The organism is Streptomyces sp. DSM 40868 (genome assembly GCF_011820545.1).
Lineage (GTDB): Bacteria > Actinomycetota > Actinomycetes > Streptomycetales > Streptomycetaceae > Streptomyces > Streptomyces eurythermus.
In genome coordinates, this window is record NZ_CP050504.1 from 6809921 (window position 1) to 6867591 (window position 57671).

At 73.6% G+C, this 57671-nt stretch carries 43 protein-coding genes and 2 pseudogenes (2 of these 45 running past the window's edge); 21 read left to right on the forward strand and 24 right to left on the reverse strand.

The window, feature by feature from the left end; translation table 11 throughout:
• The 6 genes from HB370_RS30995 to HB370_RS31020 all read right to left on the reverse strand — a co-directional run.
• On the reverse strand, positions 1-1155 hold the 5' end (the start) of the coding sequence (locus HB370_RS30995) for a glycoside hydrolase family 2 TIM barrel-domain containing protein (RefSeq protein ID WP_030777902.1). The gene continues 1710 nt to the left of window position 1, outside the view; the window shows 1155 of its 2865 coding nt (coding positions 1-1155); the start codon lies at positions 1153-1155; its stop codon lies beyond the left edge, outside the window.
• A 12-nt stretch (positions 1156-1167) separates the two neighbouring features.
• On the reverse strand, positions 1168-2034 hold the full coding sequence (locus tag HB370_RS31000; protein WP_030777904.1) for a carbohydrate ABC transporter permease: 867 nt from the start codon (positions 2032-2034) through the stop codon (positions 1168-1170).
• Positions 2031-2984, reverse strand: coding sequence for a sugar ABC transporter permease (locus HB370_RS31005; RefSeq protein WP_030777907.1), 954 nt, complete (start codon positions 2982-2984; stop codon positions 2031-2033). Before HB370_RS31005 ends, HB370_RS31000 begins: the two co-directional genes overlap by 4 nt.
• A gap of 20 nt (positions 2985-3004) precedes the next feature.
• Positions 3005-4267 (reverse strand): sugar ABC transporter substrate-binding protein, encoded by a 1263-nt coding sequence (locus tag HB370_RS31010; RefSeq protein WP_030777908.1) that lies wholly within the window; start codon positions 4265-4267, stop codon positions 3005-3007.
• 189 nt (positions 4268-4456) lie between these two features.
• Positions 4457-5698: an ROK family transcriptional regulator gene (locus tag HB370_RS31015; protein ID WP_030777910.1), complete on the reverse strand. Its 1242-nt coding sequence runs from the start codon at positions 5696-5698 to the stop codon at positions 4457-4459.
• 203 nt (positions 5699-5901) lie between these two features.
• A complete protein-coding gene (locus HB370_RS31020; protein WP_030777912.1) occupies positions 5902-7155 on the reverse strand; it encodes an FAD-binding protein in 1254 nt (417 codons plus the stop codon).
• A gap of 102 nt (positions 7156-7257) precedes the next feature.
• Between HB370_RS31020 and HB370_RS31025 the strand changes: the two genes are divergently transcribed.
• From HB370_RS31025 to HB370_RS31050, 6 genes are all read left to right on the forward strand, one after another.
• Positions 7258-8265: a hydroxyacid dehydrogenase gene (locus HB370_RS31025; RefSeq protein ID WP_030777914.1), complete on the forward strand. Its 1008-nt coding sequence runs from the start codon at positions 7258-7260 to the stop codon at positions 8263-8265.
• A 301-nt stretch (positions 8266-8566) separates the two neighbouring features.
• The gene (locus tag HB370_RS31030) at positions 8567-9919 is read left to right on the forward strand and encodes a radical SAM protein (protein ID WP_030777916.1); all 1353 of its coding nucleotides are present in this window, start codon (positions 8567-8569) and stop codon (positions 9917-9919) included.
• A gap of 237 nt (positions 9920-10156) precedes the next feature.
• On the forward strand, positions 10157-11251 hold the full coding sequence (gene rsgA / locus HB370_RS31035; RefSeq protein ID WP_030777918.1) for a ribosome small subunit-dependent GTPase A: 1095 nt from the start codon (positions 10157-10159) through the stop codon (positions 11249-11251).
• 86 nt (positions 11252-11337) lie between these two features.
• A complete protein-coding gene (locus HB370_RS31040; protein ID WP_030777919.1) occupies positions 11338-12735 on the forward strand; it encodes a DNA-3-methyladenine glycosylase 2 family protein in 1398 nt (465 codons plus the stop codon).
• A gap of 60 nt (positions 12736-12795) precedes the next feature.
• Positions 12796-13332, forward strand: coding sequence for a methylated-DNA--[protein]-cysteine S-methyltransferase (locus HB370_RS31045; protein WP_037700643.1), 537 nt, complete (start codon positions 12796-12798; stop codon positions 13330-13332).
• A gap of 58 nt (positions 13333-13390) precedes the next feature.
• The gene (locus HB370_RS31050) at positions 13391-13840 is read left to right on the forward strand and encodes a DUF523 domain-containing protein (protein ID WP_030777924.1); all 450 of its coding nucleotides are present in this window, start codon (positions 13391-13393) and stop codon (positions 13838-13840) included.
• A 161-nt stretch (positions 13841-14001) separates the two neighbouring features.
• Here the strand turns inward: HB370_RS31050 and HB370_RS31055 are convergent, their stop codons facing one another.
• A complete protein-coding gene (locus HB370_RS31055) occupies positions 14002-14961 on the reverse strand; it encodes an alpha/beta fold hydrolase (protein WP_030777925.1) in 960 nt (319 codons plus the stop codon).
• Between the two features lie 156 nt (positions 14962-15117).
• On the opposite strand from HB370_RS31055, the gene HB370_RS31060 reads away from it, so the two are divergent.
• Positions 15118-15714 carry a TetR/AcrR family transcriptional regulator gene (locus HB370_RS31060; protein ID WP_030777926.1) on the forward strand — a complete coding sequence of 199 codons (597 nt, stop codon included), beginning with the start codon at positions 15118-15120 and terminating at the stop codon, positions 15712-15714.
• Positions 15715-16263: 549 nt separating this feature from the next.
• Positions 16264-17511: an SGNH/GDSL hydrolase family protein gene (locus HB370_RS31065; protein ID WP_106980587.1), complete on the forward strand. Its 1248-nt coding sequence runs from the start codon at positions 16264-16266 to the stop codon at positions 17509-17511.
• Here HB370_RS31065 and HB370_RS31070 read toward each other — a convergent pair.
• On the reverse strand, positions 17448-17861 hold the full coding sequence (locus HB370_RS31070) for a hypothetical protein (protein ID WP_030777932.1): 414 nt from the start codon (positions 17859-17861) through the stop codon (positions 17448-17450). The two genes, HB370_RS31065 and HB370_RS31070, sit on opposite strands and share 64 nt — an antisense overlap.
• A 113-nt stretch (positions 17862-17974) precedes the next feature.
• Positions 17975-18964, reverse strand: a complete 990-nt coding sequence (locus HB370_RS31075; protein ID WP_030777935.1) for a LuxR family transcriptional regulator — start codon at positions 18962-18964, stop codon at positions 17975-17977.
• A gap of 412 nt (positions 18965-19376) precedes the next feature.
• Between HB370_RS31075 and HB370_RS42080 the strand changes: the two genes are divergently transcribed.
• From HB370_RS42080 to HB370_RS31095, 3 genes are all read left to right on the forward strand, one after another.
• Entirely contained in the window at positions 19377-21026 is a 1650-nt protein-coding gene (locus tag HB370_RS42080; protein WP_244405688.1) for a protein phosphatase 2C domain-containing protein, read from the forward strand.
• 68 nt (positions 21027-21094) lie between these two features.
• On the forward strand, positions 21095-22837 hold the full coding sequence (locus tag HB370_RS31090; RefSeq protein WP_030777941.1) for a pyruvate dehydrogenase: 1743 nt from the start codon (positions 21095-21097) through the stop codon (positions 22835-22837).
• A gap of 329 nt (positions 22838-23166) precedes the next feature.
• The gene (locus HB370_RS31095) at positions 23167-23610 is read left to right on the forward strand and encodes an ATP-binding protein (protein ID WP_030777943.1); all 444 of its coding nucleotides are present in this window, start codon (positions 23167-23169) and stop codon (positions 23608-23610) included.
• Between the two features lie 75 nt (positions 23611-23685).
• Here the strand turns inward: HB370_RS31095 and HB370_RS31100 are convergent, their stop codons facing one another.
• Both HB370_RS31100 and HB370_RS31105 read right to left on the reverse strand, forming a co-directional pair.
• Entirely contained in the window at positions 23686-24732 is a 1047-nt protein-coding gene (locus HB370_RS31100) for a DUF2637 domain-containing protein (RefSeq protein WP_030777945.1), read from the reverse strand.
• A gap of 241 nt (positions 24733-24973) precedes the next feature.
• Positions 24974-25816, reverse strand: coding sequence for a (2Fe-2S)-binding protein (locus tag HB370_RS31105; protein ID WP_030777948.1), 843 nt, complete (start codon positions 25814-25816; stop codon positions 24974-24976).
• Positions 25817-25995: 179 nt separating this feature from the next.
• Here HB370_RS31105 and HB370_RS31110 point away from each other — a divergent pair, with 179 nt between their 5' ends.
• Positions 25996-26685: a GntR family transcriptional regulator gene (locus HB370_RS31110; RefSeq protein ID WP_078637384.1), complete on the forward strand. Its 690-nt coding sequence runs from the start codon at positions 25996-25998 to the stop codon at positions 26683-26685.
• Between the two features lie 527 nt (positions 26686-27212).
• Here the strand turns inward: HB370_RS31110 and HB370_RS31115 are convergent.
• Positions 27213-27977: a hypothetical protein gene (locus HB370_RS31115; protein ID WP_037700646.1), complete on the reverse strand. Its 765-nt coding sequence runs from the start codon at positions 27975-27977 to the stop codon at positions 27213-27215.
• Positions 27978-28145: 168 nt separating this feature from the next.
• Positions 28146-29822, reverse strand: coding sequence for a PucR family transcriptional regulator ligand-binding domain-containing protein (locus tag HB370_RS31120; protein WP_030777952.1), 1677 nt, complete (start codon positions 29820-29822; stop codon positions 28146-28148).
• Between the two features lie 354 nt (positions 29823-30176).
• On the opposite strand from HB370_RS31120, the pseudogene HB370_RS31125 reads away from it, so the two are divergent.
• The 3 genes and pseudogenes from HB370_RS31125 to HB370_RS42730 all read left to right on the forward strand — a co-directional run.
• Positions 30177-30548 (forward strand): annotated as a pseudogene (locus HB370_RS31125) (FAD binding domain-containing protein); the annotation flags it as partial.
• 341 nt (positions 30549-30889) lie between these two features.
• Positions 30890-32347, forward strand: a complete 1458-nt coding sequence (locus tag HB370_RS31130; RefSeq protein WP_030777955.1) for an NCS2 family permease — start codon at positions 30890-30892, stop codon at positions 32345-32347.
• 31 nt (positions 32348-32378) lie between these two features.
• Positions 32379-32528, forward strand: a pseudogene (locus HB370_RS42730) (XdhC/CoxI family protein); the annotation flags it as partial.
• Between the two features lie 399 nt (positions 32529-32927).
• On the opposite strand, the gene HB370_RS31135 reads toward HB370_RS42730, so the two are convergent.
• Both HB370_RS31135 and HB370_RS31140 read right to left on the reverse strand, forming a co-directional pair.
• The gene (locus HB370_RS31135) at positions 32928-33368 is read right to left on the reverse strand and encodes an SRPBCC family protein (protein ID WP_030777957.1); all 441 of its coding nucleotides are present in this window, start codon (positions 33366-33368) and stop codon (positions 32928-32930) included.
• 90 nt (positions 33369-33458) lie between these two features.
• On the reverse strand, positions 33459-34232 hold the full coding sequence (locus tag HB370_RS31140) for a polysaccharide deacetylase family protein (RefSeq protein WP_030777959.1): 774 nt from the start codon (positions 34230-34232) through the stop codon (positions 33459-33461).
• A gap of 168 nt (positions 34233-34400) precedes the next feature.
• On the opposite strand from HB370_RS31140, the gene HB370_RS31145 reads away from it, so the two are divergent.
• From HB370_RS31145 to HB370_RS31165, 5 genes are all read left to right on the forward strand, one after another.
• Positions 34401-36092 carry a trypsin-like peptidase domain-containing protein gene (locus tag HB370_RS31145; protein WP_030777961.1) on the forward strand — a complete coding sequence of 564 codons (1692 nt, stop codon included), beginning with the start codon at positions 34401-34403 and terminating at the stop codon, positions 36090-36092.
• On the forward strand, positions 36089-38389 hold the full coding sequence (locus HB370_RS31150) for a serine/threonine-protein kinase (protein WP_030777963.1): 2301 nt from the start codon (positions 36089-36091) through the stop codon (positions 38387-38389). The genes HB370_RS31145 and HB370_RS31150 overlap by 4 nt, the downstream gene beginning before the upstream one ends.
• Positions 38390-38418: 29 nt before the next feature.
• Positions 38419-40368: a vWA domain-containing protein gene (locus HB370_RS42505; RefSeq protein WP_037700652.1), complete on the forward strand. Its 1950-nt coding sequence runs from the start codon at positions 38419-38421 to the stop codon at positions 40366-40368.
• A gap of 92 nt (positions 40369-40460) precedes the next feature.
• Positions 40461-41486: a hypothetical protein gene (locus HB370_RS31160; RefSeq protein ID WP_244405690.1), complete on the forward strand. Its 1026-nt coding sequence runs from the start codon at positions 40461-40463 to the stop codon at positions 41484-41486.
• Positions 41483-42796, forward strand: coding sequence for an extracellular solute-binding protein (locus tag HB370_RS31165; RefSeq protein ID WP_030777970.1), 1314 nt, complete (start codon positions 41483-41485; stop codon positions 42794-42796). The genes HB370_RS31160 and HB370_RS31165 overlap by 4 nt, the downstream gene beginning before the upstream one ends.
• A gap of 118 nt (positions 42797-42914) precedes the next feature.
• Here HB370_RS31165 and HB370_RS31170 read toward each other — a convergent pair whose 3' ends face one another.
• Both HB370_RS31170 and HB370_RS31175 read right to left on the reverse strand, forming a co-directional pair.
• Positions 42915-43706, reverse strand: coding sequence for a serine protease (locus HB370_RS31170; RefSeq protein WP_030777972.1), 792 nt, complete (start codon positions 43704-43706; stop codon positions 42915-42917).
• A 212-nt stretch (positions 43707-43918) separates the two neighbouring features.
• Positions 43919-46738, reverse strand: a complete 2820-nt coding sequence (locus tag HB370_RS31175) for a LuxR family transcriptional regulator (RefSeq protein WP_030777973.1) — start codon at positions 46736-46738, stop codon at positions 43919-43921.
• A 1580-nt stretch (positions 46739-48318) separates the two neighbouring features.
• On the opposite strand from HB370_RS31175, the gene HB370_RS31180 reads away from it, so the two are divergent.
• A complete protein-coding gene (locus HB370_RS31180; RefSeq protein ID WP_030777976.1) occupies positions 48319-49989 on the forward strand; it encodes an AMP-binding protein in 1671 nt (556 codons plus the stop codon).
• 86 nt (positions 49990-50075) lie between these two features.
• Here the strand turns inward: HB370_RS31180 and HB370_RS31185 are convergent, their stop codons facing one another.
• The 7 genes from HB370_RS31185 to HB370_RS31215 all read right to left on the reverse strand — a co-directional run.
• Positions 50076-51038, reverse strand: coding sequence for a quinone oxidoreductase (locus tag HB370_RS31185; RefSeq protein WP_030777978.1), 963 nt, complete (start codon positions 51036-51038; stop codon positions 50076-50078).
• Positions 51039-51075: 37 nt separating this feature from the next.
• Positions 51076-53217, reverse strand: a complete 2142-nt coding sequence (locus HB370_RS31190) for a malate synthase G (RefSeq protein WP_030777980.1) — start codon at positions 53215-53217, stop codon at positions 51076-51078.
• On the reverse strand, positions 53204-53749 hold the full coding sequence (locus HB370_RS31195; RefSeq protein ID WP_051815396.1) for a hypothetical protein: 546 nt from the start codon (positions 53747-53749) through the stop codon (positions 53204-53206). Before HB370_RS31195 ends, HB370_RS31190 begins: the two co-directional genes overlap by 14 nt.
• The gene (locus HB370_RS31200; protein ID WP_208974461.1) at positions 53743-54882 is read right to left on the reverse strand and encodes an alpha-hydroxy acid oxidase; all 1140 of its coding nucleotides are present in this window, start codon (positions 54880-54882) and stop codon (positions 53743-53745) included. Before HB370_RS31200 ends, HB370_RS31195 begins: the two co-directional genes overlap by 7 nt.
• Positions 54879-55955 (reverse strand): 4-hydroxyphenylpyruvate dioxygenase, encoded by a 1077-nt coding sequence (gene hppD / locus HB370_RS31205; RefSeq protein WP_030777982.1) that lies wholly within the window; start codon positions 55953-55955, stop codon positions 54879-54881. Before hppD ends, HB370_RS31200 begins: the two co-directional genes overlap by 4 nt.
• A gap of 464 nt (positions 55956-56419) precedes the next feature.
• The gene (locus HB370_RS31210; RefSeq protein ID WP_051815402.1) at positions 56420-57610 is read right to left on the reverse strand and encodes an MFS transporter; all 1191 of its coding nucleotides are present in this window, start codon (positions 57608-57610) and stop codon (positions 56420-56422) included.
• A protein-coding gene (locus tag HB370_RS31215; RefSeq protein WP_244405692.1) for a Glu/Leu/Phe/Val dehydrogenase family protein crosses the window boundary here: on the reverse strand, positions 57607-57671 show its end. 1003 nt of this gene lie beyond the right edge of the window; the window shows 65 of its 1068 coding nt (coding positions 1004-1068); the start codon falls outside the window, past its right edge; it ends in the stop codon at positions 57607-57609. The genes HB370_RS31210 and HB370_RS31215 overlap by 4 nt, the downstream gene beginning before the upstream one ends.

Consider the following 57671-nt stretch of genomic DNA (forward strand, 5'->3'; position numbering starts at 1 on the left):
CGTCCACCGGTCGTCGTCGACCGGGTTGTCCCGCCAGCCCTGTTCGGTGAAGCCGTGCGTCTCCAGGTCGCACTCGTCGATCACCCACAGCCCGAACTCGTCGCACAGGTCGAGGAAGGCCGGGTGCGGGGGATAGTGGGAGGTGCGGACCGCGTTGATGTTGTGCCGCTTCATCAGCAGCACGTCCTCGCGCATCGTCGCGAGGTCCAGCGCCCGGCCCTTCTCGGGGTGCCACTCGTGCCGGTTGACGCCCTTGAACAGGACCGCCTTCCCGTTGACCTTGAGCAGCCCGTCCGACAACTCCACCGTGCGGAAGCCGATGCGCAGCGGCACCCGCTCGCCCTCGGTGGCCAGCACCCCCTCGTACAGCCGGGGTGTCTCCGCCGACCACGGCTCCACCGGCACCGTCACCGGTTCCCCGGTGGGCACGTCGACGCCCAGCTCCGGCACGGTCACCCGGCCGTCCGTGTCGGAGTCGACCCGCAGCGTGCCCGTGCCGGTGGTGTGGTCGTAGGAGGCGTGCACGAAGAAGTCGAGGACGCAGCCCGCCGGGCGGTGCAGCAGGGTGACGTCCCGGAAGATGCCCGGCAGCCACCACTGGTCCTGGTCCTCCAGGTACGAGCCCGCCGACCACTGGTGCACCCGCACGGCCAGCACGTTGCCGGCCGGCCTCAGCAAGTGTCCGACCGCGAACTCGTGCGGCAGCCGGGAGCCCTTGAACTCGCCGAGGTCCGTGCCGTTCAGCCAGACCCGGGCGCAGGACTCCACGCCGTCGAAGCGGAGCACCGCGCCCCCCTCCGCCGGCCAGCCGTCGGGCAGGTCGAACACGCGCAGGTGGTCGCCGGTCGGGTTCTCGGTCGGCACCCGGGGCGGGTCGACCGGGAAGGGATAGAGATGGTTGGTGTAGGCGGGGGAGCCGTGGCCCTGGAGCACCCAGTGGCCGGGCACCGAGACCTCCGCCCAGCCGTCGGCGTCGTACCCGCGCGCCGCGAAGGAGTCGTCCTCGGCGTCGGCCGTGTCCGACAGCCGGAAGCGCCAGGTGCCGTCGAGGGACAGGGACGGGGCGTCGGAGGACGCGTACCAGGCGCGGGGCGGCAGCGCCCCGGAGCCCGGCGAGACGTCCTCGACGTACTCGGTGGTCGTGGTCACGGACATGGGTCTCCTAGCTCAGCCCTTGATGCCGGTCTGCGCGATCCCCTGCACCAGCCAGCGCTGGAGGAAGAGGAACACGAACAGCAGGGGCAGGATCGAGATGGCGGTCGCCATGAAGATCAGGTGGTAGTTGACGGTCTGGTTGGTCATGTACGACGAGAGCGCGACCTGCACGGTCCAGGCGCTCGGGTCCTGGCCGATGACCAGCGGCCACAGGAAGGCGTTCCAGCCGCTGATGAAGGTGATCGTGGCGATCGCCGCGAAGAAGTTCAGCGAGTTCGGCACCACGACACGCCAGTACGCGCCCCAGTATCCGAGCCCGTCCACGCGCGCCGCCTCCTCCAGTTCCTTGGGGAACCCGAGGAAGTACTGCCGGAACAGGAAGCAGGTGAAACCGCTGAACAGCCCCGGGATGATCAGCCCCCGGTAGCTGTCCACCCAGCCGAGTGACGACACCAGCACGAAACTCGGCACGAAAGTGACCGCGGCCGGGACCATCAGGGTCACCAGGACGGCGTAGAAGACCTTGTCGGCGTGCCGGTAGGGGATGCGGGCGAGGGCGTAGCCGGCCAGCGAGCACACGAGCAGGGTGCCGACCGTGTGCAGGACGCCGACGACCAGCGAGTTCCACATCGACCGGCCGAAGTCCACCGTCGGGTCGTCGAACGGCTCGGTGATGTTGCCCCACTGGATGTGGCTCGGGAAGAACTTCCAGTCCTCGCCGGTGATCTCCGGGTCGGTGGACAGGGCGTTGCGGACCAGCAGATAGAACGGGACGAGGAAGAGCAGCGCGGCGACGCTGGTCGCGAGGTACAGCCCGGTGGAGCCCATCAGGCCGCCGCGCCGGGCGCGGCCGCGGGACTCGGGTGCGGTGGTGGTCACTTGGACTCCTCCCCCCTGCCGAAGCCCATGATCTTTCCCTGGAACAGGGTGACGACGCAGATCAGCACGGTCAGCACCACGGCGCCCGCGCTGCCCTTGCCGTAGTTCTGGTCCTGGCCGAGCGCGGTGTAGTACAGCTCGACCAGCGGCGGACGGCCCCAGGTGGTCTTGGACAGCAGGTTGAAGAACTCGTCGAAGGCCTGGTAGGCGGCCACGAGCAGCAGCAGGATGACGGCCGTCGAAGTGGCCCGCAGCTGCGGCAGCGTGATGTGCCGGAAGGTCTGCCAGCCGGGCTTGGCCCCGTCGATGGCGGCCGCCTCGTACAGCTCCCGCGGGATGTTCTGGAGCGCGGCCAGGAACAGGATCATGTAGAAGCCGGACTGGAGCCACAGCCGCGCGGTGATGATGACCAGCCAGTACCAGGGCGGGTCCGGGCTGGCGAGCCAGGCGGTGTTGTCCACGCCGAACAGGCCGAGGACGGTGTTGGCCAGACCGAAGCGCACCCCGTTGAAGAGGGACATCCTCCAGATCAGCGAGGCGGCGACATAGCTGCACGCGGTCGGCAGGAAGAACACCGAACGGTAGAACGCCCGCATGAACCGCAGCCGGTTCACCAGCAGCGCCAGGCCCAGCGAGAGCGCCCAGGTGGTGGGCACGATGAAGGCGGCGAACACGGTGAAGGTGCCGAGCGAGCCCATGAACCCGCTGTCGGACAGGATCTCCCGGTAGTTGCCCAGCCCCACGAACTCGCTGGGCGTCACCGTGAAGCGGGCCTCGAAGAAGCTGAGGTAGAGGCTCCAGCCGATCGGGACGTAGACGAAGACGGCCAGCCCGAGCAGGAACGGGCCGGTGAAGAGCCAGAAGTTGAGGGTGCGGCTGCCGCGCAGCCGCCGCCGGGGCGGGGCCCCGGCGGCGCGGGCCGTCCCCGCGCGCGTGGTGGTGGTCGACATCTCGGGATCCGTCCGGCGGCCTATCCGAACAGCTTCTTCAGCTCGGCGTTCACCGTCTTGTCGCACCGGTCGAGCGCGGCCTCGGGATCACCGCCCTTGCGGACGCAGTCGGCGAAGAGGTCCTCCGTCGCGGTGATCATCGCCTGGGTCCAGCCGATGTTGTCGAAGTGCCCGTACTCGTTGAAGAGCCGCACGCCCTCCGCCGGCAGTCCCGACTCCAGTTTGCCGGTCGCCTGCGCGATGGAGGTGCGGGGCGGGATGTGGAAGCCGTACGAGGTCGCCCAGTCCTCCTGGTACTGCTTCTGGTCGAGCCACAGCCACTTGACGTACTCCTTGGCCGCGTCGACGTTCTTCCCCTTGGCGTTGACGAACATCGACCAGCCGCCGTTGTAGACGGACGGCCGGCCCGCGTCACCGACCTTCGGGAACGGCATGATGCCGAGGTCGTCACCGAGGGTCTGCTGGAACTGCGGCATGGCCCACATCCCGCAGAACTGTATGGCGCACAGGCCCTGGCTCAGCGCCGACGGGTCCCAGAAGTCGGCCGGGGCGTCCAGCAGCAGATGGCCGCTGGTGAACAGCTTCCGCATCGTCCTCAGGCCCGCGACCACGGCGTCCGTGTGATAGGCGATCTCGTTCTTCTCGTTCAGGGTGTCCGCGCCGGCCGACCAGATCAGCGGGTTGATCACCGCGTGCAGGTCGTTGCCGAGGAACAGGCCCTTGACCTTGCTCGTGGTGAGCCTGGCGGCGGCCTCCACCAGTTCGTCCAGCGTCCGCGGCGGCTCGACGCCCGCCTTCTGGAGCATCGACTTGCGGTAGAAGAAGAACTGCGGGTCGTCGATCATCCGCACGCCGTAGACCTTGCCGTCCACCGTGTGCGACTGGATGTCGGCCCGGTTGAAGTCGTCCTTGACCGGTGCGATGAGATCGGTCAGGTCCGCGACCTGGCCGCTTCTGACGAGCTGGATCTGCGGGTGGAACTCGAACAGGTCCGGCGCCTGGTCGGTGAGCAGGGACGCGAAGAGTTTGCTCTCGAAGTTGGAGCCGGTGATCCACTGCGTGGTCACGTCCGCCTTGGAGTACGCCTTCGCGTAGCGCTTGATCGCCTGCTCGGTGCCCGGTTCGCCGTAGGCGTGGAAGTACTGCACCAGCCGCTTGCCCGAACCCGAGCCGCCGCCACGCCCGTTGTTGCTTCCGCACGCGCCGAGCGTCCCGGCGGCGGCCAGGCCCGCGGCGGCCCGGAGTATCGATCGACGGTCCCAGGTGCTGCTGTGTGCCGACATGCTGACGTCCTTGTCTGGTCGAGTGCGGCTACGGCTCGCACGCCCGGTGCCCGAGGGCCGAAGGGGGTGTGGTGCGGGACGCTAACCTTCGCCTAAGGCTTCGGCAAGGGGTTGGACGAAGTGCGTACGAGTTGTTGCCCGCCGTTCGGGATCGCGAACGGGCTTACAGCGAACGGGAGATGGGCCGTGTCAGGTCGGCGGTGCCGTACGGCTGCCCGCCCGCGGGCGTCGCACCGTCCGCTGCCCGACCGATCGCAGCGCCCCCTCCAGGGCGAACGTGGCCGCGCCGAGGGACACCGGGTCGGTGGGGACCGGGGAGAGCACGATCTCGGTGGCGGCCAGCGGCCGGCGCAGCGCGTGCCGGGCGACCGCCCGGCGGACCTCGTCGAGCAGCGGCTCGCCCAGCCGGGCGGCCACCCAGCTGCTGAGCACGACCACTTCGGGATTGAGCAGATTGATCAGGTCGGCGATGCCCGCGCCGAGGTAACGGGCGGTGTCCTGGACCACCTTGAGCGCCACCGGGTCCTGCCCGGCGACCGCGCGGGCCAGCGCGTCGATGGTGGCCGTCTGGTCCTGGGGGTGCAACAGCGGGGAGCCCGGGTCGAGTTCGCTCAGGTTCCGCATGATGCCGGGTGCCCCGACGTACGTCTCCACACAGCCGTGGTTGCCGCAGTGGCAGGGCCGGCCGTCCAGGACGAGCGTGGTGTGCCCCCATTCGCCGGCGCTGTTGCTCACCCCCCGGTGCAGCCCGCCGCCGAGCGCGAGCCCGGCGCCGACCCCGGTACCGAGGTTGACCACCACGGCGTCCCCGCGGCCCCGCGCCGCCCCGAACCACAGCTCGGCCACCGCGCAGGCACGCAACGGGTTGTCCAAGTAGAGCGGGTAGGCGATGTGTTCGGCGAGCAGATCGAGCAACGGCACGTCGTGCCAGTCCCAGTTGGGCGCGTACTCGGCGACCCCCGAGTCCCGGTCCACCTGGCCCGGCACGCTCACCCCGACGCCGAGCACCCGGGCCGCCTCGACGCCCGCCTGGGCGACCACCGAGCCGACCGCGGCGGCGACATGCCCCACCACCTGCTCGGGCCGGCTCTCCCCGGGCCGCATGTCCTCGTCGGCCCGGGCCAGTACGTTCAGCGCCAGGTCGAACAGCTCGACGTGGACGTACGTCTCCGCGATGTCCACGCCGATCAGCGCGCCGCCCGACGCGTTGACGGCGACCAGCCCCCGGGGGCGGCCGCCGGCCGAGTCCTCGAAGCCCACCTCCGTGATCATGCGGAGGTCCAGCAGTTCGCCGACGAGTGTGGCCACCGTGGCCAGGCTCAGCCCGGTGGCGGCGGCCAACTCCTGCCGGGAGGTGGGGGACTCGGCGATGATCTGGCGCAGCACCTCGTAACGGTTCGCGGTGCGGATGTCGCGCGATGTGCGCTTCACGCGGCTGTCCCTCCCTTTCCGTCCGGCCCGGCCCAGGCGGCATGACACCGGCGCGGCGTCAGGCTATGGGCTGGGTGTCGCGTTCGACAAGGGGTTAGGAAAGGGGGTGGAGGAAGTGCGGCGGTCCGCCGGGGCAGGTCACCGGGTCACTGCGGTGCCCCGCCGCCGGCCGGTCGCCGTGCCTGTCCGGCCGGCCGTTCCCGTCACTCCCCGAGGAGGTCCCGTACGAAGCCGTTGGTGAACGTGCCCGCCGGGTCCAGCGCGCGGGCCAGCGCGCGGAAGTCGGCGAGCCGGGCGTACCGGTCGCGGAGGTCCGCCGCCGGGATGCCGAAGACCTTCCCCCAGTGCGGACGCGGATCGAACGGGGCCAGCGCCTCCTCCAGCCGGCGCACCACCGGAAGTACCGCCGGCTCGTCGCGCACCCAGGTGAAGTGCAGCGCGACCGAGTCCCGGGCGTGGGCGGGGCTGAGCCACTGCGCGTCGGCGGCGATCGTGCGCACCTCGCAGATCTGGAGCACCCCGGCGACCGTCTCCCGGATGGCGTCCACCGCGTGCAGCGCGTCCAGCGCGGCCGCGCGCGGCAGCAGGTACTCCGACTGGATCTCCTCGCCGTTGCTGGGCGTGAACTCGGCCCGGAAGTGCGGCAGTCGCTCGTGCCAGGGCCCCGGCACCCCCAACTGGCGCGTGCAGTTGGCGGCGGGCATCCCCGGCACCGGGTGCAGTGCCTCGGTCGCTGGCTCGGCCCACGGGAAGTCCACCGCCGGCTGATCGGTCCGGCGCTTGACCCACACCTGCCTGAAGCCCGGCCGCCGCCAGTCGGTGAACAGGCTCACGCTGTACGCCGACCCCGCCACCGCCTCGAAGTCCAGGCCGTCCAACGGCAGTTCGGTGAACACGTGCTGCTCGACCTCGTAGGCCGGTTCCAGGTCCAGGGTGAGGGCGGTGACCACGCCGAGGGCGCCGAGCGAGGTCACGGCGCCGTCGAAGCGGGCGTCCCCGCGGCCTGTCGTGACCGTCGATCCGTCGGCGGTGAGCAGCTCCACCTCCCGCACGGCCACCGCGAGCGGAGCGTTGTGCACCCCCGAGCCATGGGTGCCGGTCGCCACCGAGCCCGCCACCGAGATGTGCGGCAGCGAGGCCATGTTGGGCAGCGCCAGCCCCCGGGCGTGCACCGCCTGGGCGAGTTCGGCGTACCGGACGCCCCCGGACACCCGGACCGTACGGGCCGCGGTGTCCACGTCGATCACCGGAGGCAGACCGGCGATCGACACCAGCACCCCCTCCTCGCCGGGGTCGGCGATCCGGTTGAAGGAGTGCCCGCTGCCCAGGACCCGCACCTTCGGGCTGCCCGCCACCACCGCCCGCAGCTCCTGCGTCGATCGCGGGCGGTGGAACTCCTTGACCGTATAGGTGACGCTCCGCGCCCAGTTGGTGACCGTCTCCGTCACGTCCGTCATCCTGTCTCCCGCACGTCGTGATCCATTGACCCTCTCATCGGCCGGGACCTACCGTAGAGAACGGTTGCTGTCCGTGCGTCACCGAGCCGGGAGGCCCTTTCCTTGACCGAGCGGCCCCGCGCCCTGTTCGCCATGACAGCCCGGAACGTGCCGGAGGTGTTCCCGCCGAAGCTGCTGGAGCGGCTGCGGGCGTGCGTGGACGTCGATCCCGCCCTGGTGGCCGAGGACTTCACCGAACCCCGGGTACGGGAAGCGCTCGCCCGGACCGAGATCCTCATCACCGGCTGGGGCTGCCCCCGCCTGGACCGGGCCGTCCTGGACGCGGCCCCGCGCCTGCGGGCCGTGCTGCACGCGGCCGGCTCGGTCAAGGGGTTCACCACCCCCGAGGTGTGGCGGCGGGGCATCGCCGTCTCCTCGGCCGCCGAGGCCAACGCCGTACCCGTCGCCGAATACACCCTGGCCATGATCCTGCTCGCCGGCAAGGACGTCTTCGCCCTCCGCGACGAGACACGCGCCCGGCGCGCCTTCCCCTACGACGGCATCCTCCCCGGCATCGGCAACCACGGCCGCCGCGTCGGCGTCGTCGGCGCCTCCCGGGTCGGCCGCCGCCTGATCGAGCTGCTCCGCCCGCACGACCTCGACGTCACGCTCGCCGACCCGTACGTGGACGCCGCCGAGGCCGCCCGGCTCGGCGTACGGCTGTTGCCGCTGGACGACCTGCTGCGCACCTGCGACATCGTCAGCCTGCACGCGCCGCAGACCGCCGAGACCCACCGGCTGATCGACACCCGCCGGCTCGGCCTCATGCGCGACGGAGCCGTGCTGATCAACACCGCGCGCGGCGCCTTGGTCGACCACGAGGCACTGATCGCGCACCTGCGCTCCGGACGCCTGAGCGCCGTCCTGGACGTGACCGACCCCGAGCCACTGCCCGCCGGCTCCGCGCTGTACGACCTGCCGAACGCCTTCGTCACCCCGCACCTGGCGGGCTCGCTGGGCAACGAGGTGGCCCGCCTCGGCCGGGCGATGGTGGAGGAGGCCGAGCGGCTGTCGTCCGGCGAGGCACTGCGGCACACGGTCGACGAGGCGGTACTGGAACGCACGGCCTGAACGCCGACGCGGCTACGCATTCCCTCGCCTGATCGGCGAAGCACGAGACGATCCGAGGAGAAGCCGGAGGGGCTGCGCCGGCGCCCCCGCCGACGGCGACGGCCCCGACGCCGCGCTCGGCCTGGGGCCGGCGCCCTGCCGCCGGCCGGGGTCCGGGGCGCCCCCGTACCCGACCCGGCGCTGCCGCCCGGCACCGCCGTACCCGACCACATTGCGCGCCGGGCGGGGACCCGGCACGGCTGAGCCCCGGGCGGGGGCATACGGTGTGATCCGTACGCCTGAACCGGGAGGAGAAAGACGAATGGGCAGTCGTACCGCGCTGGTCGAGGATCTGATGGAGCGGTTCCCGCACGTCCCGCGGGAGGCCGTCTTCAAAGAGGACCTGCTGCGGGGCGGTGTCGCCTTCGACAAGTCCGCCCTGAGCGACAACGAGGACGGGGACGTCAAGCCGAAGTCCTACTTCATCTTCTCCTTCGACCACGGCACCCTGCCCGAGCTGGGCGAGGCCGCGCTGCGCCGGCCCCCGGAGGAGATCATCCTCACCGGCGGTCCGTACGACCTGCGGCGCACCGTGGTCTCCGTACGGGTGAACCCCGCCTCGCCGTACCGGGTCGCCGCCGACGAGGAGGGGCTGCTCGGGCTCTACCTCGACGGCACGCGCATCGCCGACGTCGGCGTCCCGCCGATGCCCGAGTACTACCGGCACACCCTGTCCAACGGGAAGTCCGTGATGGAGGTCGCACCGACCATCCAGTGGGGCTACCTGATCTACCTCACCGTCTTCCGGGTCTGCCAGTACTTCGGCGCCAAGGAGGAGTGCCAGTATTGCGACATCAACCACAACTGGCGCCAGCACAAGGCGGCCGGGCGGCCGTACACCGGGGTCAAGGACGTCGAGGAGGTCCTCGAAGCCCTGGAGATCATCGACCGGTACGACACCCAGAAGGCGTCCACCGCCTACACCCTCACCGGCGGCGCGATCACCTCCAAGGTGGCGGGCCGGGACGAGGCCGACTTCTACGGCCACTACGCCAAGGCCATCGAGGAGCGCTTCCCGGGCCGCTGGATCGGCAAGGTCGTCGCCCAGGCGCTGCCCAAGGCGGACGTACAGCGGTTCAAGGACTACGGCGTGCAGATCTACCACCCCAACTTCGAGGTGTGGGACCGCCGGCTGTTCGAGCTGTACTGCCCCGGCAAGGAGCGCTACGTCGGCCGGGACGAGTGGCACCGCCGCATCCTGGACTCCGCCGAGATCTTCGGCGCGCGCAACGTCATCCCGAACTTCGTGGCGGGCGTGGAGATGGCCGAGCCCTTCGGCTTCACCACCGTCGACGAGGCCATCGCCTCCACCACCGAGGGCCTGCGCTTCTTCATGTCCCACGGCATCACGCCCCGCTTCACCACCTGGTGCCCGGAGCCCACCACCCCGCTCGGCAAGGCCAACCCGCAGGGCGCGCCGCTGGAGTACCACATCCGCCTGCTGGAGGCCTACCGGCAGACCATGGACGACTTCGGCCTGTCCTCCCCGCCCGGCTACGGCCCGCCCGGACCCGGCCGCGCCGTGTTCTCCGTCAGCTCCTTCATGGACAGCCTGCCCGCGGACGAACCGGACGGCCGGCGAGAGCTCGACGGGGCGGCGTCCACGGCGAGTTGAGGAGCCGGGAAAAAACCCTTTGACGCACGGCCCCGCCCGCGGGCTAGAGTTGGGCCACACGCCGAGGTGGCGTGCGAACGACGAGTGAGAACGAGGAGGTGTCGACCGATGGCTGTCACTGTGCTGGGCGCTGCCCTCATCCAGGAACTCCTCAAGTCCACCTCCGTGGCCGCCGGCTGAACCCACCGCGCCTCGTGCGCGTGTGTCCGGGGCCGCCCTTGTGAAGGGTCTCTCCCGTTGTCTTCCACCTCTGCTGTGTTCTCCGCGCTCGCTCCCTACGGCTGGGACGAGGACTGGGCCGCCGCGTTCGCCCCGTACGAGGCCGACGGGCTGGTGCCCGGCCGGGTCGTGCGGGTCGACCGGGGCCAGTGCGACGTCGTCACCGCGGCCGGCACCGTCCGGGCCGACACCGAGTACGTCGTGCCCCGCGACCCGATGAAGGTCGTGTGCACCGGGGACTGGGTCGCCGTCGACCCCGACGGCGACCCGCGCTACGCCCGCGCCTACCTGCCCCGCCGCACCGCCTTCGTCCGCTCCACCTCCTCCAAGCGGTCCGAGGGACAGATCCTCGCCGCCAACGTCGACCACGCCGTCGTCGCCGTGTCCCTCGCCGTGGAACTCGACCTCGGCCGCGTCGAACGGTTCCTCGCCCTCGCCTGGGAGTCCGGCGCCCAGCCCGTCGTCGTCCTCACCAAGGCCGACCTCGTGCCCGACCCGGTCACCCTCGCCCACCTGGTGCGGGACGTGGAGACCAGCGCGCCCGGCGTGCCCGTGCTCAGCGTCAGCGCCCTGCACGGCGACGGGCTCGACGTGCTCGTGGCACTCGTCGGCTCCGGTACGAGCGTGCTGCTCGGCCAGTCCGGCGCCGGCAAGTCCACCCTCGCCAACGTGCTCGTCGGCGCGGACGTCATGGACGTACAGGCCGCCCGGGACGTCGACGGCAAGGGCCGGCACACCACCACCACCCGCAACCTGCTCCCCCTGCCCACCGGCGGGGTCCTCATCGACACCCCCGGGCTGCGCGGGGTCGGCCTCTACGACGCGGAGGGCGGCGTCGGACAGGTCTTCGCCGAGATCGAGGAGCTCGCCGAAGGGTGCCGGTTCCACGACTGCGCCCACGAGAGCGAGCCGGGGTGCGCGGTGCGCGCCGCCGTGGCCGACGGCAGTCTTCCCGAGCGCCGGCTGGACAGCTACCGCAAGCTGATGCGGGAGAACCAGTGGATCGCCGCCAAGACCGACGCCCGGGTCCGCGCGGAACTCCGCCGGGACTGGAAGCGGAAGGGCGCCGAGGGCCGGGCGGCGATGGAGGCCAAGCGCGGCCGCTGGAGCTAGGGGGCCCCGGGGGCTGGCCGGCCCCGGGAGCTAGGTGTCCGATTCCCGCTGGCCCCGGCCTTCCCGTCCGGCCCACACTGGGACACGTGAAGGACGAAGACAGCAGGTACGAGGCGGTACGCAGCCGGGACGCACGGTTCGACGGGGTGTTCTTCTTCGCCGTCGAGACCACCGGCATCTACTGCCGTCCCAGCTGCCCGGCCGTGCCGCCGAAACGGCACAACGTACGGTTCTTCGCGACGGCCGCCGCCGCGCAGCGCTCCGGTTTCCGGGCCTGCCGGCGGTGCCGGCCGGACGCCGTGCCCGGCTCGGCCGAGTGGAACGTCCGCGCGGACGTCACCGGCCGGGCCATGCGCCTGATCGCCGACGGCGTCGTGGACCGGGAGGGCGTCGCCGGGCTCGCCGCGCGGCTCGGCTACAGCGCCCGGCAGGTGCAGCGCCAGCTCACCGCCGAACTCGGGGCCGGGCCCGTGGCGCTCGCCCGGACCCAGCGCGCGCACACCGCGCGCGTGCTGCTCCAGACCACCGGACTGCCGGTGACCGAGATCGCGTTCGCGTCCGGGTTCAACAGTTTGCGTCAATTCAACGACACCATCCGCGAGGTCTACGCCGCGACCCCGACCGAGCTGCGGGCCGCCGCCGGCGGGGACCGGGCCGCCCGCCGGGCCACACCCGGCACGGGCATCCCGCTCCGGCTCGCCCACCGCGGCCCCTACCAGGCGGCGGCCGTCTTCGACCAGCTCGCCCGGGAGGCCGTCCCCGGCGTCGAGGAGGTGACCGGCGCACCCGGCGCCCGCACCTACCGGCGCACCCTGCGGCTGCCCTACGGCACCGGGATCGCCGCCGTCCGGGAACGCGTCCACTGCGCCCGGTCCCGCGGCGGAACCCACCCGGGCGGCTGGCTCGACGCCCGGGTACGCCTCACCGACCCCAGGGACCTCACCACCGCGGTGCAGCGGCTGCGCAGGCTGTTCGACCTGGACGCCGACCCGTACGCCGTCGATGAACGGCTCGGCGCCGACCCCCGGCTCGCCCCGCTCGTCGCCGCCCGCCCCGGGCTGCGCTCGCCCGGCGCCGTGGACCCGCTGGAGCCCGCCGTACGCGCCCTGTCCGGCCCCGAAGGCGCCGGGGAACTGGTACGCCGGTACGGCAAACCGCTCGACGCGCCGCACGGCGGCCTCACCCACCTCTTCCCCGAGCCCGCCGTCCTCGCCGAGGCCGAGCCCGGCGGCCCGCTGGGCGCGCTCGCCGCCGCCCTCGCCGACGGCACCGTACGGCTGGACCCGGGCGCCGACCGGCACACCGCCGAGGAGGCCCTGCTCGCCCTGCCCGGCATGGACCCGGACACCGTCGCCACCCTCCGTGTCCGCGCCCTCGGCGACCCCGACGTCGCCCCGCCCGGCGCCGGCCTCCCCGACACCTGGCGGCCCTGGCGGTCGTACGCCGTCCGGCACCTGCGGGTGGCGGGGGAGCGGATCCCCTGAGGGCCGGGCCCACCGGGAAGCACCGACCCCATCACCCACGAAGCGAGGAACACCGGTCCGATGACCACCGTGTACTACACCCACCTGGACGCCCCCGTCGGGCCGCTGCTGCTCACCGCGGACGCGGACGGCGCGCTCACCTCGCTGTCGGTGCCCGGGCAGAAGGGCGGGCGGAGCGTGCGCGACGACTGGCGGGCCGACCCCGGCCCGTTCCGGGCCGCCGCCGAGCAGCTCGCCGCGTACTTCGCCGGCGAGCGGACCGAGTTCCGGCTGCCGCTGCGGGCGTCCGGCACCGAGTTCCGGCGGGCGGTGTGGGCCGCGCTGGACGAGGTGCCCTACGGCACCACCGTCACCTACGGGGAGATCGCCGCCCGGATCGGCGCGGCCCGCGTCGCCGTGCGCGCCGTCGGCGGGGCGATCGGCGCCAACCCGCTGCTCATCCTGCGCCCCTGCCACCGGGTGATCGGCGCGAACGGCACGCTGACCGGATACGCGGGCGGCCTCGAGCGCAAACTCCGCCTGCTCACCCTGGAGGGCGCCCTCCAGCCCGGGACGCCCGCACACCCGGAAGGGGTGCCCTCGGGGCCCGCGGACTAGAGGCATCACCGCCGGCGTACCCCCAGTCCCTCGCGCGGGGCACGGCTAGCCTTCCGGTATGGAAACAGTCCTGGTGAGCGCGTGTCTGCGCGGGGTGCCGTGTCGATTCGACGGCCGGCACAAGGCGTCTCCGGAGGTCGAGACCTTGGTCGCCGGCCGGGAGCCGGTCTCCTTCTGCCCGGAGACCGCGGGCGGTCTCATGACCCCGAGGCGCCCCGCCGAGCTGGTCGGCGGCGACGGGCACGCCGTGCTCGACGGCGTGGCACGCGTGGTCGACGACATGGGCCGCGACGTGACGGCGGAGTTCGTCGCCGGAGCCCGCCTCGCGCTCGCGGCGGCCCGGCGCGGCGGCTGCCGGGAGGCCCTGCTGATGCCGCGCAGCCCCTCGTGCGGCCGCGGCACGGTCTACGACGGCTCGTTCACCGGCCGGCTGACGGCAGGCGACGGAGTCACCGCGGCCCTGCTCGAACGGAACGGCATCACGGTCCGGCCCGCGCCCGGAGCGTGAAGGAGCGGGTGGGCGACGGCTGGTCACGGCTTGTCCCAGTGGCTCGGCCCGTCCGGTAGCCCCGGGAGGGGGCCGGGATCCGTGGCGATGACTCACCCGCCCCGGACGGCCACGGCCAGGCGGCCCGATCAGGCGGAGCCGGGCGACAGCCCCACTCGGACCTACTTGGATTCGACCCGTCCGAACGGGTTCGGGCCGGCCGTCAGCGCTTCGCGGGCCGTCTGCCAGGCGGAGTCCCCGGGGTAGAGCTCGCTGCGCAGGTAGGCCCAGGCGAGCGTGGCGACGGCGGCGGCCCGCTCGGGGTTCTCGTCCGTGGTTTCGGCGACGTCGTATCCGGAGATCCCCCCGAGCCCGTGTTCCGCGTCGAACACGGTGAGCAGGGACTTGGGGCCCGGGGAGAGGACGTAGGGGTCGGTGTGCCAGTCCGGGCCGCTGACGGTCAGGAAGGCGGAGGCGTCCTTGTCTCCGGCGACCACGAGCGCGGGCGTCTTCATCGTGGAGAAGTCGGTGGTCAGGAAGAAGGAGTAGTTCTCGGCGGCGAACTCGGTGAGGGCGTCGCCGCCCCGGCCGGGCGCGGCGAGCAGGACGCCCGCCTTGATCCGGGAATCGGCCAGGTCCACCGTCGTTCCGTCGTGGGGATCGGTGAGCCGGGCGCCGAGCAGCAGGCTCGCGGTGTGTCCGCCCATGGAGTGCCCGGCGACGGCGACCCGGCTGCGGTCCAGGCGGCCGGCGAGCTGTGGGACGGCATCCTCGATCAGGTGGAGCTGGTCGAGGACGCGCGTCATGTCCTCGGCCCGGGTGCGCCAGTGGGCGACGGCTCCGGGGGCGTCGGGCTCCAGGTTCAGCGTCCTGGAGTCCAGGTGGGTGGGCTGGACGACGACGAAGCCACGTGCGGCCCAGAAGTTCGCGAGCGGGGCGTAGCCGTTCAGCGAGGAGAGGTTGTTGGAGAAACCGAGTCCGTGCGAGAGGAGGATGACCGGCAGCTCGCTCCCGGTCACCGGCGCGGAGACGCGGACCTGGAGGTCCACGGCGCGGCCGGGGGCGGGCAGCACCACCGGGCTGACCGAAAGGACAGGGGTGGGCGAGTGGAGGGTGTCGGTTGTGTAAGCAGGTGCACTCATGAGGAGCATGCCCTTCGATGGCCCCCGCCGCCGTCCGGGTCCGGTGGCGGGGATGGCGGAGCGCCCGCAGTCAGCTAACCTGAAAGCGGATCGTTGTTCCGATTAAAATATGGAACGCTGATCCGTTTCGTCAATGGCCGCCGGAAGGAGAACGTGGTGCCCGCAGCAGGCCCGGCCAGAGGAGGGTCCGCCCACAGCAAGCGGGCGGACGCGCTGCGCAACCAGCAGGCGCTGCTCGACGCCGCCGCGGAGGTGTTCGTGACCTCGGGGATCGACGCGCCGATCCGCCAGATCGCCGCCCGGGCGGGTGTCGGGCTGGGGACGCTCTACCGCCACTTCCCCACTCGGGCGGACCTGGTCACCGCCGTCTATCACCACCAGATCGAGGCATGCGCCGAAGCCGGCCCGAAGCTGCTGGCCGACGCGGCCTCCCCGTTCGAGGCGCTGCGCCAGTGGGTCGGCCTGTTCACCGACTTCCTGGTCACCAAGCACGGACTCGCCGACGCCCTCCAGTCCGACAGCGACCGTTTCGCCACGCTGCACACCCACTTCCTGGACCGGCTGTTGCCCGTCTGCGCCCAGCTGCTCGACGCCGCCGTCGCCGCGGGCGACATCAGGCCCGGCATACAGCCCTACGAACTCATGCGCGGCATCGGCAACCTCTGCGTCGGACGCGACAGCGACCCCACCCGCTACGACCCTCGAAGGCTGATCGAACTGCTCCTTCACGGGTTGCGGCCGACGAGCGACTGACCGTCCTGCCACGGGAACCCGGCCTGTACGCGGGCACCGGCATCACTCCGCCGGCCCCGGCCCGACCGGACCGGGCTCCTGTTCCCCCGCGCCGGACACGGTCCGGCGTCCGGTCAGTCCAGTGCGCGCGCCACCAGTCGCGCCACGCCCGCGACGCCCCGCCCGACCCACCCCAACAGCCCCGTGCCCACCGCGAGGTCGGCGACGTCCGCGGTCGTGTCCGCCCGGTCCCACCCGGAGTCGCACCGGGAACACGACCGAGGCCAACGCCGCTTCCGCTCCCCGCACCTCTTGCACACCGCCATCGCCTCGTTCTCCCCTCCCAGGACACCGGCAGCAGGGCGCCGCAGGCGTCGAACACCCATCCGGTCGTGGCGCCAAAGGTAACCGGCCCGGACGGTGAGCGCGCTGAACGAATCATGAACGCGCCGGGCTCCCTATTACGCCGAACGGGTGGATGTCTGGGCGGCGGACGGCGTGTCGGCCACGGTTGTGGCACCTTCGCTGCGAAGGGCGTCCTCGATCGGCGTCCTTGAAGGGCGGGCACACATGGCCAAGGTCGTACGGGTTCTCGCGGTCCTCCTTCCGCTGCTGCCGGCGGCCCTCATGACACCGGCCGCCGCCCAGTCGGCCCCGCTGCCGTGGACCGGCAGTTGGGAGACGGCACCCTCCGGCACCGCCGCCCCGCTGCCCGGCGCCGCCTTCCGCAACGTCGTCCACCTCAGCGTCGGCGGCACGGCCGTCCGGGTCCGGCTCAGCAACCGGCTCGGCACCCGGCCGCTCCGCCTCGGCGCCGTCACCGTCGCGCTGCGCCACGCGGCCGGCCCCGCCGCCCTGCCCGGCACCCTGCGCACCGCCACCTTCCACGGCGCCCCCGAGGTGACCGTCCCGCCGGGCGCGGACACCGTCAGCGACACGGTGCCGCTGCCCGTGCCGCCCGCGGCCGACCTGCTCGTCACCGTGTACACCCCGGAGGACTCCGGCCCCGCCACCTACCACCGCACCGCCCTCCAGACCAGCTACCTGGCCCCGGCGGGCGCCGGCCGGGCCGCCGACGAGGACGGCACCGCGTACACGCTGACCACCAGCCGCTGGTACTACGTCACCGGGGTCGACGTCCGCGGGCCCGCCGCCGGCAGCGTCGTCGCGTTCGGGGACTCGCTCACCGACGGCAACGGCTCCACCCCCGACACCAACCGCCGCTGGCCCGACCGGCTCGCCCAGCGGCTGCGCGGACACCGGCTCGGCGTCCTGAACGCCGGTATCGCCGGCAACCGCCTGCTGCGCGACGGCACCGGGCCGAGCGCCCTCGCCCGCCTGGACGCCGACGCCCTGGACCGGGCCGGAGTGCGGGCCCTGGTCGTCTTCGAGGGCATCAACGACATCAAGGGCACTCCGCAGGCGCACGACCCCGCCGCCTACGCCGACGCCTACCGCGTCCTGGTGGCCCGCGCCCACGCCCGCGGCATCCCGGTCGTCGGCGTCACCCTCACCCCGTACGGCGGCTACCCCGCCTGGACCCCGGCCGGCGAGGAGGTACGGCTGCGGGTGAACGCCTTCATCCGCACCGGCGGTGCCTTCGACGCCGTGGCCGACGCGGACGCCGCCGTCCGCGACCCGGCCGACCCCACGCGCATCCGGCCCGCCTACGACCCCGGCGACCATCTGCACTTCAACGACGCCGGCATGGCCGCCGTGGCCGACACCGTCCGCCACGCCTTGACCCGGCCTCGTCACCCCGTGGCCGTCACCCCGCACCTCTCCGAGGCCTTCACCACGCCGAACACCACCGGGTAGTCGGTGATCTGCCGGTTCGGTCCCGGCCGGGAGGTGCAGATCCGCCACGCCGCGAGGTCGTCCACCCGACGGCCCTGCCCGCTCGCGTCCTCGAAGGTCATCTCCAGTGTGGAGCCCATCTGTTCGTACGCCCGACCGGCGTTGCCGCCGATGACGTCGGGCATGGTGGCGGTGACCGGCCGGGCACTCGCCGGGTGGTGCGTCCCGGCGGGCGTCGGGCCGGTCGAGGCGCTCGCCGGAGCGGTCGCGGTGCCCGTCGGGCCGTCCGGCACCGAGGACGCGCCGCAGGCGGTGACCGAGGCCAGGAGCACGGCGACGAGGGCGGGTCTCAAGTACGCGGTGACGGTCATGTTCTCCCCAGCGTGACGACGGTCGGCACAGTATTCACGACGCACGGCGGGATGCACGACCCGCGGTGGGGCGGCAGCAGGCACCGCCGGTCACGGCCGGGGCCGGGCCCGGGTCAGTGGCGTTGCTCCCGGGTCACCCAGCCCCGTTCCCGGGCGTGCCAGCCCAGTTGCATCCGGGTGCTCACCCCCGCCAGTTCCATCAGCCGCCGCACCCGGCGCTGTACGGTCCGCAGTCCCACGTCGAGTTGTTTGGCCACGCTCGCGTCGGTCAGCCCGGCCAGCAGCAGCGAGAGCACCTCCAGATCGGTGGCGTCGGGCCCGCCCGGCGGCTCCTCGGTCACCCCTTCGGCGCCCAGCCGCAGCGGCAGCGCCTCCCGCCACACCGACTCGAACAGCCCGGCGAGCAGCTCCAGCAGCCCGCTGGCGTGCACCACCAGCGCGGCCGGCTCGGCGGACTTCGAGGTAAGCGGCACCAGCGCGAGCGAACGGTCGGCCACCACCAGCTTCGTCGGCACCCGGTCCACCACCCGGACCCGCTCGTCCCGGCCGAGCGCCGCCCGCAGCTCGGTCAGTCCGTGCGGCCGGTCCAGCACCGCGCGCTCCACCACCACCCGGTAGCGCACCCCGCGCCCGGCCGCCTGCTCCTCCGCCTCGTTCTCCATCCCGGACACCACCATCGGATCGCCGGTCACCAGCGCGCACACCTCCTCCGTCGCCCCGAGCTGGAGCTGGAGGAAGCGCTGGGTGACCGCCGAGGCGCCGGTCACCACCTCCACCAGGTCGTGCACCGCCGGTTCCGCCGCCGTCGCCCGGTACTCCTCCGCGAGCAGCGCCGCCGTCAGTTCCGCCTGCTCCAGCTCGTGCCGCCGCTGGGTGAGCAGGGCGGCCAGTGCCACTCCGGGCGGCGCCGCGACCCAGCGGCCCGGCCGGGCCGGGGACTGGGCCGCCAGGCCGTGCCGTTCCAGCCGGCGCAGCGCCCGCTCGGTGTCCTGCTCGGCCAGCGTCAGACGCCGCGCCAGATCGGCCACGTCGGCCGCGCCCACGGACACCAGCGCCCGGTAGGCCGCCTCGTGCGTCTCGTCCAGGCCTATCGCTGCCAGCATCGCCCCGCGTTCCTCCCTCTGCGTCCGCCCGGCACGAGCGAAAGCGGCGTGGCGGAAAACGGCCACGGCGCAAACCCGCCGCCGGACATCATCGCCGCGGTGACGGCGCGTCTGCCAAGGTGACAGCAGGGCACGGCCGTTCACCTGGTTCACGGGCGCGATACCGGGGAACCCGGCCGCTGAGCTGGCCCGGCCCCGGACGTGTGCGAGCGCGTGGTAGGGGATCCGGGGCCGGGCCATCTCGGACGCCGCCGGGCGGCCCTCCCGTGGGGGGTGGGGCCGCCCGGCGGCCAACAGCCTGATGCCACAAGGCCGTTCGCTCCCTCACCAAATGCGCCGGATGAAGCGGGCGGTGCGCCGGAATTTCCCGGTGCCCGGTTTTTCCGCGGCCCGTGTGGTGACAATCAGGGGCATGAGCCAGCAGGGTGCGCGTCCCGCTCGTCAAGAAGACGACTGGTGGGGGGAGTTGTACGACGGCACCACACAGGACACCGGTCCCGCGCAGGCGCCCGACTCCCTGGACGACCGGTTCGCCTCGGCACGGAACGCGGTGACGGAACGGCCAAGGCCGCCGGAGCCGTCGCCGTCCCGGGAGCCGTCCCCGCCTCCGGACCCGTCCACGTCCCCCGAACCGGAGCGGACCGGACCACCGCTCCCGGACCACCTCGTCGCCCCCGCGTCCCTCCCGGACTACGTCGGCTCCGGCCCGCCCACCTACGAACCCGAGCCCACCGCGCTCCCACCCGCCGACCCGGACGCGCTGGACGGCCTGGCCCCGGACACCGTGCTGGACGGCGCCCGGTACGGGGCGTGCACGCTGCGGGCCGTGTCGCAGCGCGGGGACTCGGCGCGATACCGGGGCGAGCCCCGCAGGGACGCGCTGCTCACCGCGCGGTTCGGGGCCGGCGACCAGGCGCTGGTCCTGGTCGCGATGGCGACCGGCGCCCGGGCTGTGCCCGGCGCGCACCTGGCGGCGGCCGAGGCGTGCCGGGGGATCGCGCGGGCGGTGGGCCGCAGCCATCAGCGGCTCGCCCAGGACATCCGGGCGACCCGGCGCGGCGACCTGAGATCCGGTCTGCACCGGCTCACCGACCGCGCCCTGGGCGGACTCCGGGCGAGCGCCGCCACCGACGCGCCCGTGGCCGTCCTCAGGTGTCTGCTGCTGCCCGCCGACCCGGACTGCCGTATCCGGGTCTTCTTCGGGGTCGGCGACGGCGGACTGTTCCGGCTGCGGGACGGCGCCTGGCAGGACATCGAGCCGCGCCTGACGGCCGACGACACCGCCCCCGACGCCCCGCCCGGCGACGGCCGGGCGTCCCTGGGTCCCGGCGCTGTGCCCGGTGACGGCCGGGCGTCCCTGGATCCCGGCGCTGTGCCCGGTGACGGCTGGACGTCCCTGGACTTCGGCGCTGTGCCCGGTGACGGCCGGGCGTCCCTGGGTCCCGGCGCTGTGCCCGGTGACGGCCGGGCGTCCCTGGATCCCGGCGCTGTGCCCGGTGACGGCTGGACGTCCCTGGACTTCGGCGCTGTGCCCGGTGACGGCCGGGCGTCCCTGGGTCCCGGCGCTGTGCCCGGTGACGGCCGGGCGTCCCTGGACTTCGGCGCTGTGCCCGGTGACGGCCGGGCGTCCCTGGGTCCCGGCGCTGTGCCCGGTGACGGCCGGGCTTCCCTGGACCTCGGCGCTCTACCCGGTGACGGCCGGACGGCCCCGAACCCCGGCACTCTGCCCCGTGACGGCCGGACGGCGAACCCCGGCACTCTGCCCGGCGACGGCCGGACGGCCCCGCGCCCCGGCGCCCCCCGTCCGGGCTCGCCCGACCCCCGTCCGCCCCGCGAACCGTTCCTGTTCCGTGCCTCGGTAGCCCGCCCGGGTGATGTGCTGGTGCTGTGCACGGCGGGTCTGGCCGACCCGCTGCGCGAGGCGGAGGCCCTGCGCGCCCGCCTGGCCCGCCGCTGGTCCGGCGGCACCCCGCCCGGCCTCGCCGCCTTCCTCGCCGACGCCCGGGTACGGGTGAAGGGGTACGCCGACGACCGTACGGCGGCGGCCGTGTGGGAGGCGTAACCCCGGCCCCTGTGGATTGATGGAAACGGCAGGGCCGTATTCCGGGAGCGAAGGGGCACAAGCGAGCCATGGCCAAACAGAACGTCGCCGAGCAGTTCGTCGACATCCTCGTCCGCGCGGGCGTGCGCCGCCTCTACGGTGTCGTCGGCGACAGCCTCAACCCGGTCGTGGACGCCGTCCGCCGCAACGCCGCCATCGACTGGATCCACGTACGCCACGAGGAGACCGCCGCCTTCGCCGCCGGCGCCGAGGCCCAGATCACCGGCAACCTCGCCGCCTGCGCCGGCTCCTGCGGCCCCGGCAACCTGCACCTGATCAACGGCCTGTACGACGCCCACCGCTCCATGGCCCCGGTGCTCGCGCTCGCCTCCCACATCCCCTCCAGCGAGATCGGCCTCGGCTACTTCCAGGAGACCCACCCGGACCGGCTGTTCCAGGAGTGCAGCCACTACAGCGAGCTGATCTCCAGCCCGAAGCAGATGCCCCGGCTGCTCCAGACCGCCATCCAGCACGCGGTCGGGCAGCAGGGGGTGAGTGTGGTGTCGCTGCCCGGGGACATCGCCGCCGAGCCCGCCCCGGAGAAGGCGGCGCAGAGCGCGCTCGTCACCTCCCGGCCCACCGTGCGGCCCGGGGACGCCGAGATCGACCGGCTGGCGGAGATGATCGACGCGGCCGGCAAGGTCACCCTGTTCTGCGGCAGCGGCACGGCCGGCGCGCACGCCGAGGTGATGGAGTTCGCCGGCAAGATCAAGTCACCGGTGGGCCACGCGCTCAGGGGCAAGGAGTACATCCAGTACGACAATCCGTTCGACGTCGGGATGAGCGGACTGCTCGGCTATGGCGCGGCCTACGAGGCCACCCACGAGTGCGACCTGCTGATCCTGCTCGGCACCGACTTCCCGTACAACGCCTTCCTGCCCGACGACGTGCGCATCGCCCAGGTCGACGTGCGGCCCGAGGTGCTCGGCCGCCGCTCCCGGCTCGACCTCGCCGTCTGGGGCGACGTACGCGAGACGCTGCGGTGCCTGATCCCGCGGGTGAAGGAGAAGACGGACCGGCGCTTCCTCGACCGGATGCTGAAGAAGCACGCCGACGCGCTGGAGGGCGTGGTCAAGGCATACACCCGCAAGGTCGACAAGCACATCCCGATCCACCCCGAGTACGTGGCCGCCGTACTGGACGAAGTCGCCGACGACGACGCGGTGTTCACCGTCGACACCGGAATGTGCAACGTCTGGGCCGCCCGCTACATCACGCCCAACGGCCGCCGCCGGATCATCGGTTCGTTCTCGCACGGGTCCATGGCGAACGCGCTGCCGATGGCGATCGGTGCCCAGTTCACCGACCGGCGCCGGCAGGTGGTGGCGATGTCCGGCGACGGCGGCTTCTCCATGCTGATGGGCGACTTCCTCACGCTCGTGCAGTACGACCTGCCGGTGAAGGTGGTGCTGTTCAACAACTCCTCGCTCGGCATGGTCGAGTTGGAGATGCTGGTCGCGGGCCTGCCCTCGTACGGCACCGCCAACACCAACCCGGACTTCGCCGCAGTGGCCCGGGCCTGTGGCGCCCACGGCGTGCGGGTGGAGAAGCCCAAGCAGCTCGCCGGGGCGCTCAAGGAGGCCTTCAAGCACAAGGGGCCGGCCCTGGTGGACATCGTCACCGACCCCAACGCCCTGTCCATCCCCCCGAAGATCAGCGCCGAGATGGTCACCGGGTTCGCGCTGTCCGCCTCCAAGATCGTGCTGGACGGCGGGGTCGGCCGGATGCTCCAGATGGCCCGCTCCAACCTGCGGAACGTGCCACGCCCGTGAACGCCCCGACGGGGGAGCGCATTTCGGCCAGTTTCACCGGGTGTGACGGCGTTCCGACCACGGGTGCCGGACGGGGCCCGGCCGCCGTCACGGGGTCTCGGTGGCGTCCTGCGGCGTCCGTGGCGCCCGGTGCGTGGCGCCGGAGCGGTGCCCCGGGCGGCCGGGGCACTGTGCGGATATGGCCGAACCGCCGGTCATCGGGCATACGCCAGGACTGCCCCGGTGTCCGCTGGGCAAGCATCCCCCGTGAACGTGTTCGACCAGGAGGGGCAGGGACCGGCGGCGTGCGGGCGGGGGTCATGAAGAGGCAGGCACGAGGGGGCGGTCCGATGACCGTCGAGGCCTACTCGGCGACAGCGGGGGACCAGACGGACACCATCACCGACGACGCGCGACGGCTTCGGCGCAGGCTGGGCCGGGCGGATCTCCGAGCGGTACCGGAGGCCCGCCGGGCACTGCGCGAACTGCTGCGGCACTGGGGCAGACCGGGCCGCTCGGAGATAGCCGAACTGCTCACCAGCGAACTGGTCACCAACGCGATCGTCCACACCGACCACGACGCCGTCCTGACGGCCGTGCTGGAACCGGACGGACTGCGCGTGGAGGTACGGGACTTCGTGGCCCGCAGGCCCGAGCGGCACACCCCGGACACGGACGACGACACCCACGGCCGGGGCCTGGTGCTGGTCGAGTCCCTGGCCGACGCCTGGGGCGTACGGCCGCACGGGGTGGGCAAGTCGGTGTGGTTCGAACTGGGCGCCGAGGCGGCGTGATCCGGTGACGCGGCGGGAGACGGCGGGGCGGGGCCGGAGCGGGCACACCCCGGCCCCCGTGCCCCCGGCCGGTGGTCAGCCGAGTTGCTGTTCCAGGTCCTTGAGCTTGCGCTCCAGGGAGTCCAGGCGCGGCAGGGCCATGGTGTCGTCCTCGGCCGTGAGGTCGACGGTCAGCGGTTCAGTGGCGCCGCGGACCGGCTGGAGAGAGGGACGGGCGCGTACGGGCAGCGGCTCCGGGGTGGATATGGCGGGCTCCGCGGTCGCCGCCGGGGCGGACCCGCGCTCCACCGGCTGCACCTCGGCCTGCCGGCCGGCGCCCCGGCCGGCGAAGCCGGGCCGGCCCCGGCTGATCGCCTTCAGTCGGGCCCGCTCCACGCGCTGCTGGTCGCGCCTGCGCCGCCGGGCCTCGTCCTTCTGCCGCTTGTCCTCGCGGACCTCCTCGACCGCCTCGTCCAGGCTGCGCACGCCCTCGAGGAGCATCAGCGACCAGGCCCGGTAGGTCTCGCGGGGCGCCCGCACCCAGCGCACGATCCGGATCTGCGGCAGCGGGCGCGGCACCAGGCCCTGCTCGCGCAGCGCGGCCCGGCGGGTCTGCTTCAGCGCCCGGTCGAACAGCACGGCGGCCGACAGGGACATGCCGGAGAAGAACTGCGGGGCGCCGGCGTGACCCGCGCCGCGGGGCGCGTGCACCCAGTTGAACCAGGCCGCCGCCGCGGCGAACAGCCACACGAGCAGCCGGGAGCCGAGGGCGGCGTCACCGTGGCTGGCCTCGCGCACGGCGAGGACGGAGCAGAACATCGCCGCGCCGTCCAGCCCGAACGGCACCAGGTACTGCCAGCCGCCGCTCAGCCCGAGGTTCTGTTCGCCGAAGCCGACCAGGCCGTGGAAGGACAGGGCCGCCGCCACCGCCGCACAGCAGAACAGCAGCACGTAGGAGGCCGTGCCGTACAGGGCCTCCTTGCGCCGGCGGCGCTCCTCGCTGCGCTCCCAGGAGTCGTCCGCGCCCGCGTCCTCCCCGGAGGAGCGCTTGCCGCGCGCGAGCACCGCCACTGCCACCAGCATGCCCAGGAGCAGGACGGCGCCCGGAAGCAGCCAGTTCAGCGATATGTCGGTCAGTCTCATCAGGGTCCCTTGCATGGGGATAGGGCGTGACGCCCGCCATAGTGGCCCATTCCCGACGACCCTCAGGGGGTTTCGGGGCAAGAGGCCGCCAAGGGGGTGCGCGAGGGATGCCCAGGGCGGCGTTCTGCTCGAACTGCCGCTTGAGGGGCGGGAGTTGAGTTCGAACAGACTACCCGTACGGGTGGTCGTGGGAGAAGTTTCCGTGACGGGTGGGGCGGGTGTGCCCAGCCGGAACGATTCCTCAACCCGCCGTGGCCGCGGTGAGCCTGGCGATCCTCTCGCCGTCACGGGTGCGCGGACACGTCACACAGGTGTCCTGCGGGCGAACGGTGTAGAACATGCAGCAACTCGCCCGGTCCCGGGTGGGCAGCCGGGTGCCGTCCGGGGCGGTCAGTGCCCGGAACCCGGCCGAGCCGGCGTACGGCGGGGTCGTCCCCGGCAGCAGCAGCTCCAGTTCCCGTACGGCCCGGTCCGCCTCCTCTGTACCGGCCAGCCCGGCGACGTACCACAGCCCCTCCACGGCCTCGTCCGTCGCCATGCCCCACAGCGCGCGCCCGCGCCGCCGCATCCGGGGCCCGAAGGCCGCGAGCACCGGCTCCAGATGCTCGGCCACGGCCGCGCGCACCTCGGCCCGCAGCGCCTCCTCGTCCGGTACGACGACCGTGCCGGGCAGCGCGGCGGCGGGGTCGCCCGGCAGGCAGGCGACGGACACCGGGCGGCGTATAGCCATCCGGCCGGCCGCGCGGTCGTAGCGGACGTGGGTCACGGGCAGCCGGGGCACCCGGCGGTGCCAGAACCACGGGGCGGTGATCAGCAGACAGGCGGCCCAGGCGTAGCGGTGCAGGCCGAAGCTCGCGACGACGTCCGGGCGGGCCGGGTGGCCGTAGTCCCGCTCCACCTGCGCCGCGTCCCAGGCCAGAAAGGCGTCCAGCGCCGCGCCGCCCGCCGCGAGCTCCGCGGCGCCGACCCAGCCGGGGCCGCCGGGCACCGGGTCGTCCGGGCCCAGCTCGGTCACGGTCAGCCCCGGCAGGGCCGCGCCGAGGCGGTCGTAGGCGGCGGTGAGCGGCGAGGCCGCAGCGGGCATGGCGGAACCACCGATCCTTGGACGCGTCCGCGGGCGCGGACCGAGCTGTGCAGGTAAGCCTTACCTTACTCAGATATGGCGGAGTTTGAACTGCCGCCCGGTGCGCCTAAGGTGCTTGACGGACAACCGACAACCCGTCGTCAATGACCCCAAGTACCGACAAGCCGCCAGGAGGACCCGTGAAGCAGGGCGTGCAGGGCTCCCCGGGCCGGCCCCTCGCGGCCGCGGGCGGGCCCGCCCCCGCCGTGCGGCCGGTCCCGGTCCAGCGCTCCTCGGTGCGCGGGCAGATCCTGGACGCGCTGCGCACCGCGCTGGTCACCGGCGACCTGAGGCCGGGCGAGGTGTACTCGGCGCCGGTGCTCGGGGAGCGCTTCGGCGTCTCGGCCACGCCGGTACGGGAGGCCATGCAGCAGCTCGCGCTGGAGGGCGCCGTCGAGGTCGTGCCCAACCGCGGCTTCCGGGTGGTCGAGCGCGGGGCGCGGGAGCTGGCCGAGCTGGCGGAGGTGCGCGCGCTCATCGAGGTGCCGGTGATAGTACGGCTCGCCCGCACGGTGCCGGCCGAGCGGTGGGCCGGGCTGCGGCCGCTCGCGCAGGAGACGGTGCGGGCGGCGGCCACGGGCTGCCCGGCGGCCTACGCCGAGTCCGACCGCGCCTTCCACGGGGCGCTGCTCGCCCTGGCGGGCAACGAGCAGCTGGTCCGGATCGCCGAGGACCTGCACCGGCGGGCGCAGTGGCCACCGGTCCGGCGGGGCAGGGCCGCCCTGGTCGCCGACGCGGCCGAACACGTGGCCCTCCTGGACGCGTTGACGGCCGGGGACGTGGAGGGGGTACGGGGCCTGGTGCGCCGGCATTTCGCCGACGCGAGCTGAGTCCGCGCGGGACGACGCCGCCGGGCCGCGGGTCACGACGGCGGGTGCGGGCCACGGCGGCGGACCTCGGGCTGTGACGGCGGGGGTGCGAGCTATGACGGGCGGATCTCGGGCTGTGACGGCGGTGCGGGCTACGACGCCGGGCCGCGGCCTACGACGCCGGGCCGCGGGCTACGGTGGCGGACCTTGGGCTGCGGCGGTGGGCCGCGGGCTATGACGGCGGGCCGCGGGCTACGGTGGCGGGATGCGGGATGCGGGATGCGGGATGCGGGATGCGGGATGCGGCGGCGGTCCTCGGGCTACGACGGCGGGCTGCGGGCCGACTGCCGCGTGCGGGCTGCGGCCGCTGACTGCGGGCCCTCTGCCGGGTGCGGCTTCGTCGTGGCCGGTCGCGCAGGTCCCCGTGCCCCTGGGGTACCGCCGCCGAAGCGCCCCGAAAGGGGCGCGGGGAACGGCGCGGGCAAGCCCCACGCACCCGCACCCGGCAACGCACCCCGACCACCCCGCCCCCGCCTCGTCGGCCACCCCTACGCCGTGGCCACCCCCGGCGCCGGCGGCGCCAGTTGGCGTGCCAGCCACGTCGGGACGCCCCCCAGGAGCCGGAACAGCCGCCGCGCCTCCTCCCGCAGCCGGGACGCCTCCGGTTCCTCCTCGGTGTCCGCCAGGGACACCAGCGCCGGCGCCGTGCCCACCAGATAACCCAACTCCTCCCGGATCCGCAGGGACTCGGCGAAGCCGTGCCGCGCGTCGGCCAACTCCCCGTCCCGCAGGGCGAGTCCGGCCAGATGCCGCCAGGTGAACGACAGCAGCAGCGCGTCGGCGTGCGCCCCCGCCGCCGCGTGCGCCCGGCGGTACGCGGCGCGGGCCGCCTGCGGTGAGCGGGCCAGGTTCTCGGCGACCAGTCCCCGGCGGAAGTCCAGCAGCGCCCGCCCCCGCGACCCCGGAGGGAGCAGCGCCGCCGCCCGGCCCAGCGCGGCCCGCGCCTCGTCCGCGCGGTCCCGGACGCCGTGCAGCGTGGCCGTGTAGGCGAGCTGGCCCCGCTCGCAGGCGGCGGCCCCCCGTTCCTCGTCGGTGTGCGCCAGCGCCTCCGCCGTGCGCAGCGCGTCCTCCGCCTCCGCCCAGCCCCGCTCGGTGTACAGACACCGTTCGACCAGCAGCGCGGCCCGTTGCAGGGCCGGGGCGGCGCGGTCGGCCGGCAGCAGGGCCGCCGCGTCGGCCCAACAGGCCCGGCTGCGCAGCCGCCATACCGCGGTCTGGACAGGATCGTCATCGGTCGTTCCATCACCAGACATGGCGGTATGCGCCACGTTGCCCTCCCCATGCACGCCATCGAGCTGTTGAGTGGTGGCGGCATTCCAGCACCAATCGCCGGGCCCGGCCAAGAGGATGGGTGAAAAAATTCACAAAGTAGGGGGGTGCGGGCGGGGCCGGGCCGGCCGCCGCGCGCCCCCCCGCCGGCCTCAGCTCATGCGCAGGGCGAGGAAGAAGTCCAGCTTGTCCTCGAGCCGGGACAGGTCCCGTCCCGTCAACTGCTCGATCCGCCCGACCCGGTAGCGCAGCGTGTTGACATGCAGGTGGAGCCGGGTGGCACAGCGGGTCCAGGAGCCGTCGCAGTCCAGGAACGCCTCCAGGGTCGGGATCAGCTCGGCCCGGTGCCGCCGGTCGTAGTCCTTCAGCGGGTCCAGCAGCCGCGCGGTGAAGGCGCGGCGGACGTCGTCCGGGACGAAGGGGAGCAGCAGCACATGGCTGGCCAGTTCCTGGTGGCCGGCCGCGCAGACCCGACCGGTGCGGGCGGCGGCGACCCGGCGGGCGTGCCGGGCCTCCTCCAGGGCACCGCGCAGGCCCTCCGCCGAGTGCACGGCCGCGCTGACGCCGAGGGTGAGCCGGCCGTCGTCGTCCAGGCCCGCGGACAGCGGCTCGCGCACCGCCTGGAGCAGGGAGTCGGCGAGCAGCCCGGCCTCCGAGCCGTCGTGCTCGGCGGTGACCGAGGGCAGCGGGACCAGGGCGACCGCCTCGTCCCCGGTGTGCGCGACGGCGATCCGGTCGGAGGGCTCCGGGCCGGTCGCCAGCGGGTCGACCAGCACCTCCTCCAGCAGGGACTGGACGACCTGGCCGCCGTCGACCTGCCGGCCGCCCTCCCACTCCACGCGGGCCACCACGACCTGCCAGTGCGGGGCCGCGCCGAGCCCGGGCAGCAGCACCGGCGCCGCCACCCGGAGCCGGGCGGCTATCTCGGCGGGCGCGGCACCGGTCTGCACCAGCTCCAGCACCTCCTGGGCGAGCCGGCGCCGGACCGTGCGGGCCGCGTCCCTGCGGTCGCGTTCGACGGCGATCAGCTGGGTGACGCCCTGGAGCAGGTCCAGCCGCTCCCCGGGCCAGTCGCCCGCGTCCGCCTCCACGGCCAGCAGCCAGTCCGACAGCACCGTCTCCCGCACGTCGCGGGCGGCCTGCGGGGAGCGGCCGGAGGAGCGGATGGGGAACAGGGAGTAGGTCGTGCCGGACAGCTGGACCCGGTGCGGGCCGCGGCGGCCGGTGCGGCTGGCCGCCAGGTGCTCGGCGGCCAGCCGGGTGCAGGTCTCGGCGGGCAGCGCCGGGCCCGCCACCTTGGAGCCGGCGATCAGCCGGCCGGTGGGGGAGAGCACCCAGGCGCGCAGGTCCAGGTCGGAGCCGAGCAGGTCCAGCACCACGTCCGGGCCGCCGCCCGCCGGGCCCGAGGTCATCATCCGCCGGTGCCGGTCCACCACCGCGGCCAGGTCCCCGGCCCGCTCGCCGGAGACCTGCCGGACCACGTGCTCGGTGATCGTGGCGAACGCCACCGACTCGTGCACCGCGAACAGCGGCAGCCGGTGCCGGGCGCAGGCCAGCACCAGGTCCTCCGGCACATCGCCCAGCTCCGCCTCGCCGGCCGCGAGGGCCGCCACCCCGGCCTGGGCCAGGATGCGCACGAAGGGGTCGGAGTCCGCGGCGTCCCTGCGCCAGGCCAGGCCCGTCAGCACCAGCTCGCCGCCGGAGAGGTAGCGGCTCGGGTCGCGCAGGTCGGTGGTCATGACCCCGCGTACCGCGCGGTCCAGCTCGTCCTCGCCGCCGAGCAGCCGCAGGCCCAGCGCATCGGTGTCCAGCAGTGCGCGCAGCCGCATCTCGTCGCCGCCGTTCTTTGTCTCGAAACCTACGATGAATCTTGGGAGGGGGGCCCGGGGCCGTCCCGGGGCACCCGGATCCGGACGCCCGGGGAGGCGTGGTGCGGTTCTCCGCGCTGTTTCCCGCGTTTCCCCAGGAAATCGGAGAGGTTACCGATGGCCTCCGTTCATACGAATCTACAAGATGCCTGCCCTGGCCAGCCAACTCCTTCATGGTTTCGGTGACTGACCGGGCCGGAGTACCGGGCGGTCTACTGAGTCCACTCCGCGTGAACAGCACATGAACGAGCCGCGCCCGCCGCACACGGATTGGCTCGATCCGCACGACTCACGAGACGAAGAAGAGAGCCGGTCATGGACTTCCTTCGCCCCGCCAGCCGGGAGGAGGCGCTCGCCGCGAAGGCCGAGCACCCCACCGCTGTGCCGATCGCGGGCGGCACCGATGTCATGGTCGAGATCGACTTCGGCCACCGGCGGCCCGAGTACCCGCTCGACCCGAACCGCGTCGGCGAACTCCACGAGTGGGAGACCGGCGAGCGGAGCGTGCGACGGGGCGCCCGTGTCCCGTACGGCGCGATCATGCGGGGTCTCCGTGCCGAGCTGCCGGGCCTGGCGCTCGCCTCGCACACGTCGGCGGCCCGCGGGCCGCGGCTGATCACCGTCGACGCGTCCCGTCCGGGCGTCAAGCGCAACGCGCGCGGCCCGGACCGTCCGATCCCCGCCGTCCTCGGCACGCCGGCCATACCGGTCGACGCGCTCGAACTCGCCGACGAGGACGCCCGGTACGGGCCGCGCGGTGCCGGCGAGGCCCCGACCCCGTCGTCCGCCCCGGCCGTCCTCGCGGCGATCCGGGACACGACGGGTCTCCAGTTCGTCCGCACGCCGGTGCGTCCCGAGCACCTCACGGGAACCGCGTAGCCCTCAAGGGCTGCAACCGGTGCTTTTCCGGAGGGACTCGTCCCCCCGGCCCCCCTGTTCGTCTCGGGCCGTCCCCCGGGTCGACTCATCCCAAATCCCGTGCCGCACAGGCGTGCACGGGTGTCCCTATGAACCTTGGGAGTTGGCCCATGACCCACCAGTCAGTGGAGCCCAGGACCGCCGCCGAGGACGCGGGCGAAGGCAGCCGCGTCCCCGCAGGCCGGTCCTGGCTCGACCGGTACTTCCACATATCCAGAAGAGGATCCACGGTCGCGCGGGAAGTGCGCGGCGGCATCACCACCTTCATGGCGATGGCGTACATCCTCCTGCTCAACCCCCTCATCCTGTCCGGCAAGGACGCGGCGGGGGACACGCTCGGCCAGAAGGCGCTGATCACCGCGACCGCGTTCGCGGCGGCCCTCACCACACTGCTCATGGGCTTCGTCGGCAAGGTACCGCTGGCCCTCGCCGCCGGCCTGTCCGTCTCCGGCGTCCTGTCCACCCAGGTCGCCCCCGAGATGACCTGGCCACAGGCCATGGGCATGTGTGTGATGTACGGCGTGATCATCATGCTGCTCGTCGTCACCGGCCTGCGCGAAATGATCATGAACGCGATTCCGCTCGCGCTCAAGCACGGCATCACGATGGGCATCGGCCTGTTCATCGCGTTCATCGGTTTCTACAAGGCCGGCTTCGTCCACCAGGGCAAGGGCGGCCCCGTCACCCTCGGCCCCGCCGGTGAACTCACCGGCTGGCCGGTCCTGTTGTTCGCCGGCACCCTGCTGCTGATCTTCATGCTCCAGGCCCGGAACTTCCCCGGCGCCATCCTCATCGGCATCGTCAGCGGCACCGTCGTCGCCCTGATCCTGAACACCGCCGGTGTCATCGACCCCGAGCAGTGGGCCAACGGCACGCCCGAGCTGCACGGCAGCGCGGTCTCCATGCCCGACTTCTCGCTCTTCGGCGACGTCGAGTTCGGCGGCTGGGGCGAGGTCGGCGCGATGACCGTCGGGATGATCGTCTTCACCCTGGTGCTGGCCGGCTTCTTCGACGCGATGGCCACCATCATCGGCGTCGGCACCGAGGCCGACCTGGCCGACGACAAGGGGCGGATGCCGGGCCTGTCCAAGGCGCTGTTCATCGACGGCGCCGGCGGTGCCATCGGCGGTGTGGCGGGCGGCTCCGGCCAGACGGTGTTCGTGGAGTCGGCCACCGGTGTCGGCGAGGGCGCCCGCACCGGGCTCGCCTCGGTCGTCACCGGCCTGTTCTTCGCGGCCTGCCTGTTCTTCACCCCGGTCACCGCGATCGTGCCGCAGGAGGTCGCCTCCGCCGCCCTGGTCGTCATCGGCGCCATGATGATGATGAACGCCCGCCACGTGGACTGGGCCGACCGCGCCACCGCCATCCCGGTCTTCCTGACCGTCGTGCTGATGCCGTTCACGTACACCATCACCACCGGTGTCGCCGCGGGCGTCATCTCCTACGTCGCCATCAAGGTGGCGCAGGGCAAGGCGCGCGAGATCGGGGCCTTCATGTGGGGCCTCACGGTGGTGTTCCTCGTCTACTTCGCCCTCAGCCCCATCGAGGGCTGGCTGGGAGTCCGCTGACCCCCATGCCCCCGGGGTGCGTGGGGGTGGCGTGTACGAGCCGTGCCGACAGGCGCCGACGGACGGGCAGCCCGTCCGGAAACGCTTCCGGCACGGCGACGAGGATGCCATGGCCGTCGGTCCGGCCGGCGGCGTCGACGGCGTCCTCGTCACACCGGTCCGGGCGGACGGTCCCGCCCGGACCGGTGTGCGCGACCGCGCGGGCCGTCGCCGCCGAGGGGAGGCGGCGACGACCGCGCGGATCGCCAAGGCCGCGAGGCCGGACGCTCCCGGCCCGCCGCCCGAGGTCCTTCCGGAGGGGCGGGTCGTGTGGTGCCGGGTGTGTACGGCAGGCGGCCCGTTCAGGGGCGTTTCGGCAGCTGGTCCGGTGCGCGGTGGCGTCAACGGCGGTCTCGTCACTCCCGTTCCGGGCGCAGGGGGCCGCTCGGCCGGTGTGCGTGTCCGTGCGGATCGCAGGGGAAACACTGCGGCCGGGCCTTACCGGTCCGCTTCGGCAGCTCCCGGGGTGTGCGTGCGCCGGTCGGGGTCCTTCCGGGGAGGTGGGCCGTGCGGTGTCGGGTGTGTACGGCAGGCAGCCCGCTCAGGGGCGTTCCAGCAGCCGGTCCGCCGCGCGGCCGAACAGCAGGCGGGACGCGCGTTCCAGGGCTCCGTCGAAGACCCGTGGCAGGAGGGCGACCCGCAGTTCCTCCCGCCACACCACCCGGCTGCGGCCCCCCGGGCCGGGCCGGACCTCGATCTCCGCCCAGCCCAGGACCACCCGCCCCCGCTTCTCCAACCGGCACAGCCCGCCCGTGTTCCCCGTCGGCGGGCGCCAGAGCGTCACCTCCATCACGTCGTCCACGGCGAACGGGCCGAGCCCGGACCGGGCGACGAACCGTGTGCCCGCGCGAGTCGGCGGAGGCGTGAGCACCCTGATGCGGGTCAGCGGGACGGCACCGGCGTGACGCGGCCACTCGGTGAGCCGGCGCCAGGCCTCGTCCGGCGGGAGGGGCACCGTACGCGTGAGGGAGATAGGGGGCACGGCACGATCGTAGGCGCGGCCGGTCCGCCGGGCACGGCACGATCGTGGGCACCGCCGGTCCGCCGTGCCGGGGCGTATCCGCCGCAGGGGCTACGGGCGGTACACCTTGCCGGGCTCCGCCTTGCCGGGGGCCAGCAGCTGGGGGACCGTCACGAAGACGTAGCCGCGCTGCTTGAGCGCGTCGATGATGCCGGGCACGGCCGGCACGGTCCCGGGGTAGATGTCGTGCAGCAGGATGATGCCGTCCCGGGACGACTGGTCCAGGACGCGCTGGGTGATGAGCGCCGAGTCGTTGGTCGTGTAGTCCTTGGCGGTCACGCTCCACAGCACCTCCGCCAGGCCCAGCTCCTTGCAGATCTCGTGCACGTTGGAGTCGGTGCGGCCCTGCGGCGGGCGCATCAGGGTCGGCTTGTGCCCGGTGAGCTTCTCTATCGCCTCGTTGGGCCGGTTCAGCTCCTCACGTATCTCCTTGTCCGATATCTTGGTGAGGATCTTGTGGTCCCAGGTGTGGCTGGCGACCTCGTGGCCCTCCGCCGCCATCCGCTTGACCAGCTCCGGGTACTTCTCGATGTGCCGCTTGCCGAGCAGGAAGAAGGTGGCCGGGACCTTCTTCTCCTTCAGGATGTCGAGCAGCCGCGCCGAGTTCTCGCTGGGCCCGGCGTCGAAGGTGAGCGCGATGCACTTGGCCTTGCGGCAGTCGACGCTGCCGAACTTGGCCGGCGCGCCGTGCGCCGCCTCGGCGCGGACGGTGCTCGGGGCGGTCGTGTCGACCTGGGCGCAGCCGGCCAGGGTCAGCGTCAGGCCGGCCGCGGCCGCCGCGCAGGCGAGGGCCCGGCGGCGCAACCTCCGGCCCGTTCCCTGCATCTTCCTGGGCGCGTGCTGCGGCGTGACGGTCGTGTCGGTCAAGAGTGGCATGCCGGGACTATACACTGCGTGTATAGCGCAACTGTTCGACCCCCTTGGGTGAAACCGGGCAAAGTCCCCGTGCACACCAGTAGTACCGGGCGGGTACTCCGAGTAACCTCAAGGACCATGACGCGCACGGGGGAGCGAGTCGGCACGGCACGGTTACGGACACCCGCCTGGATCGCGCGCATCGAGACGCCGGACGGGCGGGTCCTCGGTGCGGGGGTGCTCCTGGCGCCCGAACGGGTCCTCACCGCCGGCCATGTCGTCCGGCCCGGCCACCACTACACCGTCCGCCTGGTCGGCGTGCCCGGCCTCGGCCCCGTCACCGCCACCGTCCGCCCCGACGAGCACGTGCCCCAGCGCGAGGACACCTTCGGCGACCGCAGCGGCGACCTCGCCCTGCTGCGCCTGGCGCCGCCCCTGCCCGCCGAACACACCACCCGGCTCCACCGCCTCGCCGCTCCGCACGGACCCGTCAGCATGTACGGCTTCCCGGACGGCGACGACGGCGGGCGCTGGCACGGCGCCACCCTGGTCGCCGCCCGCGGCCGGGACAGCCAGGTGCAACTGCGCCCGCTCACCCCCGGCGAACTGGCCGCACCCGGCTTCAGCGGCGGCGGAGTCGTGGACCACGCCACCGACCGGGTCATCGGCATCGTCCTCAGCGTCGACGAGGGACCGGGCTCCGCGTTCAGCTACATGAGCCCCACCGAGACCATCCTCAGCCACCTGCCCCAGGTCGACGCCTGGTCCGACGGCCCCGAGGCGGTCGACCCCCGGCTGCGCACCGGCACCGGCCCCGCCGCCGGCCGGCTCGACGTGCCCTTCGCCACCGAACTCGCCTCCTGGTTCCGCGGCGAGGGCTGGCCGGTGCTCGTCACCGTCGTCCCCGCCGGCGGCGACCGCGCCTTCACCCTCCAGCGCGCCGTCACCCTCGCCGACCGCGAACTGCGCACCCACCGCAACACCAGCGCCGTCAGTCACGACCCGCCCGAGACCGTGCCGCCCGCCGGCGCCCACGACCTCGCCCTGGACGTCGAGGAACTGACCACCGCCCAGGTCATGGACCGGATCGCCGAACGCCTCGGCATCCGCGACGACCCCCGCCCGGAACGCCTCGGCACCCTGCGCCTGCCGCTCGCCGCCGTGCTGGCCGGCGTCGACGAGGCGGCCGAACCCGACACCCTGCTCGCCCTGCTGGACCGGCTCGCCCGGCAGGGCGCCCGGCTGCTGCTGGCCTTCCGCACCCCCGGCGAGCGCGCCGACCGCGCCGCCGAACTGCTCGTCCATCGTCCGCTGCGCGACCGCTGGGCCCGGCTGGGCGCCGAACTCGACCGCATCACCGAGGACTTGGGCCCGGCCCTCGAAACCCGCCGGGACCGCGTCCTGCCCGGCCCCGGCACCCGCCCGCTGCTGGACCGGGCCGAGGCCGGCGTACGGCGCACCCGGATGCTGCGCGCCTGGGTCGCCCACACCCCCGACCCGGAGCGCGACCCCACCGCGGCCGCCCTGCTGTTCACCTTCGAGGACGCCGTCGCCCGCCGCCGGCGGCGCCTGGAGAACGCCATCGGCCTGCTCGACGCCCGGCTGCGCCGCCGCGCCGAACTCCTCGGCCGCGTCGGCGCCGAATGGCCGCTGTGCCGGCAGCGGGCCGCCGCACACGGCGACCGGGTCATGACGGCGTACCGGCTCTACGAGGAGGCGCTGTCACTGCTGCGGCAGACCCCCTGCGACATCGAGCGGGCCGAGACCGCCGTCGAACGGTTCATCGGCTTCTGCTCCACCACCGCACCGGAGGAGGAGGGCGCGTCGTGACCTCGTGCGTCCGGCCCGGCTGCACGGGCCGCATCATGGCCACCGGCTACTGCGACACCTGCGGCCACCGGCACGCCGAACCCCGCACCGCACCCCACCCCGGCCCCCGTACGGGACCGCCCCCCGGCCCCCGTACGGGACCGCCCGTACGACCCCCGGACGCGGCCGCCGCCGAGGAGCCGCCCGGACCGGCGGCCGTGCACGCCGTCGCCGGGCTCGGCGAACTCGACCAGCACGGACTGGTGGTCCTGCCCGAGGTCCCCGCCCCCGACGACGTCCTCCTCACCGACCCCCGCCCGCCCACCGGGGGACGCCGCTGCGGCGCCGGCGGCTGCACCATGACCATCGGCGTCGGCTACGGCGGCCAGCCCGGCCGCGCCACCGGCCGCTGCCCCCGCTGCGGCACGCCCTACTCGCTGCTGCCCCAGCTCGCCCCCGGCGACGTCGTCGCCGACCACTACAAGGTGCTCGGCTGCCTCGCCCACGGCGGCCTCGGCTGGATCTACCTCGCCGAGGACACCCGCGCCGACGGCCACCGTGTCGTCCTCAAGGGCCAGATCAACGTCCACGACGTCCTCGCCCGCCACACCGCCGTCGAGGAACGCCGCTCCCTCACCGCCCTGCACCACCCCGACATCGTCCGCATCGTCACCTACGCCGAACACCAGAGCGCCGGCCACCCCGCCACCGGCTACCTCGTCATGGACTACATCGGCGGCCGCTCCCTGCAACAGCTCATGGACGCCGACGACATCGAACGGATCTTCCACGGCCGTCCCCGCCTCGACCACGTCCTCACCTACGGCTGCAAGATCCTCGGTGCCCTCCAGTACATGCACGAACGCGGCCTGCTCTACTGCGACATGAAGCCCGCCAACGTCATCCACTTCGGCCGGGCCGTCAAGGTCGTCGACCTCGGCGCCGTCCGCGCCATCGGCGACCGCGCCTCCGCCTACGTCTACACGCCCGGCTTCGCCCCGCCCAAGGAGGAGATCGACCGCCGCGGCTGGCAGGTCGACAGCGACCTCTACACCGTCGGCATGACCCTCCAGGCCCTGGCCCGCGGCACCGAACCCGCCCCCGGCCTCGCCTCCGACTCCTTCCGCCGCGTCATCGCCCGCGCCACCCACGCCGAACCCCGCGCCCGGTTCCGCTCCGCCGCCGAGATGTCCCGCCAGCTCTGGGAGGTGCTGCGCGAGTTCCGCGCGCTCCGGTTCGGCGAACAACTCCCCGAGAGCTCCACCCTGTTCCGTCCCTCGGGCGCCGGCCTCGACGCCGGACTCGGCGCGATCCCCGCCCTCGGCCACTGGACCCGCCGCACCGGCGACCGGCCCCCCGCCCTGGACGTCTCCCCGCCCCACCCCGCCGAGGTGGCCGGCGCCCTGCCCGAACCCGTCCCCGACCCCGAGGACGGCGCCGCCCTGCTGCTCGACTCCTTCCCGCCCGACGCCCCCGACCGGGTCGCCCGGCAGTGGCCCCGCGAATCCCGCCTCGGCACCCCCGAGACCGCGCTGTGGCTGTGCCGCGCCTACCTGCGCAAGGGTGAGCAGCGAGCGGCGGAGAGCTGGCTCGCCGAGGCCGAGACCCTGCTCGGCGAACGCGCCGCCGCCCACGACTGGCGCATCGCCTGGCACCACGGCGTACTGCACCTCAGCAAGGGCGAGGTCGACCTGGCCGGCGCCCGCTTCGACGCCGTCCACCAGGCGCTGCCCGGCGAGTACGTGCCCAAGCTCGCCCTCGGCTACTGCGCCGAACACACCGCCGGCACCCGCCCGGCCCGCGCCATGCGGTACTACGAGGCCGTCTGGAAAAGGGACTTCGCGCACACCGCCGCCGCGTTCGGCCTGGCCCGGGGCCACCTCGCGGCCGGTGACCGGGACGCCGCCGTACACGTCCTCGACGAGGTCCCCGCCACCTCCCGGCACCACGACGCCGCCCGCGTCGCGGCCGTCCGCATCCGCGCCGGCATCCTGGGCGCCACCCCGCCCACCCCGGCCGGCCTGCGCGACGCCGCCCGGCGCCTGCCCGAACTGCGCCTGGACGGCGGCGCCGCCGACGGCGAGTCCCGGGCCCGGCTGATCGCCGAGGTCCGCGAGAACGCCCTGCACAGCCGCCCCGACCAGGGCTGGGGACCGGACTTCCCCGCGGGCGACCTCCTGGGCGACGGTGACGAGGACGGGCTGCGCACCCGGCTGGAGCAGTCCTTCCGGCAGCTCGCCGCGCAGGCCCGCACCGCCGGGGAACACGGCCGGCTGCTCGACCTGGCCCACGCCGTCCGGCCGATGACCACCTTCTGACCCACCCACCAGCTCCGGGAGAGACAGCGATGACCGTGGCCGAGGAGACCGAGGTGACGCTGGAGGTCGGCCAGCGGACGGAACTGCCCGCCCTGCCCGACCCGGCCGGGCCCCACCGCGAACGCGAGATGCACGCCATCCTGGAGATCGGGGTCCGCGGCCCGTCCGGCGCGCCGCACGCCACCCCCGCCCCCGGCACCGGATCCGCCCTCGCCGAGGTGCTGATCGTCGACACCTCCCGCTCGATGCTCCACCCGCCGGCCAAACTCCACGCCGCCAAGGACGCCACCGCCGCCGCCGTCCGGATGCTGCCCTTCGGCACCGCCTTCGCCGTCCTCGCCGGACGGTTCGACGCCACCGTGGTCCACCCCGGCCCCGGCCGCCAGGTGCTCGCCGTCGCCCGGCCCGGCGAACGCGAGGCCGCCGAACGCGCGGTCCGCCTCCTGGACGCGGACGGCGGCACCGCCATCGGCGCCTGGCTCGACCTCGCCCGGCGGCTGCTCAAGGACCAGCCCGCGCCCGTCAAACACGTCCTGCTGCTCACCGACGGCCGCAACGAGCACGACCACCGCTCCCGCCGGCCGCTGGAGACCGTCCTCGACGCCTGCGCCGGCCAGTTCGTCTGCGACGCCTGGGGCATCGGCGACGACTGGGACGCCGAACTGCTGCTGGCCATCACCCGGCGGCTGCACGGCCGCGCCCGCGCCGTCCGCCGGGAGTCCGAACTCACCGCCGCCTACGAGGAACTGATCGCCGGGCTGCTCGGCACGGCGGTGCCCGAACTGCGCATCCGGCTCACCCCGACCACCCCCGGCACGGTGATCCGCCAGGTGAAGCAGGTCGTGCCGAACGAACAGGAGCTGCAACCCGTCCCGGCCGGCCCCGGCGGACGCGCCGCGGAGTACGTCACCCGGGCCTGGGGCGACGAGGTACGGCACTTCCAGGTCGTCCTGACCGCCGACCCCGCCGGCCGGGAGAGCGGCGAGGAACTCCAGCTGGCCGCCGTGGAGATCGTCGTACCCGGCGTACGGCGCCCGCTGCGGCTGCCGTCGCCCCGGCCCATCCTGGTGCGCTGGACCGACGATCCGCTCGACGCCTCCCGGCAGCATCCCGGGGTCCGGCGGCACGAGCTGTACCAGCGGGCGAGTGCCGCCGTCGCCCAGGCGTACCGGGCCTGGCTGCGCGGCGCGGACGGCCGGGAGACGGCGGACCGCGAACTCGCCCGCGCCCTCGCCCTGGCCGCCGAGCTGGGCGACGCCCAACTGCTCGGCGCGCTCCGCCTCATCGAGTCCGCCCCGGGCTCCGGCCGCATCCGCCCGGGCCTGAAGGACGTCGACTGGCAGCACCTCATCCTCTCCAGCGCCCTGACGACACCTCCGGAGCCGCCTTCGGGGGAGGGCCGGAGGGGGCCTTCGGGTGCGGGTGCGGGGCGTGGGGGCGCGGCGGGGCGGCCGGTGGCGCCGGGATCCGGTGGCCCCGGGAGCGGTGACGGCGGTGGGGAGGCCGTGGCCGGGGTGGGTGCCGGCGGTACGGGCAGGGGTGGTGCGGCCCCGGACCGGGCGGGGCCGGGTGGGGCGGCGCTGGGCGGAGTGGGTTTCGGCGCTGCGGGTTCTGGCGGTGCGGGGCTGGTTGACGCGAGCCTTGCCGGGGCGGGGCCGGGCGGCGAAGGTCCGGCCGACGCGGACCCTGCAGGCCGGAGCCCGGACCGTGCGGCTCCAGACCGTGCGGCTCCGGACCACGCGGCGCCGGGCGGCGCGCGTCCGGGAGGCGGGGGCGCGGACCGGGCCGGAACGCCCGGATCGCGGGGGCCGGGTGGCGTACGGGCCGCCGGTGCCGATGCCGCCCCCCACCCGGGCGCCGCCCTGCCCGTCCGGCCCGACGGGCTGATCGAGTGCCCGGAGTGCCGCTGGCTCGGCCCGGCCGACTCCGTCTACTGCGGAGGCGACTGCGGGCGGCTGCTGAGAGGGGCGTCGGCATGAACCCGGGAAACGCCGGGATACCCGGCGCGGGCGCCGGTTCACCCGTCAGCACACCATCCCCACAGCACCAACGGGCCTCCCACTCCCCGCGGTTGCCGACCCGCCGCACCGACCGCCGTACGACCGGACGATGGCCCGAAGCCCTCGCCCGGCTCGTCTCCCGGCCGGTCTCGTGGCTCACCGGAACCGGCACCCCGCCCCCCGACGGCGGCAGCACCACCGCGCGCGACCTGGCCCTCCGGCACCGCCTGCTGCTCGGCCTGTCGGCCCTGCTCACCCTGTCGCTGTTCATCTCGTACCAGGGCGTGCACGACGACGCGGACCCGCTGCGCACCTCCACCGCCCCGGCCGTGCTGTCCCTCGACACCGCGCTGTACGCGCTCGGCCAGGCCCAGCGGGACGCCGCCCAGCCCGCCCCGACGAGCGACTTCCAGAAGCAGATCTCGGTCGCCGTGCAGAGCCTCGCCGCCGCCGCGGCCGACGACGACCTCGGCGGGCCCGGGGGCCGGCAGGCCCTGCAGACGGTGGCCGGTCTGATCACCGTCTACGCCGACAAGGTCCAGCGCTCCCAACTCCAGCCCGACGGCAGCGTCTTGCGCGAGGCATACCTCAGCTACGCCACCAGTGTCCTGACGGAGAAGGGCTCCGGCATACAGGACCGGCTGAAGGCCCTGCAACGGCAGGAGCGCGCCGCCGTGCACCGGCAGACCTCCTTCGGCCCGCTGCTGTGGCTCGCCTGGAGCATCACCCTGCTGCTCGCCCTCGCCCTGACCGCGGCGCTGCTGGAGACCCAGCGCTTCCTGCGCCGCCGCTTCCGGCGCCGCTACAACCGGCACCTCATCGCCGCCGGGCTGCTGTCGCTCGCCGGTGTCGCCGTCACCGTGCTGTTCACCGTGTGGACGCAAGCGGGGATGACCGACACCCGTACCCTGCTCGACCGCCCGCTGCCCGGGCGGCTCATCCCCGACGCGGGGCGGCACACCGCCTCGTACCTGGCCGGCACCGGCTTCCGCGCGGCGGCGGCGGTGTGGATCCTGATAGGAGGCGCCTTGCTGATGGCACTGGCCGAGACGGGCCTCAGGCGGCACATCAACGACTACCGGTTCAGGCCCCGGTGAGCGCGCACCCCGGCGGCCCGGCGACGGCCGCCCCCGGCGCCCGGCCCCGCCGCTCCCGCCGTCCGGCCCGCGTGGTCACCGTGGTGGCGAGCTGCCTGGCCGTCCTGGCGGCGGCCGCCGTGGTAGGTGTACGCGCCCTCGGGCACGAGCCGTCCGTCACCCTGCTGGCCAACTGGACCGGCGGCGACGAGCGCCACTTCCGCGAGGCGGTCATCGAGCCCTTCGAGCGGAAGCACCACATCCGGGTCGACTACCAGGGCAGCAACGCCGAGAGCCAGGTGCTCGGCGCGGATGTCGAGGCCGGCACACCGCCCGACGTGGTGGTGCTCACCGGTCCCGGCGAACTCGCCGAGTACGCCCGGCAGAAGCACCTCGTGCCCCTGGAGAACCTGGTGCGCCGCGAGGACTTCGGCCCGTCCTGGGCCACCCCGCTGACGGACGGGCACGTGTACTGGTTCCCGCTGAAGGCCGACCTGAAGAGCATCGTCTGGTACCCGGCCGGCCTCGGCGAGCGGGAGTTGCGGGACGCCGCGCGCCGGCCGGCCGCGTGGTGCGTCGGCATGGGCTCCGGCGCCACGAGCGGCTGGCCCGGCACCGACTGGATCGAGGACATCCTGCTCCAGCGCCACGGCCCCGCCGTCTACGAACGCTGGGCGAGCGGCGACCTGTCCTGGCGGTCCCCGCAGGTGAGGTCGGCCTGGACGGCCTGGCGCGACCTGATCGGAGCCGGCGGCGATGCGGAGCTGGTCCGGCGGGCCCTGAAGACCCCGTACCAGTCGGCGTCGGATCCGGTCGCCGCCCGCCCGCGCGGCTGCACGCTGGAGCACCAGGCGTCGTTCATCCGCGGCCGGCCCGCCTGGCGGCAGACCGACGGCCGCTACGTCTCCTCCGCCGAGCTGCTCTTCGGGGCCGCCCCACGCGCCTGGGAGGTCTCCGGGGACCTCGTCGCCCTGCTGCACGACACCCCGCAGGCCCGGAAGCTGATCCGCTACCTGGCCTCGGCCGACGCCCAACGGGCCTGGAGCGAGGGGGAGTCGGGTTTCTCCGTGCACGCCGGTCTGCCGCCCGCCGCCGGCGGCTCCGGCTCCGCCTGGCACCGCTCGCTCGCCCTCGCCCTGCGAGACGAGAAGGCGGCGCACTGCTTCGACGCCTCCGACGCCATGCCGCCCGCGGTGCGCGACGCGTTCGCCGAGGCGGCCGTCGAATTCCTCGCCCACCCCGACCGCTTGGACCGACTGCTGGGCTCCCTGGACACCCTCAGCGGCACCCGGGACCTGACCTGGCTGCCGTCGGTGTGCGACCGGAGGTAGCGGCCCCGGCGCGGGGCGGCGGGCGGCGGGCATTGGAAAGGGGGCGTTGCGGGCCGCTCGTGGTGGCCCGCAACGCCCCCCGGCACATCCCCGAGGGGTGCTCGGGAAGTCTTCCGGGTTACGAGTTGACCTGCGCGGTCACCAGGTCCGAGAAGGTGGTCAGCCGGGTGTAGACACCCGGGTAACCGGCCTCCGCGCACCCCTCGCCCCAGGAAGTGATCCCTGCCAGGACGCCCCCGATGAGCAGGGGACCGCCGCTGTCGCCCTGGCAGGTGTCCACGCCGCCGGAGGAGTATCCGGCGCACACCATGTCGGACTGGACGAAGTCCGACCCGTAGGAGGAACGGCAGCTGGAATCGGACACGATCGGCACGGTCGCGGTCCGCAGCTGGTTGGAGGAGCTGCCGTTCTCCGAGGTGGTCCCCCAGCCGAGGATGCGTGCCGAGGTGCCGGCCGCGTAGACGCTCGTCTGTGAGGAGGAGACGTACTTGGCCGTGGTGTACGGCATCGACGTCGACAAGGTCAGCACGGCCACGTCGTCGCCGTTGGTGGCGTCCGTGTAACCCGGGTTGATCCAGATCCTGCTGACCCGGCTCACCGTGCCGTTGGTGCCGTTGAGGTAGGTCCGGCCCCCGACCACGCGGACGCTGCTCGTGGTCTCGCCGACCATGCAGTGCGCGGCGGTGACGACCTTGGTGGGGGACACCAGGGTGCCGCCGCAGAACTGGTTCTGGGACGCGTCCGTGATCTGCATCATGAACGGGTACGAGGTCGTTGTGGTGGTCGTACCGCCGACGATGGGCTGGGGTGCGGCGCTCGCGGTGGGGGAGGCGAGCAGCGCGGTCGCCGCGGCGGCGGCGGTGGCCACCAGGGTCGCGGCGGTCTTTCTCACACGTCTGGGCCCGAACATGAGTCTCCTCAGTGGGGGTTGCACCGGTGGGGGGTCGCGCGGGTGTCGGTGGGCGGTGTGCACGGGGAGGTCGCAGGACCGACCCCGTGTGCCCGGGCGAGCGGCACGCCCTTTACGCTAGGACCCGGAACCCACGGCTCCCAATGAGGGAACCCCCTAAGGGGCTGGGTGAGGGAAAACCCTCGGTCCGGTTCAGTTAACTAGGGCCGTGCTCAGCGCGCCCGTCGAGCCGCCGCCAATCGGACGATGTCGACCCGCGACCGGATCCCCAGTTTGCGGTAGACCCGGGTCAGGGTCGCCTCCACCGTCTTCACGCTGATGAACAGCCGGGCCGCGATCTCCCGGTTGGTGGCCCCCTCCATGACCAGCGCGGCGACCTGACGCTCCATCGCCGCCAGCACCTCCAGCGCGGCCGGCGCCTCCGGCCGGTCCGGCACCGGTTCCGGCTCGGGGGCGGCGAGCGCGTCCTCCACCTGGCGCAGCCAGGGCAGCGCCCGGCAGCGCCGGAACATCCGGGCGGCCTCGTCGAAGGCCGCCGCGCCGGGGCCCCGGCCGCGCAGCCGGGCCAGCGCGAACGCGGCCCGCGCCTCCTCCAGGCCGTAGCCGAGCTTGCCGAGCCGGTCCTGAGCGGACGTCAGCTGGGCGACGGCGGCCTCCCGGTCGCCCCGGGCGGCACGCACCAGCGCCTCGGACCGGTCCAGCACGGCGAGCACGCTCTCCCGGCCGAGCCGGAGCGCGTGCTCCCGGCTCACGTCGATGACGTCCTGCGCCTCGGCCGCCTCACCGGTACGGACCAGCGCCTCGGCCAGATCCCCCTGCCAGCGGCCCCGGGCCGGGTCGGTGATGCCGAGCCCCAGCTCCAGGCTGCGCACCCGGCGCAGCGAGCGCACCGTGCCCGCCGGGTCCCCGGCCACCAGCTGGGCGTACCCGAGGGCGCCCAGCGCCCGGGAGAGGTACATCTGGTCGCCGTCCTCCTCGGCGTGCTGCACCGCCTCCCGGGCGAGCGCCAGCGCCCGGTCGACCTCGCCGCCGGAGGCCTCCGCGAGCGAGGTGAGCATCGCCGAGGCGGTCTCGCCGATGCCCGAGTCCCTGGCCAGCCGCAGGCTGTCGCGGGCCAGGTCCAGGGCGCGCCCGCAGTGCCCGGCGCGCAGCTCGGTCTCGGCGAGGCCGCGCAGGAAGTGCACCTCGCTCTCCACCGAGCCGCGCCGGCGGACCTCGCGCAGCAGCCCGGTGACGGTGGTCCGGGCCTCGGCCAGCTGGTCGCCCATCACCAGCCAGCGGAACCGGGCGCTGCCCGCGCCGTTGTGATGGCAGGCCACCCGGGGATCCTGGGGCTCGCGCAGCGCCCGTTTGATGGTGCGCGGTGCCTCCGGATGGCCCATCAGGGTTTCGGTCTGCGCCTGGAAGGCCAGGGCGAGCAGCTCGGTGCGCCGGTCCTGGCCGCGCGCGGCCAGCTCGGCGGCGTGCGCGGCGGCCTGCCGGGCCTCGGTGAAGTCGCCCTCCACGATCAGCGCCCGCCAGGCCAGCTGGTAGTGCACCAGGGCCAGCAGCCGGGGGTCGTCCCCGGCGTCGGCGAGGGCCTGCGGGAAGACGGCGTCGACCTCGGTCATGGTGTGGCCGGCGGTGTCGATGACGATGATCCAGGCCCGCACCCGGTCGGCGGGCACACTCGCCCGGGTGAGCACCTCCCGGGCGATGTCCCGGGCCAGGTCGACCTCCCCGGCGGTGATCGCGTCCTCGGCGGCGGCGAGCCGGCGCTCCTCCGGGCCCGGGCTGCCGTCGGCGGGGGTGCGCCGGGCGGCGAGCAGCCCGAGCTGGGCGGCGACCGAGGGCGCCCCGCGGTCCCGGGCGAGGGCGGCGGCCTCGGCCAGCCGGGCGGCCACCTCCGGGTCCGTGCCGGTGGTGGCCAGGGCCAGGTGCCGGGCCCGCTCTATCGGGTCGGAGGCGGCGGTGGACAGCGCCGCGTGCGCCGCCCGCCGCTCGTGCGCGGGCGCCTCCGCGTACAGCGCCGCGGAGATCAGCGGGTGCGCGAACCGTACGGCGGGGGCGTCGGGCTCGGTGGCCAGCAGCCCGAGTTCGGCGGCCTGGGCGCACTCGGCCTCGGCGTTCTCCCGGCCGGCGGCGCGCAGCAGCGCCGGGGTGGGGCGGGCGCCGGCGCTGGCCACCAGCAGGGTGCGGCGGGCCTCCACCGAGAGCATGTCCAGGCGGCTGAGCACCAGGGCGCGCAGCGAGGTCGGCACGGGCAGCGGCTCGCCGGGCCGGGGCGGGGTGGGACTGTCGGCGAGGGCGCGGCCCAGTTCCAGGGCGAACAGCGGGTTGCCGCCGCTGGTGCGGTGGATCTCGCGCACCGTGGAGCGGGGCAGGCCGCCGTGGCCGCGGTGGTCGAGCAGCTGGGCGACCTGGGCCCGGGTGAGCGGGCCGAGCCGGACGGCGAGGGTGCCCGGCGGGCAGGCGCGCAGCTGACGGTCGTACTCCTGGCTCTCCTGGCCCTCCGTGCGCACCGCGCACAGCAGTTGCACCGGGGTGCCCTCCAGGCGCCGGGCGGCGAAGCCGAGGAGTTCGGCGCTGGCCGGGTCCAGCCACTGCAGATCGTCGGCGACGACCAGCACGGGGCCGTCGGTGGCGAGCGCGCGCAGCGCGGAGAGCACCGCCAGGCGCAGCGCGAGGCCGTCGCGCTGGAGGCTGGACTCGCCGCGGCCGGTGAGCGCCGACTCCAGGGCGGTGCGCTGGGCGGCGGGCAGCCGGGGGGAGACCTCGTCCAGGACCAGGCCGAGCAGATCGGCGAGGGCGAGGAACGGCAGATGGGATTCGGACTCCGTCGCCGAGCACCGCAAGACCGTGCGCGCGGTGGCACCGTATTCCTCGGCCAATGCCCGCAGGACGGTGGATTTCCCTATTCCGGCGGGGCCGTGGAGCAGCACACTGCCGCCCGAGGCGAGTTGCTCACGGGCGCCGGCGAACAACTCCTCGCGGCCGATGACCAGGTCGGGGCGGCACCTGGCAGACTCCTGGAAGTCCCGTCGCACGGTCACCGCTCCCCTCCTGTGTCGTGTCCGGGCCAAATTCTAGGCAACGATCCCTGAAATTCGGACGGAAGCCGTGGTGAGGGAAATAACAAACGGTCAAGCAGAGGGAAATTCAAAGCGACGCCGGATGAATGGGCAGGTTTCCCAACCGTCTTCGGGTGACGCTCCCGCCCCCCGGGCCGTGCTCACCGCCTTCCCTCGTGTGCGGGCGCCCGGCCTCCGCATCGCCGGACGCGAACAACTCCCGACCGTCTCCGGGCCGGCGCCCGGCCGCCCGGCCACCACCGCGTCGGCGGATCCCACCGCCCCCCAGCACAACACGACCGGTTCACGCCGCGCCAGGGTCACGCTCCCGGCGCGTGGCGGCGTGGTCGGTGGTCCGCGCTCGGCTTGTGGTGGCGTGGTCGGCGGTCCGCGCTCGGCTTGTGGTGGCGTGGTCGGCGGTCCGCGCTCGGCTTGTGGCGGTGTGGTCGGTGGCCCGCCCCCGACTCGTGTGGGGGCGGTTGGCCACCCGTGCCCGGCGAGCGGTGCGGTCCGCGGTTCCCGGCCGGCGGTCCGGGACACCGGCGCCCGCACCACAGCGTGCGCCCCGTACCCCTGTCCCCAGTCGGCACCCCGGCCGTTCGCCCTCGGTTCCGGCTGGGCTTTGGCGGGTGGTTTCCGTGCTTCGTCCTCCGTCACCGGCGTCTGCTCCGCGTCGCGTGCCGCCGTCGCTGCCGGGTCCGGTGTTCGGGCGCCGAGCGGTCGGGTCGAGGGTGGCGCGTCGTGGAGTGCTCCGCATCCCCGTTCCGGGTCGGCACCCCGGCCGTTCGCCCTCGGTTCCGGCTGGGCTTTGGCGGGTGGCTCTCGTGCCTCGTCCTCCGCCGCCGGCGTCTGTTCCACGTCGCGTGCCGCCGTCGCTGCCGGGTCCGGTGTCCGGGCGCCGAGCGGTCGGGTCGAGGGCGGTGCGCCGTGGAGCGCTCCGCATCCCTGTTCCCGGCCGGTACCCCGACTGGCCGCCCTCGGTTCCGGCTGGGCCTTGGCGGGTGGCTCTCGTGCCTCGTCCTCCGTCACCGGCGTCTGCTCCGCGTCGCGTGCCGCCGTCACTCCCGCGTCCGGCGGTCGGGTCGAGCGCGGCGCGCCGTGGAGCACGCCGCGCGCCCGGCGCCGCACCACCACCGGCGCCGTGAGCATCCCGCGGATGTCCTCGGCGGCCAGCGGGGTGCCGTACGCATGGCCGGCCCGCCGCGACCGCGCGCGGTGCGGCAGCGCGTACGACCGGGCTGGCGACCCCGCCCTGCCGCCCGGCCCGGGGCCGGAGGTCACCGTGGGCGAGCGCGGCGCCGCCGTGGCCGGGGTGCTCGGCTCGCTGACGCGCGGGTGCGGCCGGCCGGATTCCACCAGGCCGCTGAAGGCGACGGGCGGTGGCCCCGCGGCGCGCCGGGGCCGGGACGGCGCGCCGCGTGTCCCCGCCGCCACGGCCTCTGCTGCCACCTTGACGCTCCTTCGGTGCGGGCGACCCCGTTCGGGGGTAGTGAGACCCGCATCACGGATTAGACGATGCCGGGGAGCCGCCCGGCAATGGTCCGGTACCGAGGAGGACGTGGATGACGGCGACCGAGACGTTCCGCGAAGCCAGGGACTTCCTGCTGGCACACCGCGAGGACTATGCCACCGCCTACGAGGGCTTCCGCTGGCCCCGGCCCCGGCACTTCAACTGGGCGCTGGACTGGTTCGACGTCATCGCCGAGGGCAACGACCGCACGGCGCTGCACATCGTCGAGGAGGACGGCACCGAGACCCGGCTGTCCTTCGCCGAGCTGTCCGCGCGCTCCAACCGGGTCGCCCGGTGGCTGCGCGAACGCGGGGTCGCCCCCGAGGACCGGATCCTCGTCATGCTCGGCAACCAGGCCGAGCTGTGGGAGACCGCGCTGGCCGCGATGAAGCTGCGCGCGGTCGTCATCCCGGCCACCCCGCTGCTCGGCCCCGCCGATCTGCGCGACCGGGTCGAGCGGGGCCGGGTGCGGCACGCCATCGTCCGGGCGGAGGACACCGCCAAGTTCGCCGACGTGCCCGGCGGCTACACCCGGATCAGCGTCGGCGGCCTGCCCGAGGAGGGCTGGGAGCCGTACGAGGACGCCTACGCGGCCCCCGCCGACTTCGTCCCGGACGGCCCGACCCTGGCCGACGACCCGCTGATGCTCTACTTCACCTCGGGCACGACCGCCCGCCCCAAACTGGTCGAGCACACCCACACCTCGTACCCGATCGGCCATCTGTCCACCATGTACTGGATCGGGCTCGAGCCCGGCGACGTCCACCTGAACATCTCCTCGCCCGGCTGGGCCAAGCACGCCTGGTCCAACCTGTTCGCCCCGTGGAACGCGGAGGCGACCGTCTTCGTCGTCAACTACACCCGCTTCGACGCCGGCCGGCTGATGGCCGAGATGGACCGCGCCGGAGTCACCACCTTCTGCGCCCCGCCGACGGTGTGGCGGATGCTCATCCAGGCCGACCTCACCCGGCTGGCGAACCCGCCCCGCGAGGCCGTGGCCGCCGGCGAACCGCTCAACCCCGAGGTCATCGAACAGGTCCGGCGCGCCTGGGGAGTGACCATCCGGGACGGGTTCGGCCAGACCGAGACCGCCGTGCAGGTCGCCAACACCCCCGGCCAGCCGCTGAAGACCGGTTCCATGGGCCGGCCGAGCCCCGGCTACCGGGTGGTCCTGCTGGACCCGGTCTCCGGCGAGCCCGGTGTCACCGAGGGGGAGATCGCCCTCGACCTGGCCGAGCGCCCGGCCGGCCTGATGACCGGCTACCACGGCGACCCGGACCGCACGGCCGAGGCCATGGCGGGCGGCTACTACCGCACCGGGGACATCGCGACCCGGGACGAGGAGGGCTACCTCACCTACATCGGGCGCAGCGACGACGTGTTCAAGTCCTCCGACTACAAGGTGAGTCCGTTCGAGCTGGAGAGCGCGCTGCTGGAGCACGAGGCGGTGGCCGAGGCCGCCGTGGTGCCCGCCCCGGACGAGCTGCGGCTCGCCGTGCCCAAGGCGTACGTCGTGCTCGCCGAGGGCTGGGAGCCCGGGCCCGGCACCGCGAAGGTCCTCTTCGAGCACTCCCGTGAGGTGCTCGCCCCCTACAAGCGCATCCGCCGGCTGGAGTTCGGCACCCTGCCCAAGACCGTCTCCGGCAAGATCCGCCGGATCGAGCTGCGCGAGGCCACGGCCGAGGGCTCGCCCGACGAGTACCGCGAGGAGGACTTCCGCTGACCGCGCGGCCCCCGCACACGGCGGCCGAGGTGACCAAGGCCGCCGTGTGCGGGGGCGGTGAGCGTGTGCCCGGGCCCGCGCGGGCGTCAGTCCGGCAGCAGCACGAGGGAACCGGTCGTGGTGCGGGACTCGATCGCCCGGTGGGCCTGCTCCGCTTCGGACAGGGCGTAGGTACCGCCGAACCGTACGCGCAGTACGTTGTCGGACAGTGCGCCGAAGACCTCGTTCGCGCGCCACAGAACCTCGGCGCGGGTCCGGACGAAGTGCGGCAGCACCGGCCGGGTCACCAGCAGCGAACCCAGCTCGGCCAGGCGTTGCAGATCGAACGGGGGCACCCGGCCGCTCGCGGAACCGAACAACGCGAGGGTGCCGCGCGGCCGGAGCGAGGCGAGGCTCGCCTCGAAGGTGGCCGCGCCGACACCGTCGTAGACGGCGTGGACACCTTCCCCGTCCGTCAGTTCCCGGACCTGGCCGGCGAGATCGTCGCCGTAACGCAGCACGTGCCAGGCCCCGGCCTCCCGGGCGAGCTTCTCCTTCTCGTCGGTGGACACGGTGGTGATCACCTTGGCGCCGCGCGCCGCGGCCCATTGCACCAGGAGCTGGCCCATACCGCCGGCCCCCGCGTGGATCAGGACCGGCTCTTCCGGCGCCGGCCGGTACACCGACTCCAGGAGGTAGTGCGCGGTCATGCCCTGCAACAGCGCGCCACCGGCGACCTGCCAGTCGATCCCGTCGGGCACCGGCACGCACTGGTCGGCGGGGACGGCCACGAGTTCGGCGTAGCTGGCCTTGCCGTACGCCCAGGCCACCCGATCGCCGACGGTGACCTCGGCCCCCTCGCCCACGGCCACGACCTCGCCTGCTCCTTCGAGGCCCGGAACGGGCAGCTCGGCGGGATACTCCCCCCTGCGCACGTACACATCACGGTAGTTCACACCGATCGCCCTGGTACGCACCAGCACCTCACCCGGCCCGGCGACCGGGTCCGGCATCCGGCCGTAGCGCAGGGCGTCCGGGCCGCCGGGCTCGGTCACCACTATCGCGTGCACGAGGTCTCCCTTTCTCGCTCTCGTCGGTTCGACCGCATCACGCCGTCCGGGCCTTGTGCGTGCGGCGGAACCGGTACAGCACCGGTTCGGTGTAGCCGTTCGGCGCCGTCGCGCCCCGCATGATCAGCTCGCGGGCCGCCTGCCACGCCAGGGAGGCTTCCCCCGCGGGCAGCAGTGGCCGGTAGCCCGGCTCGTCACGGAGGCGGTCGTCCAGGACCGCCGCCGTCCGGCGCAGCCCGTCGTCCACGTCCTGCGCGGTGATCACGTCGTGGAGCAGCCAGTTCGCCAGCATCTGGGTCGACATCCGCAGGGTGGCGCGGTCCTCGAGGACGACGACACCGTCGAGGGCGGGCATCGGGGAACTGGCGACGGCGCGCTCGATCCAGCGCACCGCGTAGCCGAGGACGGTGTAGCAGTGGGCGTCCAGCTCCGTCCGCAGATCGCTGACGGCTTCGGCGACCGGCGGGCGCAGCAGCTCGTCGAGGGAGTGACGCGGTCCGGCCGCCGCGATCTCGCGCTGCACGCCGGCGATGTCCACCTGGTGGTAGTGCACGGCGTGCAGCGTCGCGGCGACGGCGGTCGGCACCCAGGTCATCCCCGCGCCCAGGGAGAGCTGGCCGCTCTTGGACTCGAACAGGTCGCGCATCCGGCCGGGCGTGGGCCACATGCCCAGCCCGATCAGTCCGCGGTCCTGAAGGCCGTGGGCGAGGCAGGTGTCGACGTGCCACCGCTCGTACGCCTGCTGCCAGGACTGGGTCCTCATGGCGGCCTTGCGCACCACGGGCCCGGCCGTCATCGAGGTGCGGATCTCGTCGCCGGTCCGGTCGAGCAGGCCGTTGTTGGTGGAGACGACCCGATGCCGGACCGCCTCCAGGCACGCCGCCAGGTTGACGGTGGTGCGCCGCTCCTCGTCCAGCAGCCCGAGTTTCACCGTGTGTTCGGGCAGCCCGAGCAGGCGCTCCACGCGGCCGAACAGCTCATCGACGAAGGCGAACTCGTCCGGCCCGTGCAGCTTCGGCACCGCCAGATACACCGCCCCGGCCCGGGAGTTCCCGCGGGAGGTGTCGCCCCGCAGGTCGTGCAGCGCCGCGAGAGTGGCGATCACGGCGTCCACGATGACCTCGGGCACCTCGGCGCCCTCGGGGTCGAGGATCGCGTCCGTGGTCATCAGCGGCCCCACGATCCGGGCGAACAGCAGTGCCCGCCCGGGGAGCGATACGTGGCCGCCGTCCGGGGCGGTGTACCGGCGGTCGGGGTTCATGCCGCCGCCGTGCCGCGCCGTGTAGCTGCCGCGCATCAGACGCAGCCAGGCGCGGTGGACCTCGATCTTGTCCATGACGTCCACGGCGGCGACACAGTCCTCGAAGTCCATGATCGTGGTGATCCCGGATTCGAGGACCACGTCCTGGATGCCGGCCGCGTCGAGACGGCCGAACTCGCCGTCCGGATCGAACTCGATCTCCACGTGCAGGTGGTGATGTTCGATCAGCACGGCCGACGGCCGGGCGGGATCACCGCGGAATCCGGCCAGCCGCGCGGTGGGGGCCAGCGTGCCGGACGTGCCGTCGGACAACTCCACGCGCAGCGCGCCGTCCACGACTTGACAACCCGTCGCGTCCGCGTACGAGCCCTTGTCGAGCGGCGCCATCACGTCGAGGAGGCCGCGCGCGAAGTCGATGACCGCCTTGCGGCGTTCGGCGGCGTCGCCCGGGGGGATCACGTCGGTGTCGTACAGGGCGCGGTACAGCGACCCCCACCGGGCATTGACGCCCTCGATCGCGAAGTCCTCGTCCACCACCGGCACCAGCAGCTGCGGGCCGGCGATCCGCGTGATCTCCGCGTCCGTGCCGGTGGTGTCCACGGTGAACGGCTCCGGCGTCGCGGCCAGGTAGCCGATCTCGGTCAGGTGCCGGCGGTACGCGTCCGCGTCGAAGTCCTCACCGCGGTGCTCGGTGTGCCAGGCGTCCACGCTGTCCTGCAGTTCGCGGCGGCGGGCCAGCAACGCGCGATCGCGCGGCGCGAGGTCGGCGATCAGCCGCTCGAACCCCGCCCAGAACTCCCCGGCGGCCACGCCGGTGCCGGGGAGGGCCTCCAACTCCACGAAATCCCGGAACGCGCGCGCGACCCGCAGGGACCCGATCCGGACCCGTGCGTCCGCGGCGACGTCAGCGATGCTCATACAGGCACCACACCATCGACGCCTCCAATTTCTTCAAGATCTTCAGGTTCTCGATGGACTCGACGACGTCCACCGATCCGATGCAGGCATCGACGACCTGCTCGCTCACCAGCCGCGCGGCCTCCGGCTTCGCCCGCACCGTCGAGACCTCCACGCCGGCCGGCATGTGCTCGCGCACGAACTGCAGGGTGGCCGGGTGTGCCGCCGCCGTGCGGATGTCCGCGAGCCCGCCGGAGAACTCCGAGTGGACCGCGACGCACATGGGCTTGGTCGGTGACTCCCAGACCCCGACCATCGTCATCGACCGCAGCTTGCTGAAATGAAGGTCGACCCAGGAGTCGACCACCGCTCCGTCGCGCATGTCCAGATAGCCGGCGGCGACCAGCGCCTTGCCGCCGTATGTCTCGCAGTTGTCGATGGCGGCACGGAAGGAGGGGAAGAGTTCGATGTTCTCGCCCCCGATGCGGACGGCCTCCGCGTGCGCGTCCGTCCCCGACGGACCGAGCGTCTTGATGACGTTCTGCTTCACCATGATGCAGTCCCCGTACTGCTGGAAGCGTTCGATTCGTAGGTCTTCAGGTGGGCGGCCTCGCCGACGGTACGGCAGCCGGACAGGGCGAGATCCGTCTCCAGTTCCTCGCGCAGCAGCGACAGCACCGCCTCGACGCCCGACTCGCCGCCGACGGCGAGCCCGTAGAGGACCGGCCGTCCCAGCAGGACGCCGTCGGCGCCGCGCGCCAGGGCCTTGAGTACGTCCGTGCCCGAGCGGATACCGCCGTCGACCAGCAGTTCCACCGTGTCCCCGACCGCGTCCCGGATCTCCGGCAGCACCGTGAGCGCGGGCACGGCTCCGTCGAGCTGACGTCCGCCGTGATTGGAGACCACCAGCGCGTCCACGCCCGAGCGCACCGCCCTGACGGCGTCCTCGCGCGTCAGGATGCCCTTCACGACGAGCGGCAGCCGGGTGCGCGCCCGCAGCCATTCGATGTCGCCCCACGCCAGTGAGGGGTCGAACATCTCGGTGGTGTGTGTGGCGACGGCCGAGCCCGCACCGGAGCCCCGTTGCGCTCCGGTCGCGGCCTCGCCGCGGAAGTGGGCGGCGTAGACGTCGGGCGGCAGCGCGAAGCCGTTGCGGTGGTCTTTGAGGCGACGGCCCAGCCGGGGCACGTCGACGGTGAGCATGAGTGCCTGGCAGCCCGCGGCCTCGGCCCGGCTGACCAGTTCGGCGGTGGCGCCCCGGTCCCGCAGCCAGTACAGCTGGAACCACAGGTCGGCACCCGATTCGGCGATGCGTTCCACCGGTGTCCCGCTGAGCATCGCCGCGGTGAAGGGCACGCCCGCCGTCTTCGCCGCGCGTGCGGTGGCCGCCTCGCTGTGCGGGTGGACCAGCCCGTGGTAGGCCATCGGCGCGATGGCCACCGGCAGGCTCGTCTCGGTGCCGACCAGGCGGGTCGCGGTCGACACGTGCGACACGTCGCGCAGCATCCGCGGCGCCACGTACAGGTTGTCGAAGGCGCGCCGGTTGGCCGCCATGCTCAGTTCGGCGCCGCTGCCGCCGGAGACGAAGTCCCAGGCGCCGGGCGGTATCACGGCGCGGGCCGCGTCGGCGAAATCGGCCACGGAGTGCGGCGGACGCGGTTGCCCGGCCTCCACCACGTCCGTCACCGTTCCTCCCGCTGGTCCCGTTCCGCCTTCCTGGCCTCGAACAACGCCTTGACGTTGCCCTTGCCGAAGGTCTCGGCACCGAACCGCTCGATCACCTCGAAGAAGAAGGTCTTCCGCGGATGCGTGGAGTAGGTGAAGATCTGGAAGAGCTCGCCGCCGTGGTCCCGGTCGGCGAGGATGCCCAGTTCGCGCAGTTGCTCGAGTTCGTGGCGCTTCACACCGCCGAGGCGGTCGGGCAGCATGTCGTAGTAGGCGCCCGGTGTGTCGAGGAATTGCACCCCGCGCCCGCGCAGGTTCTGGACGGCCGTCACGATGTCCGCGCAGCCGAACGCGATGTGCTCGATCCCGGGCCCGGCGTTCTTCTGTACGAACTCGGCGATGAAGTCCATGGCCTGTCCCGGTTTCGCGGCGGACTCCACGATGGTGAACGTGATGTCGCCCGCGGCGTTGCGCACGACCTTGGAGTCCATGCCCTGACCGCCGACCATGGTCCGGTCCTCGAAGATCACCGAGAAACCCAGGACGGATTCGTAGAACTTCACCGCGTTGCTGAGGTCGCCGGCGCCGACGAGGTAGGCGAAGTGGTCGAGAACGCCGAATTCCACGGGCGCCTGCGGCGCGGAGTCCCGGGCCGGGACGATGCCCGGCGGCAGCTGCCCGGGTCCGGCGTCGTCCGGGCGTTCGACCAGACCGTGCTGGACGTCGCCGAACGCGCCGAAGCCGGCGATCAGCACACCGGCGCGCTCGACCGGCTGAAGCACGGCTTCGGCACCGTTGGCCACGGCCTCCTCGAAGGCCGCACGGACCGACGGCGTGCGCAGCCAGATGCTGGCCACGCCGTCACCATGGGTGCGGACCCATGCGGACACCGGGGAACTCTCGGTCAGCCCCTGGGTGAGCAGGAGGACGCTGTCCCCTTGCCTCAACGCGATCGAGCGGTGGGACCGGATGCTCTCGCTCGACGTTCCCGCTATCTGGAAGGCGTATTTGGACACGAGATCCTGGGCGGTCGCGTCAGCGTCTTCGACATAGAACTCGACGTGATCCAGCCGAGCATCACGCAACACATGCATGGCAGCTCTCCAAACGCTTTGAAGTGACCGAAATCAGACGTGGGGATTAGGCCGAGAGATCCCCCAGAACGCTCTGACCTGCGGCTGACACACTCCATTGGCAAGTGCGGCTCGCTCGACTCGAACTTACAGTCCCCTCGGGCGGCTCGGCAACGGTCGCATTCGGCGGCGCGACAAAAGATGAAGATTAAATCTATGTTTCAGGGCACACCTGATGTGCGCTGAGCAGGCAATACTGAATCGCTGATTGCAATTCTTGCGAATCTGACGCTCGGCGTCCTGTGGATTCCACGAACTTTTCCACGGCCCGTCGTGACGGCGCGAAATGCGTGAAAGAGGATCGAGCCTCTTTTGTCCTGAATAGTCGCCCATTGAGGGGGTGTGAAGGGCGGCGACTTCATACCCTGCGCGAATAACAGAACCCCTTGTCCGCAGAACGGACAAGGGGTTCGGTCAGAAAGGCGTCACCGCGGGAGCGGTGCGGGCGCCACGCGATCCGGTGAGTCGGCCGTCTCGGGGACGGTCCGCCGTACGGAGAGCAGCGATACGCAGGCGACCAGTGCGGACAGGACCGGAACGGCCACCGGTCCCCCCGTCGACAGGGCGAGCCCGCCGACCGCGCCGCCGACGGCGACACCCAGGAACTGCACGGAGAAGTGCAGCCCCAGGGCCTGGGACCGCTGCGTGGGTGCCAGGGCGGCGATCCGTGTCTGCTGGGCGACTCCACCGCAGCACCAGAACGCACCCAGGCAGAACAGCACCGGGAACGCGACGATCTCCGCCACGGCGCGGGGATGCGTGGCCGCGCCGACGGCGACGGTCGCGAGGAGCAGCGCCATCAGCGTGAGAGCCACCCGCAGCACCCGAGCCACCGGCACCTTGACCAGGATCCTGCCGATCGCGCGCCCGGCCAGGAAGGCGCCCGCGCCGAAGACGATCATCAGCGCCGCGACACCCTGGCTTCCCATCCCGGTCGCCCGCTCGACGATCGGCGCGAGATACGTGTAGGTGCAGTACGCGGCGAGGAAGACCCCGAAGGTGGTCAGCAGACTCCACCGGACGGCCGGGCTGCGCAGCAGTTCGGCCCGGCCGGTGCCCGCCGGGGCCACCGGCACCGCCGGCAGCAGGACCGCCAGCATCAGCGCGGTCGTCAGCGCCAGCGCCGTGACGAACAGGAACGTACCCCGCCAGCCGAGCAGTCCGCCGATCAAGGTGCCGATCGGCGCGCCCAGGGTGAGCGCCAGCGCGTTGCCGGTGGCGGTGACCGCGATGGCTTTCGGCATGTCCTGCGGACGGCTCAGCGCGGCGGCCGCCGCGGCCGCCGGCGCGACCAGCAGGGCCGCGCTCGCCGCCGCCAGCACCCGCGCCAGGGCGAGCACGGCATAGTCGGGCGCACCCGCCGCGAGGGCGTTGCTGAGCGCGAAGGCCAGCATGGCCCCGATCAGCACCGGCTTCGGCGGCACCCTCCGGAACGCGCCGATCAGCGGCGGCCCGGCCAGGGCGTAGACCAGCGCGAAGACCGTGACCAGCTGTCCGCACACCGAGACGGACACATGCATGGAGTGCGCGACCGCCGGCAGTACACCGGCGATGACATAGCCCTCGGTGCCGACGGTGAAGGTGGCCAGCGCCAGCACGTAGACCCGGGGGTTCACGCCGGCTCCGGTGCGGTGGGAACCGGCGCGGCCAGCCGTCGGCGGGCGAGGTCGTCGGCGG

What these genes read in the sequence shown, in the direction of transcription:
- HB370_RS42080 (WP_244405688.1), top strand. Translation starts at nt 19,377, where the DNA reads ATGAGCCAGCAGGGTGCGCGTCCCGCTCGTCAAGAAGACGACTGGTGG.
- HB370_RS31065 (WP_106980587.1), top strand. Translation starts at nt 16,264, where the DNA reads ATGGCCAAGGTCGTACGGGTTCTCGCGGTCCTCCTTCCGCTGCTGCCG.
- HB370_RS31070 (WP_030777932.1), bottom strand. Translation starts at nt 17,861, where the DNA reads ATGACCGTCACCGCGTACTTGAGACCCGCCCTCGTCGCCGTGCTCCTG.
- hppD (WP_030777982.1), bottom strand. Translation starts at nt 55,955, where the DNA reads ATGCATGTGTTGCGTGATGCTCGGCTGGATCACGTCGAGTTCTATGTC.
- HB370_RS31005 (WP_030777907.1), bottom strand. Translation starts at nt 2,984, where the DNA reads ATGTCGACCACCACCACGCGCGCGGGGACGGCCCGCGCCGCCGGGGCC.
- HB370_RS31170 (WP_030777972.1), bottom strand. Translation starts at nt 43,706, where the DNA reads ATGTTCGGGCCCAGACGTGTGAGAAAGACCGCCGCGACCCTGGTGGCC.
- HB370_RS31050 (WP_030777924.1), top strand. Translation starts at nt 13,391, where the DNA reads ATGGAAACAGTCCTGGTGAGCGCGTGTCTGCGCGGGGTGCCGTGTCGA.
- HB370_RS31045 (WP_037700643.1), top strand. Translation starts at nt 12,796, where the DNA reads ATGACCACCGTGTACTACACCCACCTGGACGCCCCCGTCGGGCCGCTG.
- HB370_RS31055 (WP_030777925.1), bottom strand. Translation starts at nt 14,961, where the DNA reads ATGAGTGCACCTGCTTACACAACCGACACCCTCCACTCGCCCACCCCT.
- HB370_RS31010 (WP_030777908.1), bottom strand. Translation starts at nt 4,267, where the DNA reads ATGTCGGCACACAGCAGCACCTGGGACCGTCGATCGATACTCCGGGCC.
- HB370_RS31090 (WP_030777941.1), top strand. Translation starts at nt 21,095, where the DNA reads ATGGCCAAACAGAACGTCGCCGAGCAGTTCGTCGACATCCTCGTCCGC.
- HB370_RS31190 (WP_030777980.1), bottom strand. Translation starts at nt 53,217, where the DNA reads ATGAGCATCGCTGACGTCGCCGCGGACGCACGGGTCCGGATCGGGTCC.
- HB370_RS31120 (WP_030777952.1), bottom strand. Translation starts at nt 29,822, where the DNA reads ATGCGGCTGCGCGCACTGCTGGACACCGATGCGCTGGGCCTGCGGCTG.
- HB370_RS31030 (WP_030777916.1), top strand. Translation starts at nt 8,567, where the DNA reads ATGGGCAGTCGTACCGCGCTGGTCGAGGATCTGATGGAGCGGTTCCCG.
- HB370_RS31105 (WP_030777948.1), bottom strand. Translation starts at nt 25,816, where the DNA reads ATGCCCGCTGCGGCCTCGCCGCTCACCGCCGCCTACGACCGCCTCGGC.
- HB370_RS31095 (WP_030777943.1), top strand. Translation starts at nt 23,167, where the DNA reads ATGACCGTCGAGGCCTACTCGGCGACAGCGGGGGACCAGACGGACACC.
- HB370_RS31115 (WP_037700646.1), bottom strand. Translation starts at nt 27,977, where the DNA reads ATGTCTGGTGATGGAACGACCGATGACGATCCTGTCCAGACCGCGGTA.
- HB370_RS31130 (WP_030777955.1), top strand. Translation starts at nt 30,890, where the DNA reads ATGACCCACCAGTCAGTGGAGCCCAGGACCGCCGCCGAGGACGCGGGC.
- HB370_RS31100 (WP_030777945.1), bottom strand. Translation starts at nt 24,732, where the DNA reads ATGAGACTGACCGACATATCGCTGAACTGGCTGCTTCCGGGCGCCGTC.
- HB370_RS42505 (WP_037700652.1), top strand. Translation starts at nt 38,419, where the DNA reads ATGACCGTGGCCGAGGAGACCGAGGTGACGCTGGAGGTCGGCCAGCGG.
- HB370_RS31180 (WP_030777976.1), top strand. Translation starts at nt 48,319, where the DNA reads ATGACGGCGACCGAGACGTTCCGCGAAGCCAGGGACTTCCTGCTGGCA.
- HB370_RS31075 (WP_030777935.1), bottom strand. Translation starts at nt 18,964, where the DNA reads ATGCTGGCAGCGATAGGCCTGGACGAGACGCACGAGGCGGCCTACCGG.
- HB370_RS31145 (WP_030777961.1), top strand. Translation starts at nt 34,401, where the DNA reads ATGACGCGCACGGGGGAGCGAGTCGGCACGGCACGGTTACGGACACCC.
- HB370_RS31140 (WP_030777959.1), bottom strand. Translation starts at nt 34,232, where the DNA reads ATGCAGGGAACGGGCCGGAGGTTGCGCCGCCGGGCCCTCGCCTGCGCG.
- HB370_RS31195 (WP_051815396.1), bottom strand. Translation starts at nt 53,749, where the DNA reads ATGGTGAAGCAGAACGTCATCAAGACGCTCGGTCCGTCGGGGACGGAC.
- HB370_RS31020 (WP_030777912.1), bottom strand. Translation starts at nt 7,155, where the DNA reads ATGACGGACGTGACGGAGACGGTCACCAACTGGGCGCGGAGCGTCACC.